This window comes from Streptacidiphilus cavernicola (assembly GCF_042510955.1).
Lineage (GTDB): Bacteria > Actinomycetota > Actinomycetes > Streptomycetales > Streptomycetaceae > Streptacidiphilus > Streptacidiphilus cavernicola.
In genome coordinates, this window is record NZ_JBHFAB010000001.1 from 169501 (window position 1) to 227171 (window position 57671).

The window sequence follows — 57671 nt, forward strand, 5'->3', positions numbered from 1 at the left end:
AGAAGCGGTCCGGATTCGGGCCGCCGGAACGATCAACGAGCGGACCGGCCGTTCGGTCATCCGTTCCGGAGCGAACGCGCCGTCAGTAGTCGAACGCGCGGGCGGTGTTGGCGGCGATCGCGGTCGCCATCGCGTCCTCGTCCAGGCCGCGCACGGCGGCCATCGCCCGCAACGTGACCGGGATCAGGTACGGGGCGTTGGGGCGTCCCCGGTACGGGGCCGGGGTGAGGAACGGGGCGTCGGTCTCGACCAGGACCCGGTCCAGCGGGGTGGCTGCGAGCGCGTCCCGCAGGGCCTGGTTGGCCGGGAAGGTCACCGGTCCGGCGAAGGACAGGTAGTAGCCGGCCTCGGCGCAGACCTTGGCCATCGCGGCGTCGCCGGAGTAGCAGTGGAAGACGGTGCGCTCCGGCGCGCCCTCCTCGCGGAGGATCCGCAGCACGTCGTCATGGGCGTCCCGGTCGTGGATCACCAGGGCCTTGCCGTGCTTCTTCGCCAGCGCGATGTGGCGGCGGAACGACTCCTGCTGCACCTCGACCCCCTCCGGGCCGGTGCGGAAGTAGTCGAGGCCGGTCTCGCCGACCCCGCGGACCTGCGGCAGCGCCGCCAGGGCGTCGATCTCGGCGATCGCCTCGTCCAGCGCCTTCGTCCCGCCGGGGCCCCGCTTCTGGCCGGACCAGCCGTCCGGGTCGCCGAGCACCAGCCGCGGCGCCTCGTTGGGGTGCAGCGAGACGGTGGCGTGGACCTCCGGGTGACGGGCTGCCAGCTCGGCCGCCCAGCGCGAGCCGGGCAGGTCGCAGCCCACCTGGACCACGGTGCCGACGCCCACCGAGGCGGCCTTGGCCAGGCCCTCCTCGGGGGTGCCGTCCTGCATGTCCAGGTGGGTGTGCGAGTCGGCGACCGCGACCCGCAGCGGTTCGGGCAGCGGCGGGGCGGTCTTGCGGTCCGCCTGGGACTTCTTGGACGAGGCCATGACCGGGGGTCAGACCGCTTCGACCGCGCCGCCGAAGCGGCTGCGGTAGGCGTCCAGGTCGTCCTCGGTGATCTTGGCGAAGAGCACCGGCGGGACGGTGAAGGCCGTCCCGGCCGGGACGAACGCCAGCGCGCGGGCCTCGTCGGCGTCCACCCAGCTGCGGGTGTCGTCGGCGAGCGCGAACGCGGCGCGCATCGCGGCGCTGCTGGTCGGGATGAACGGCGCGGAGACCACCGCGTAGAGGTGGATCAGGTTCATCGCGGTGCGCAGCGTCAGCGCGGCGCCGTCCAGGTCGGTCTTGGCCTCCAGCCAGGGGGCCTTGGTCTCCAGGTAGGAGTTGCCCGCGCTCCACAGCGCGCGCAGCGCCTGGGCGGCCTTGCGGAACTGCAGCGCGTCCAGCTGGGCCTGGTACTCGGCCAGCAGCTCGGCGGTCTGCTCGCCGAGCGCGCGCTCGGCCTCGCCGGCCTCGCGTCCGGCCGGGACCTCGTCGCCGAAGCGCTTGCGGGAGAAGGAGAGCACCCGGTTGACGAAGTTGCCGAGGGTGTCCGCCAGGTCCTTGTTCACCGAGGAGGCGAACAGCTCCCAGGTGAAGTTGGTGTCGTCCGACTCCGGGGCGTTGGCCATCAGGAAGTAGCGCCAGTAGTCGGCGGGCAGGATCTCCAGCGCGGCGTCGGTGAAGATGCCGCGCTGCTGGCTGGTGGAGAACTTGCCGCCGTAGTAGTTCAGCCAGTTGAAGGGCTTGAGGAAGTCGACCTTCTTCCAGGCGTCACGGGTGCCCAGCTGGGTGGCCGGGAACATGACGGAGTGGAACGGGACGTTGTCCTTGCCCATGAACTGGGTGTAGCGGACCGTGTCGTCGGCCTGGTACCACCAGGACTTCCACTCCCGCGACTCGCCGTCGGGGGCCGCGTCGGCCCACTCCTTGGTCGCGCCGATGTACTCGATCGGGGCGTCGAACCAGACGTAGAAGACCTTGCCCTCGGCGGCCAGGCCGGGCCAGGTGTCGGCCGGGACCGGGACGCCCCAGTCCAGGTCCCGGGTGATGGCCCGGTCGTGCAGGCCCTCGGTGAGCCACTTGCGGGCGATCGAGGAGGCCAGCACCGGCCAGTCCTTGCCGTGCTCGTCCACCCAGGCCTCGACCTCCTCGGCCAGCTTGGACTGCAGCAGGAACAGGTGCGCGGTCTCGCGGACCTCCAGCTCGCTGCTGCCGCTGATCGCGGAGCGCGGGTCGATCAGGTCGGTGGGGTCGAGCACCCGGGTGCAGTTCTCGCACTGGTCGCCGCGGGCCTTGTCGTAGCCGCAGTGCGGGCAGGTGCCGACGATGTAGCGGTCCGGCAGGAAGCGGCCGTCCGCGACCGAGTAGACCTGGCGGACCGAGCGCTCCTCGATGAAGCCGTTCGCCTGCAGCTGGCGGGCGATGGTCTGGGTGATCTCCCGGTTCTGCGGCGAGGAGCTGCGGCCGAAGTAGTCGAAGGAGAGGCCGAAGCCCTCGTAGATCGCCCGCTGGATGTCGTGCTGCTCGGCGCAGTAGTCGGCGACCGGGAGGCCCGCGTCCTTGGCGGCCAGCTCGGCCGGGGTGCCGTGCTCGTCGGTGGCGCAGATGTAGAGCACCTCGTCGCCGCGCAGCCGCAGGTACCTGGCGTACACGTCCGCCGGGAGCATCGACCCGACCATGTTGCCCAGGTGCTTGATCCCGTTGATGTAGGGAAGCGCGCTGGTGATCAACTGGCGGGTCATCTCGGGGATGCTCCTTGTGAAGGTGTCGAAGCGTGAGTGTCGAAACGGGGGTGTGGAACCACGGTGCTGAACCGGACCGAACCGGCTGCCGGAAGCCGAGCGTCATCCTACCGAAGGCTTCCGTCCCACTTCGCTTCGATTACGGACCGTTACGGGAGGGGCTAGGCAAGGGGAGCGCCTACGGTGTTCCCTTTGGTAGGCGGGGCTTCGACAGGGGGGAACTGTGCAGGCGTTGGAATCGGGTGACCCGCAGCAGGTGGGCGGGTACCGGCTGCTGGCCAGACTGGGCGCGGGCGGGATGGGCCGGGTCTACCTGGCCCGCTCGCGGGGCGGGCGCCGGGTGGCACTGAAAGTGATCAGGGCGGAACTGGCCGACGACCCGGACTTCCGGGCCCGATTCGCCCGCGAGGTCGCCTCCGCACGGGCGGTCGGCGGGGCGTTCACCGTCGCCGTGCTGGACGCGGACGCGCAGGCCGAGACGCCGTGGCTGGCCACCGAGTACGTCGCGGGCCCGGCGCTGAGCCAGGCCGTGCGGGAGCACGGGCCGCTGCCGGTCGAGTCGGTCCGGGCGCTGGCGGCGGGACTCGCCGAGGCGCTGGTCGCGATCCACCGGGCCGGGGTGGTCCACCGCGACCTCAAGCCGTCGAACGTGCTGCTGGCGGCGGACGGGCCGCGGGTGATCGACTTCGGCATCTCGCGGGCGGTCGAGGCCACCGAGCTGACCAGGACCGGGGTCATCGTCGGCTCCCCCGGCTTCATGTCGCCGGAGCAGATCGAGGGGTCGCCGGTGACCCCGGCGACGGACGTGTTCTCGCTGGGCGCGGTGCTGGCGTACGCGGCGAGCGGGGCCGGGCCGTTCGGCGAAGGGGCGACTCCGTCGCTGCTGTACCGGGTGGTGCACAGTGAGCCGCGGCTGGAGGCGGTGCCGGAGGAGCTGCGCGGGCTGGTCGGCGCGTGCCTGGCGAAGGACCCGTCGGCGAGGCCAGGGCCGGGGGCCCTGCTGGACCGCCTCGAAGCCGAGGAGGACGCCCGGGGCGGGGGTGGCGCGGACGCGCACGACCCGACAGCGCTGTGGCTCCCGGCGGAACTGACTGGGATGATCGCCCAGGTCGCAGCGGAACAACCGCTGAGCGGGAGCGGGGGGACTGGCGGGGGCTCGGCGGTAGGTGGCGCGGGCAGCGGGGGCTCGGCGGTGGGTTCGGCCACCGCGGACCCGCGGCTCCCCGCGTCCGCGGGGGGCGGCACGGACGCGAGGGGCGCGGGCGCGGTGGGCGGCGCGGGCGCAGGCCCGGGGAACGCTGCGGGCGGCGCGGGGGCGCCGGAGGACGCACGGCCGGATACGGGCTCGGCGGACCCGCGGGTGCAGGCGGGCTCCCCCGCGGGCGCGGGCGCGGCTGCAAGCGCAGGCACGGGCGCGGCTGCGAGCTCCGGGCCTGCGGCAGGCGTGGGGCCTGCTGTGGGTGCCGCCGGCGCCGGCGTCGGGGGCGGGGTGGCGTTTGCCACTGGGGCCGCTGAGGCTCCTGGGACCCCCGGGGCTGGTGCCGAGACTGCCGAGACCGTGCCGGTGCCGGTGGCCGGGGATGCGGCTACGCCCCCGCAGGGGTTCGGGCCTGCGGCGGCGCTTGGCGCGGCCGGGTTCGCCGCGGAGGGGGCACGCACGCCAGGCCCCGGCCGTTCCGCAACCCCGCCGACGCCCGGCCCCGGGCCTTCCGCGAACCCGCCGACGGCCGTGCCCGGCGGGTCCGTAGAAGGGTCGGCGACGTCCCGCCCCGGCGGGTCCGTGGGAGGGCCGTCGACGGCCGCGGCCGGCGGGTTCGCTGCTGAGGGGTTGTCAGGAGGGCCCGGCCCCGGCCGGAACCCTGCGGCCCCTGCCGGGCTGCGGACGACGGCGCAGGCCGCAGGCGGGCTTGCACCGCAGCGGAAGGGGCCGTTGGTGCTGGGCGCAGCCCTGCTCGTGGCCGCTGCCGTGGTGGGTGTCGTGCTGGCGAACCAGGGCAACGGCGGCTCCGGACGCCAGGGCGCGGGGCTTCCCGGCCCGACCGCGTCCGTCACCGGTCCGGGCAGCGCCGCCGCCACGCCGTCCGACAGCGCCGCCACCACGACCAGCGGCGCCTCCGCCGCGACCCCGCAGAACAGCACCGCCGCGAACACGGTCTACCTGACCGTCCCCGCGGTGACCGACCAGCCCGTGGACTACGCCAAGCAGCTGCTGACCGACCGGGGCTTCCCCGGCGGGAACATCCACGTCAGCTACCACTGCACCCAGGCCGGTCCCGGCGTGTACCGGCAGTCGCCCACCGCGGGCAGCCGGGTGTCGGTCAACACCCCCGTCACGCTGACCGCCGCCGAGGACGACTGCATCGCCTATGAGAGCTACGTCGGGCTGCCGCTGACCACCGCGCAGGCGGACCTCAAGGGCTTCAGCAACGTCACCGTGGTGCGCGCCTGCTCCGGCACGTCCCCCGTCGATACCGTGCTGGCGCAGTCCCCCGCGGCCTCGCCGGAGGCGTCGTACCCGCCGAGTCAGCCGATCACGCTCACCGTGCAGCAGGACGGCTGCGGTGGCGCCACCCCGACCGGGTCCGCCACCGCCTCGCCCTGACCCGCCTGCCCGCCCGGCGGTGGCCGTGGCCCCCGCCACTGCCACCGCCGGGCGGAGGGCCGTCAGGCCTCGGGCGTGCCGTGGTGGTTGCGGCGCAGGTGCAGGTGGAACGGCAGGTGCAGCCGGTGCTCCCGGCGCGGGCGGGCCGGGGCGTGGCTGACCTCGGTGGCCGGGGAGGCGGCCGGGACCGCCGGATGCAGCGGCGCGTGCCAGTACGAGGCGGCCTCGGCCACCCGCCCGGCCCGCATGATCCGGACGTGCTCGCCGCCGCAGCCGGGGCAGGACGGCCGGGTCAGCGGTGAGGGCACCGGGACGCCGTTGGCCCGGTAGGTCGACCTGGGCCTGCCGTCGGTGCCGGTCCCGTGTTCGATCTCGTACGCCTGTTCCCAGCCGAAGCCGCAGTTGAAGCACGCGAAGGCGTAGGCCTCGTGGATCACCGGCTCCTCCACCCGGGCGGTGGCGGCGCCGGAAGCGGCGGCAGTACGGGTGACGGGATCTCCGAAGGACTCGCTCATGACGTTCTCCCGGTGCCCTGCGGACGTTCGTCCGCCTGGGTCTTTGCTCACTCCAAGAATTACCCGACCGGATTGTGCTGGATTCAGTTCCGGAGAATTCTTGGGAGAGAGTTGGCTGTTCTTGGTGCGGGGACTACCAGAACCGGGGCCGCGCTTGATCGGCTTTTTATCGGAGCCGCATCCTGTGCGCCCTTCCCGACCCCCGCACTCCCGCCGCACGCCCCACCGCCGTCAGTGAACGCTCACTCACCCCGCGTTCTTCGCCGCCACCACCGCGTCGAACACCTCGCGCTTGGGCACCCCGGTCTCGGTCGCCACCGCCGCGATCGCCTCCTTGCGCCGCTCCCCCGCCTCCTCCCGGACCGCGACCCTCCGGGCCAGCTCCTCGGGCGTCAGCGTGGACGGGTCCAGCGGCGGTGCGCCCTGCACCACCACCGTGATCTCGCCCCGTACGCCGTCCGCCGCCCAGGCCGCCAGCTCGGCCAGCGGGCCGCGCTTCACCTCTTCATAGGTCTTGGTCAGCTCCCGGCAGACCGCCGCCGCGCGGTCGCCGCCGAAGGCCTCGGCCATGGACCGCAGCGAGTCCTCGATCCGGTGCGGGGACTCGAAGAAGACCATGGTCCGCGGCTCGGCCGCCAGCTCGCGCAGCCGGGTGCCGCGCTCGCCGCCCTTGCGCGGCAGGAAGCCCTCGAAGCAGAACCGGTCCACCGGCAGCCCGGACAGCGCCAGCGCGGTCAGCACCGCCGAGGGTCCGGGCACCGCGGTGATCCGCACCCCCTGCTCCACCGCCGCCGCGACCAGGCGGTAGCCGGGGTCGGAGACCGAGGGCATCCCGGCGTCGGTGACCAGCAGCACCCGGGCGCCGCCGAGCAGCGCCTGCACCAGCTCCGGGGTGCGGCCCACCTCGTTGCCCTCGAAGTAGGAGACGACCCGCCCCTTGGGCTGCACGCCGAGGGCGTTCGCCAGCCGCCACATCCGCCGGGTGTCCTCAGCAGCCACGACGTCGGCGGCGAGGAGTTCCTCGGCGAGCCGCGGCGGCGCGTCGGAGACCTCGCCGATGGGGGTTCCAGCCAATACGAGTAGACCTGTCACCCGCTCATCCTCCCAGGATGGCGAGGTCGCCGTACCACTGACAGGCGCGACCCCTACGATGCACGGGTGAGCGGTGACAGGGCGACTTCGGCAGCGCCGGGCGACGACGGCGCAGATCTTCTGACGGGCGAGCGGGACCACCCCGCCGAGCCGTCGTCCAACCCCGGCGCGGACGGCCCCGGCGCGGGCGGCTTCGACCCGGACGGGCTCGAAGCCGCCGGGGCCAGCCCGTTCCGGCGCGGCACCCGGCCGCGACCGGCCAGCGCCTGGCAGCAGCGGCTGGCCCGGCTCGGCTACCGTGCGCCCGACACCCGGCCGCTGCGCGAGCGCCTGGTGCCGCCGATGCCGGACGGCAAGGGGATCTCCACCGGCGAGCCGTCGCCCGTGCTGGAACGGTTCGGCATCCACGTCCCGGCCGGGCTGTGGTTCTGGCTGTGCCGCTGGTCGGGGTGGCTCGGGCCGCTCGCGGTGACCCTGTTCGGCGCGATCCTGGTGTTCACCCACCTCGGCACGCCGCACGACATCATCTTCGACGAGACGTACTACGCCAAGGACTCCTGGGCGATCTGGCACTACGGCTTCGAGGTCAACTGGCCGGACACCACCAACGCCGCGATCCTGGCCAACCCGCACCACATCCCCGCGCCGACCGGGCCCGCCTTCATCGCGCACCCCCCGGCCGGCAAGTGGGTCATCGGCCTCGGCGAGATGGTCTTCGGGCTGACCCCGTTCGGCTGGCGCTTCATGGTCGCGCTGCTGGGCAGCCTGGCCGTGCTGATGGTCTGTCGGATCGGTCGGCGGATGTTCCGCTCGACCCTGATCGGCTGCGTCGCCGGGCTGCTGATGTGCGTCGACGGGCTGCACTTCGTGATGAGCCGGACCGGGCTGCTCGACCTGGTGGTGATGTTCTGGGCGCTGGCCGCCTTCGGGCTGCTGGTGCTCGACCGGGACCGGGCCAGGGCCCGGCTCGCCGACGCAATCGGCGCGACCGTCGACAACCCGGACCCGGCGCCGGACCACGAACTGGCCTCCCGCGCGTGGCTGGGCTGGCGCCCGCTGCGACTGCTGGCCGGGATCTGCCTCGGGATCTGCTGCGCGACCAAGTGGAACGGCCTGGACTTCCTGGCCGTGTTCGGCCTGCTGACCGTGTTCTGGGACGCGGGTGCGCGAAAGACCGCGGGCGCCCGGCACCCCTATCTGACCGCCGTGCTCAAGGACGGCATCTGGGCGGTCTTCTGCATCGTCGTGGTCGGCTTCCTGACCTACCTGGCGTCCTGGTCCGGCTGGCTGTTCAGCAACGCCACGGTCGGCGGCACCACCGGCGCCTACGACCGGCACTGGGCCGACAACCGGGCCGGGCTCTCCCCGGACAGCTGGACCACGGTGGGCCTGCACCACCTGCCGCAGGTCAGCATGACCTGGGTGCCCGCGCGGCTGCGCAGCCTGTGGCACTACCACGCCGAGATCTGGCACTTCAACACCACGCTGACCTCGCCGCACATCTACCAGTCCAACCCGTGGAGCTGGCTGGTCACCGCGCGGCCGGTGTCCTTCTACTACCCGGGCGGGCTGAAGCCGTCCCAGTGCGGCGGCGCCGCGCAGTGCTCCAGCGAGGTGCTGGCCCTGGGCACCCCGCTGCTGTGGTGGGCGGCCTGCTTCGCCGTGCTCTACGCGCTGTACCGGTGGATCTTCGCCCGGGACTGGCGGGCCGCCGCGATCTGCTGCGGCATCGCCGCCGGCTACGTCCCCTGGTTCCAGTGGCAGCAGCGGACGATCTTCTACTTCTACTCGATCGACTTCGAGCCGTACCTCTGCCTGGCGCTGGCGCTGATGATCGGCTCGATCCTCGGCAAGGCGACGGCCTCGCGGGACCGGCGGCTGTTCGGAGCCATCGGAGCGGGCGTGCTGGTCGTCGCCATCATGGCGACATTCCTCTATTTCCTGCCCATCTACGACGCCCAGATCACGACCTACCAACAATGGAACGACAGAATGTGGTGGTCCACCTGGATCTGATCGTACGGACCCGTACGATCCCGGGGACGGCAATCACGTCCTTGTCCAGCCCAACGGGGGATCCATGAACCGCGGCGTCAAAGCCGGCATAGCCACCGTCTGCGTCGCCCTGCTCGGCGCAGGCGGCTACGGGGCGTACAACTTCGTGCACGCCGTCAGCGGCGTGGTCGGTGGAGGCGGCACCCCGGCCGCGGCGGCGACGGAGATCTCGACCGCGGCCCCGAGCAGTGCGGACGCGCTGAAGCGGGCGCAGTCGTTCCTCGACAGCTGGCACTCGGGCCCGACCCACTACACCGGCGCGGCGAGCCAGACCAACGACCCGGTGGACGCGCAGACCGCGCTCACCGGCTACGGCAACGGTCTGAAGCTGACCTCGGTGGCCTTCGGCGCGGTCACCGCGTCGCCCACACCGACCTCGGTGAACTCCACGTCCGGGATGGTTCCGGCGACGAAGGTGAGCTTCACCGTCACCGCGAAGGTCGACGGCGGCACCTGGACCTACCCCAGCTCGCTCAATGTGCTGCAGACCGTCGGCGGCACCACCGCGGTGGACTGGTCGTCGGCCGTGCTCTACCCGAAGCTGCCGCAGGGCGACAGCCTGGTCGCCGGGCCGCTGACGGCGGGCGACGCGGCGGTGGAGGTGGTGGACCAGCACGGGGTCGAGCTGACGGCGGCGAAGTACCCCTCGCTGACGGACATCATCAGCCATCTGCAGACCACCTACGCGAGCCGGGCGACCGGCGGCGGCAAGGGTGCGACCGGAACCGGCGTGGACATCGTGGACGCGTCCGGGAGCCACGTCGGCAACGCGGTGGTGTTCAAGACGGCGGGTGCGGCGAAGCTCTACACCACCATCGACGCCACGGTCCAGGGCGAGGCCGAGCGCGCGGTCAAGGACAGTCACATCACCGGCAAGTCGGTGGGAGTCGTCGCCATCGACCACGCCACCGGCGGGATCCGGGCAGTGGCCTTCAGCGGCACCGACGGGGACATCGCCTTCGAGGGCAAGAGCGCGCCGGGCTCGACCATGAAGATCGTCACCGCGGCCACGCTGATCGACCAGGGCGGGATGGGTCCGGGCACCGCCACCACCTGCACGCCTACCCTGCCGGTCAACGGCAAGCTGTTCCACAACATGGACGGCGAGGGTGACAACTCCGGCTCCACCATGGAGAAGGCCTTCGAGGAGTCCTGCAACACCGCCTTCATCCACATGATGGACAACGCCTCCTTCGGCAACAGCCCGCAGGGGTTCACCGCACAGAGCCGGGAGGCCGCCAACGTCTTCGGCCTCGGCGACTGGAGCGTCGGCTACCCCACGACGAACCCGGCAGTGCCCCAGGCGACCGGGGACAGCATCGGCGACCAGCGGATCGCCCGCGCCGCCAACGCCATCGGCCAGGGCGACGTGGCGGCGAACCCGCTGGTCATGGCGTCGATAGGAGCGACCGTCGCACACGGCGGCTTCAAGCAGCCGGTGCTGCTGAGCAGCCTGCCCCAGGCCCCGGCGGCGACGCCGATCTCCCAGCGGACGGCCGCCGACCTGCGGCAGATGATGGTCGCCACCGCCGCGTACGGCACCGCGGCACCGCGGCTGGCGGGCATGGGCAGCTCCGTCGGCGCGAAGACCGGCACCGCCGAGGTCGACGGCACGAAGCCGAACGGCTGGTTCGTCGCCTACGACAGCACCCTGTCGGTCGCGGCCGAGGTCATCGGCGCCGACACCGGCGCCGACACCGCGGGCTGGGTGGTGTCGGACATTCTCAAGCACAAGTAACGGGACCTATCAATTCAGGCACTTCGGAATTCGATTGGCCAACGGCCGGGCGAACAGCCGATAATGCGCCGTGAAAGCGACCGGCGGAAACGGGAATCAACCGTCCGTTGACCGCCGAACAGTCGCAGAATCATCGCACCCGTGCCCAAGGAGACCGCATGTCCCGATTCACCCGCCCTCGGGCGCTTTTCGCCGGCGCCGTCCTGGTCGGCGGCGTCCTCCTGGGCGCCGCCCCCGCCGACGCCGCCACTGCCCCGGTCTGCGGCAGCGCCTGCTTCCTGGACGCCCGCACCGGTGCGCACACCGGCTACGACCGCATCGTCTTCGACGTCACCAAGCTGCCCACCCTCAAGAGCTCCACGACGTCGACCACCGGCGCCTACGACTACACCGACAACGGCACCCGGTATCCCACCATCACCGGCTCCAACTACCTGTTTCTCAACTTCACCGGCGCGAGCGAATACGCCGACAACGGGGCACTCACCTATACGACCCCCACGCCCGAGAGCATCAGCCTTCCCTCGCTCAAGGGCGTGCAGGTCGTCTACGGATTCGAGGGTGACCTGAGTTTCGCGCTCACCCTCGGTTCGTACTCCAGCTACCAGATATCCACGCTGACGGCGCCGAACCGGGTCGTCATCGACGTCTACCACTGACAGCGCCGGGCGCTTGGCGGGCGCTGTCGGTCAGGTCGCGGATCCGGCGGCGGCGCCCGTCGCCAGGTCCGCGCCCCAGCGGGTGAGGGCGGCGTCCAGGTCGAGCCGCTCCAGGCCGCCGCCGTCCGTCGGCCACCCCTCGCGGGGGACCCGCCACATCACCTCGAACTCGATGCCGTCGGGGTCCTTGGCGTAGAAGGACTTGCTGACGCCGTGATCGGTGGCGCCGACCAGCGAGCCGCGCCGCTGCAGCTCGGCGCCGATCCCGGCCAGCTCGCCGAGCGTGCCGACCTCCCAGGCCAGGTGGTAGAGGCCGACCTGGCCCTGCACCGGCCCTGCCGCCCGCTCGCCGACCGAGAACAGGCCGAGGTCATGGTCGTTCAGCGTGCCGGGGGCACGCAGGAAGGCGGCGCGGTCGCCCATCTCGACGGCGACCTCGAAGCCGAAGACGCCGGTGTAGAAGCCGACCGAGCGGGGGACGTCGCGTACGTAGAGCACAGCGTGGTTGAGACGGCGGACGGACATGGGGCGCTCCTCGGGTCGGTCGGCGGGTGCTGCGGCGGCCGTAGCGCCGCCACTCCTCCACAACTTACCTTCCCAGGAAACTATTCCCGGACAGCACCGCCCGCCCGGCCCTCGCCACCGCCCGGCGCGGCAGCGGGAACCGGCCCAGGGCCGGGAGCAACGCGGGCACGCGGGGCGGCGTGGGCGCGGGCGCGGCAGCGCGGGTCGGCGCAGGCGCGCGGGTCGGCGTGGCGGTGGGTGCGACGGCGGGCGCGGGCGGGGGTGTCGGCGTTGGGCGGACGGTGGCGAGGCGGGGCCAGAGGAGGAGCAGGGCCGGGAGTTCGAGGTAGCCGAAGCGGCCGGCCGGGGCGAGCAGGAAGGCGATGCCGACCCCGACCGCCAGTCGGTCTGCGGCCTGGACCGCGGTCCGCGGGGGCCGGAGCAGGATCCAGGCGGTCACCGCCGCCCCGCCGAGGCCCAGCAGGACGAACGAGGCGATCCGGCCGTCGCCGCCCAACTCGGCCAGCAGATGGCCGGGCAGCGGACTGTCGGCCGGGGTGCGCATGGGCGAGAGCCCGAGCGGGAAGCGGATCACCTGCTCGACCACGGCCCCTGGGCTGAGCAGCGCGAACGGTGCGATCAGCGCGGCGCCGAGGCCCAGCGCGACCACAGCGCAGCGCAGCGCCGCGCGGCGGCCGTACAGCTGGTGCAGCAGCAGCGCGGCGACCGGGAGGGCGGGCCAGGCGGTCCACTTGATCGCGCAGGCCAGGGCCAGCACCAGACCCGCCCTGGCGGCGTGGCCGCGTCCGGCCAGGGCGAGGGCCAGGCAGCAGCAGCCGATCAGCGGCAGGTCCACCCCGCCGGTGACGGCGACCAGGGCGATCAGCGGCGAGGCGGTGACGGCGGCGAAGGCAGTACCCCACCCCCGACCCGGCTCCGCCACGGACCCGCGCCACACCGCGGACCCGTCCGCACAGGACCCACGCGAACGCCCCGCGCCAGCCCCGCGCCTCACCGAAGCCCCGCGCCCCACCCCAGACCCGCGCTCCACACCGGCCCCGCGCGAACGCCCCATCCCAGACCCGCGCTCCACACCGGCCCCGCGCGAACGCCCCATCGCAGACTCCCGCTCCACCCCGACCCGCCGCGCCCCGCGGGCGTTCCCCCGCGCCCCGCGGGCACCCCCCCGCGGCTGCAGCAGCCGCCAGGTCGCGATCAGGCAGGCGGCGAACGCGGCCAGGAACCAGATCCGGGCGTCGCCGACCAGCCGCAGCGCCGTGACGTGGTCGCCGAGCAGCGCCCTGGGCAGTCCGAACAGGGCCATCGCCGGTAGGTAGGGGTCGTAGCCGATGACCTGGTGCGGGTCGGCCAGGTAGGGGGTGCCGGTGTGCAGCAGCCGGACCGCGGAGTTCTGCACCACCAGCACCTCGGACTGCGACCAGCTCCGCGCGACCAGCACGGCCAGCGGTACCGCCACCGCGCCGAGCAGGGCCAGCGCGGTGGAGACCCGGGCCACGCGGTGCCGCGGCAGCAACCCGGCGGCGGCCAGCGCCAGCAGGTAGCCGATCGCGGCGATGCCGCCCCAGACCCGCTGCGGCATGAGCCCGGAGGCCAGCGGGAAGCAGCCGGCCCAGACCGCGCAGCCGAGCCAGCCGAGGACCCAGGGGCGGCGGCCCGACGTCCACCGGCGCAGGCGCGGTTGGGAGCGGGCGGGGAGGAGTCGGGCGGCGGCGGGGACGGGGCGTTCGGTACGCGTCGGGACCTGCGTCGTCGTCACGTTGCCCAAGCCTAGGAAGCCGGGAGCTGACCTGTCGTCACGCCACAGGGTGGACCGGGCATCACCCTGCAGGGTGGGTCCCCGGCTCAGACCCCGACCTAGACCCCGACCCAGATCCCGACCCGGGCCCCCGCCCGGGCCCTCGGCTCAGCCCTCCTCGCCGACCACCCCGGCCAGCCCGTTCTCGTAGGCGAAGACCACCGCCTGGGTGCGGTCGCGGATCTCCAACTTGGCCAGGATCCGCCCGACATGGGTCTTGATGGTCTGCTCGGAGAGGAACAGTTCCTCGGCGATCTCCGCGTTGGACAGTCCCCGGGCGACCTGCCGCAGCACGTCCAGCTCGCGGACGGTGAGCGCGGACACCGCCTCGGGGCGGAGGTTCCCGGCCCGGCGGCGGCGGGCCACGTCGTCGATCAGCCGGCGGGTGACCGAGGGGGCGAGCAGCGCCTCGCCCGCGGCGACCACCCGGACCGCGTTGATCAGGTCCCGGGCCGGGGCGTCCTTGAGCAGGAAGCCGCTGGCGCCGCGGGCCAGCGCCTCGTAGACGTACTCGTCCAGGTCGAAGGTGGTGAGGATGAGCACCCGGGGGGCGACCGCGGAGGGGTCGGCCGGGTCGGTGCGGCCGACGATGCGGCCAGTGGCGGCCAGGCCGTCCATGCCGGGCATCCGGATGTCCATCACCACCACGTCGGGCCGCAGTTCGGCGGCGAGCCGGACCGCGAGCAGCCCGTCGCCCGCCTCGCCGACCAGCTCGATGTCGGGGGCCGACGACAGCAGCGCACCCAGCCCGTCCCGCACCATCTCCTGGTCGTCGACCAGGAGCACCCTGATGCTGCTGTCTGCCATGCGCGGGCTCCCCGTTGATGGTGCGTCAGGCGGAGTCACTCCGCGTCGGCCGTGGCACTCGATTCTCCCCCGCGCTGCGGCGGCACCCCGTCCAGGGGCAGTTGCGCGGTGACCTCGAAGCCGCCGTGCTCGCGCGGCACCGCCCGGAGCGTGCCGCCCAGCATCGCCGCGCGCTCGCGCATCCCGGTCAGCCCGTGGCCGCCCTGGCCGCCGGGGACCGGGCCGCCGGAGGTCCGGCCGTCGTCGGCGACGTGCACCTGGACCGCGTCCTGGGTGCGCAGCACCTCGATCTCCACCCTGGCCCCCGGCGCGTGCCGCCCGGCGTTGCTCAGCGCCTCCTGGACGATCCGGTAGACCGAGACGTCCACCACGGCGGGCGCCCGCTCGGGGCCGCCGGCCAGGGTGAGGTCCACCTGCATCCCGGCCTGCCGGGCCGCCCTGACCATCTCCGGGATCCGGTCGATGCCGGGCTGCGGAGCGCGCTCGGCGTTCTCGTCCTCCTCGCGGAGCAGCCCGATCACCCGGCGCATCTCGGTCAGCGCGGTGGTCGAGGCCTCACGGATCGCGCCGAAGGTGCGCAGGGTCTGCTCGGGCAGCCCCGGCTGCTTGTACGGGGCGGCCTCGGCCTGGATCGCGATCATCGACATGTGGTGCGCCACCACGTCGTGCAGCTCGCGGGCGATCCTGGACCGCTCCTCCAGCACGGCCTGGCGGGCCAGCCCGGCCCGGCGCTGCTCCTCGGCGGCGACCAGGTGCCGTTCGGCCTCCTGCCGGGAGTGGATCGACTCGCCGAGCACCAGCACCAGGGTCACCACCACCGCGGCCACCGCCAGCACCACCGGCGGCAGGCCGACCAGGAAGACCGCGGGCAGCAGCACCGCCAGCGCGGTCAGCAGGTCGACGCCGACCGCGACGTCCCGCCCGTACACCTGGGCGGTGACGAACAGCAGCACCACGTAGGCCAGGCAGCCGCTGACCGGCCAGGGCCAGAACGGGGTGGGCGCGTGGCCGACCTCGGCGAAGGTGGTCAGGGTGAGCCCGACCGCGGAGATCCGCCAGGCCGCCAGCGGACGCTGCGCGGCGAGCAGCAGCGGCAGCACCTGCAGCCCGGCCAGCGCCCAGGCGAGGCTGCCCAGGACGAGCTGGTTCAGCTGGGTGTCGGCGGTGTAGGTCAGCACGCAGACCCCGGCCCCGCAGAGCACCGCGAGGGCGGTGCGCAGCCGCGGGTTGGACAGCGAGCGGACCAGCAGCACGCGTTGGTCCGGGGCCGCCCAGGCGGCCTGGCGGACCAACTGCGCGACAGAGCGTACGCGAAGGAGGGCGGCGGTGGGGGCGGATGTGCTGCGCTGCGGTGCTCCGTCCATGGTGGCCCGAGCATATGCCTTGGAGGTGTCCGCCCGGGGGCGCTCGGCGCGAGGCGTCAGCGCGGGGCCCTCGGCGCGCGACGCCGGCGCACGGCGTCTGACGCGTCGTCGCGGGCTCAGAAGCTGTGGCCGAGCAGTTTCTCGACCTCGTCGCGGGTCGGCAGTGAGGGCTGCGCGCCGGGGAGGGTGGTGGCCAGGGCCGCGGCGGCGTTGGCGTGCCGGACGGCCTCGTGCAGCGGGCGGGACTCGGCCAGCGCGCAGGCGAGCGCGCCGCAGAAGGCGTCGCCCGCGGCGGTGGTGTCGACCGGGAGCACGTCGAACGCGGGCACCAGCAGGACGGCGCCCTCTTCGCAGAGCAGTGCTCCGTCCTCGCCCAGGGTGACCACGACCGCGGACGGGCCGCGCAGGCTGAGCGCCGCCTCGGCGACCGCGTGCAGGTCCGGCAGCTGGCGTCCGGTGAGGGCGGCCAGCTCGGTGCGGTTGGGGACCAGCACGTCCACCATGTCCAGCAGGTCGCGCAGGTCGGCGCGGGCGGCCTGGTCCTCCCGGGCCGGGGCCGGGTTGAGCAGGACGGTGCCGCCGGCCAGCCGCGCGGCGGTCTCCACGGTGGCGGCCGGGACCTCCTGCTGCAGCAGGGTGACGCTCGCGTCGCGGAGCACCGTTCCGGAAGCAGCGCAGTGCTCCGGAGCGAGAGCGGTGTTCGCGCCAGGGCTGACCACGATGGTGTTCTCGCCGGTCTCCCGGTCCACCGCGATCAGCGCCCGTCCGGTCCTGGCCCCCTGCTCGGCCAGCACCCAGCGCACGTTCACGCCCTCGCGCTCCAGCGCGGCCCGGAGCCGGACCCCGTCGGCGTCCGCCCCGACCCGGCCGACCATGGCGACCTGCGCGCCGAGCCGGGCCGCGGCCACGGCCTGGTTGGCGCCCTTGCCGCCGGGGTGCTCGGCCAGCTCCCCGCCGAGCACGGTCTCCCCGGGCAGGGGATGGTGCGGCACCGGCACGACCAGGTCGAGGTTGATGCTGCCCACTACTGCGATCATCGGCATGCTGAACACTCTAAGCAGCAGGTCAAGAGGTTCAGTGGAAGATTCAACGGTGGAACGTTCAACCGTTGAGCACGGCCTGCATCACCGCTCGGGCGATCGGCGCGGCCAGACCGCCGCCGCTGATGTCGGCCCGGTTGGCGTCGCTGTCCTCGACCACCACCGCGACCGCCACCGGGGAGGTCGCCGAGCCGCTGGGCTTCGCCCAGGAGATGAACCAGGCGTAGGGGGTGCCGCTGTTGTCGATGCCGTTCTGCGCGGTGCCGGTCTTGCCGCCGACGGTCACCCCGGGGATCGCCGCGTTGCCGCCGGTCCCGGAGGTCACCACGCCGACCATCGCCTGCTGCACCTGGTCCGCGACCGAGGCGCTGATCGGCTGCCCGAACCGCTGCGGCGTGAAGGACGTGAGCACATGGCCGTCGCTCCTGGTGGTGGACGCCACCAGCTGAGGCTTCATCAGCACCCCGCCGTCGGCGACCGCCGCCGCCACCTCGGCCATCTGCAACGGGGTGGCCGCGGTGTTGTACTGCCCGATCGAGGACTGGGCCAGATACGCCTTGCTGGTCATGGTGGTGTCGAAGACGCTCTTCACCACGCCCACCGGGACGGTCTGGGCGCTCTGGTCGAAGCCGAACGCCTCGGCCATCCGCACCATCCCGGCCTGCCCCACGTCGACGCCGAGCTTGCCGAAGACGGTGTTGCAGGACACCTGCAGCGCATACCGCAGGGTCGCGTTGCGGCAGGCGTCACTGGCGCTCTCGTTCACCAGCGGCACGGTGGTGTCCGGCGGGAGGTAGGGGTCGGGCGAGTCGGTCGGCACGTCGATGCCGCTGTAGATCCCGTCGGTGAGCCCGGCCGAGAGGGTCACCACCTTGAAGGTCGAGCCCGGCGGATACGTCTGCCGCAGCGCCCGGTTGAGCATCGGCTGCGAGGACTCGGCGTTCAGCGCGTCCCAGGCCTTGGTGACCGCGCTGCCGGTCCCGCTGACGCTGCCCGGGTCGTAGGACGGGGTGCTGGCCAGCGCCAGGATCCGGCCGGTGGCCGGGTCGATCGCGGCGACCGCGCCGCGTTTGCTTCCCAGCCCGGCGAACGCGGCCTGCTGCGCCTTGGCGTTGATGGTGGTGACCACGTCGCCGCCGGGCACCTGGGCCCGGCTGATCGCGTTCAGCAGCGGGTGGGTGGCCAGGTCGCTGTCCGTTCCAGCCAGGACGCCGTCCTCCACGCCCTCCAGCAGCGAGTTGCCGTAGGTCTGCGAGGAGAAGCCGGTGACCGGGGCGTAGAGCGGGCCGTCGGTGTAGCTCCTGCGGTACTGGTAGAGGCCGCTGCCGGTGTGCTGACTGGCCGTCACCGCCCGCCCGCCGACCAGGATGTCGCCGCGGGGCTGCGAGTAGCGGGCGATCACCGAGCGCTGGTTGGCGGCGTTGTCGTCGTACTTCTTCGCCTGGACGAACTGCACCCGGGTGAAGTTGACCAGCAGGACCAGGATCAGCAGCAGGCAGAAGTGCCCGGCCCGGCGCGAGGTCCGGCTCAGCGAGAGCCGGACCGCCCCGGCGGCCGGCTCCGACGCCGGGCCGGAACCACGGGTGGAGGGGCTCACGGGCGCACCGTCCCCGGAGCCGACCCGTCCCCCGGCTCCGGCGCGGCAGGCGACGGGGGCGCGGCAGGCGCGGACGGCGCGTCAGGCGCAGGCGCAGGCGGGACGTGCGGGCGGCGGGCCGCGTCGCTGAGCCGGACCAGCAGCGCCACCAGCACCCAGTTGGTCACCAGCGACGATCCGCCCTGGGCCAGGAACGGCATGGTCATCCCGGTCAGCGGGATGAGGTCGGTGACGCCGCCCGCCACCACGAACACCTGCAGCGCCAGCAGCGACGCCAGGCCGATCGCCAGCAGCCGCCCGAACGGGTCCCGCAGCATCGCCCCGGCCCGGTACCCCCGCACCACCAGCACCAGGTACACCAGCATCAGCGCGGCCAGGCCGACCAGGCCGATCTCCTCGCCGAAGGTGGCCAGGATCCAGTCCGACTTCACCGCGAAGCCGATCAGGTAGGAGTGGCCCTGGCCGAGGCCGGTGCCCAGCAGGCCGCCCGCCGCGAAGGCGAACAGCGACTGGGCCAGCTGCCCCGCGCCCTGACCCGCGTCGATGCTCGCCATCGGGTGCAGCCAGTCCACGAACCTGCTGTGCACATGCGGCTCCCACAGCGCCACCGGGACCACCGCGAGGCCGACCAGGACCAGGCCGACCGCGATCCAGCCGATCCGCCCGGTGGCCGTGTACAGCATCACCAGGAACAGGCCGAAGAAGATCAGGCAGGTGCCCAGATCCTGTTCGAGGAACAGCACGGCCGTGCTGACCAGCCAGATCACCATGATCGGGCCGAGGTCCCGGCCGCGCGGCAGCTCCAGCTTCCAGACCCGGCGGCCGGTCAGCGCCAGCGCGTCCCGGTTCAGCGCCAGGTAGGAGGCGAAGAAGATCGCCAGCGCGATCTTGGCGACCTCTCCCGGCTGGAACGACAGCGGCCCGATCTGGATCCAGATCTTGGCCCCGTACACCGCGGGCAGGAAGATCGGGACGATCATCAGCACGATCGCGCCGAAGGCCAGCAGATAGGTGTAGCGCTGGAGCACCCGGTAGTCCCTGAGCAGCAGCACCACGGCCGCGAACAGGGCGACCCCCAGCGCCGACCAGACCAGCTGCGAGGGCGCCGAGGAGGTGGCGGTGGCCCGGTCCAGCCGGTAGATCACCACCAGCCCGAGGCCGTTCAGCAGTACTGCCAGCGGCAGCAGCAGCGGGTCGGCGTACGGCGCCCGGAACCTCACCGCGAGGTGCCCGAGCAGGGCGAGCAGCCCGAGCCCCACGCCGTAGCCGAGGGTGTCCGGCGGGACCCTGTCGTCGATGGCGAGGCCCACGTCCGCGTAGCCGAAGGCCGCGATCAGCACGGCCAGCAGCACCAGCACCAGTTCGGTGCCGCGGCGGGTGGGGACCCGGGGCAGCGGCGTCGCGGGGCCTGCGGGGGTCGCGGGTACGGTCGCGGCGGCCATCGGCGTCCTCGGGGGCCGGTGCGGCCGTCAGCCGCGAGCCGCCAGGACCGCGATCTCGACCCCGATCAGCACGACGTCCGGGTTCACGACGTCCGGGTGGCCGACGGCGACGGGATTGCTCATGGTTTTCCTTCCCTGGCAGCGGGACTACCAGGGGAATTTAACAGCTTATGAGTCTTTTGTCCGATTTATCTGACGGCGTGTCGCCACCTGCTCCGGAGCCAGCGTGAAGCCGATCTCCGCGCCCCCGGCCAGCCCGGCCCGGTTCCGGGCGAAGGCCCGGCCGCCGTGGCTCTCGGCCACCTCCTTGACGATGGAGAGGCCGAGGCCCGAGCCGGGCAGGCTGCGGGCCCGGGTGGCCCGGTAGAAGCGGTCGAAGATCCGGTCGATGTCGCCCTCGTCCAGCCCCGGGCCCCGGTCCAGCACGGTGATCCGCTCGGTGGTCACCCGCACCAGGATCGGGGCGGCCTCCGGGGAGAACTTGGCGGCGTTCTCGACCAGGTTGGTGAGTGCTCGCTGCAGCGCCGCCGGGCGTCCGGTCACCAGCACCGGGGCGGCGTCCACCACGATCTCCCGCCCGGTCCTGCGCCGGGCCAGCTCGGCCACCCGCTCGGCCATGGCGTCCAGCTCGACCTCGACCGACTCCTCGGTCTCCCGGCGGTCGGCGGACAGCTCCACCAGCTCGTTCACCAGCACGCTCAGCTCCCTGGTCTCCGTCGCCAGGTCGTCCAGCAGCGCCGCCCTGGACTCCGCCGGCAGCCGTTCCAGCTGGCGCAGCGCGGCGATGTTGGTGCGCAGCGAGGTCAGCGGGGTGCGCAGTTCGTGCCCGGCGTCCTGGACCAGGCGGCGCTGGTCGTCCTTGGAGCGGGCCAGCCGGCCCAGCATGTCGTCGAAGGCCCGGCCGAGCCGGCCGATCTCGTCGCCGCCGCTGCGCGGCACGTCCACGTCCAGCTGTCCGGTGGAGGCGACCTGCTCGGCCACCCCGGTCAGCCGGACCAGCCGCCGGGTGATCCGCCCGGCCAGCCACCAGCCGGAACCTCCCGCGGCGAGCACCACCGCGGTCGCCAGCAGCGCGGTGCGCTCCAGCAGCTGGTAGAGCAGGTCGTCGGTGGCACTGAGCCGCTCGGAGAGCTGCACCGCGCCGCGACCGCCGCCCAGCGCCACGGTGACCACCCGGTAGCGGTCGCCGCCGGAGTCCTCGGTCACGTCGTGCACGTGCCCGGCCTTGCCCTGGGCGGCCAGGTCCTGGTCGGTCTCGTCGACCGGGAGCGGGTCCGGCTTGCCCTTCTCGACCACGCTGCCGTCCGGGCCCAGCACCTGGATGCCGATGTCGCCGGACTGGGTCAGCCGGTCCTCCAGCTGGTCGTCGTTCTGACTGCTGCTCTGGAAGTCGGACGGGTAGAGCTCCGACTGCACCACGGCGGCCTGCAGCACCGCCAGCGACTGGGCGAAGTCGCTGGCCCGGTCGTGCCGGATCAGGTTCGCCGCGGCGTCGTAGCCGAGACCGCCGACCAGCACCGCGACCAGCGCGGCGACCCCGGCGAAGGTGACCGAGAAGCGGACCCGCAGACCGGCCGGGACGGTGACCCGGCGCTGCGGAGCCGGTTCGGCCCGCTGCGCCGGGGGCGGCCCGACCGCTCCTGCGGTTCCCGACGGCCCGGTCGGCCCGGTCACGGCTCGCGAAGGGTGTAGCCGACGCCCCGGACGGTGTGGATCAGCGCGGGAGCGCCCTCGACCTCCAGCTTGCGGCGCAGGTAGCCGATGTAGACAGCGAGGTTCTTGGAGCCGGGCCCGAAGTCGTAGCCCCAGATCCGGTCGTAGACGGTGCTGTGGTCCAGCACGATCCCGGCGTTCCGGGCCAGCAGCTCCAGCAGGTCGTACTCGGTCCGGGACAGCGCGATCTCCGCGCCGTGCCGCCAGACCCGCCGGGCGGTCGGGTCGATCCGCAGGTCGGCGACCTCGATCAGGTCCCCGCCGACCGGGGCGGACCGGCTGGACGGCGGGTCGGCCGGGACCGGCACCGGAACGGCCCGGCGCAGCAGCGCGCGCAGCCGCGCCATCAGCTCGTCCGCCTCGAACGGCTTGACCATGTAGTCGTCCGCACCGGCGTCGAGCCCGGCCACCCGGTCGGAGGTCTCCACCCGGGCGGTGAGCATCAGGATCGGGGTGCGGTCGTTCTCGGCGCGCAACACGCCGCAGACCGCCAGGCCGTCGATGCCGGGCATCATCACGTCCAGCACGATGCAGTCCGGCCGCTCGCGGTGGATCGCGGCCAGAGCCTGGATGCCGTCGGCGACGGCGGTCACCTGGTAGCCCTCCAGGGTCAGCAGGCGGACAACGGATTCGCGAATGGCCCGGTCGTCCTCGGCCAGAAGTACAGTCGACGTCACAGCATCGATTCTCCACGGAACTCGTGAGAACGCGGTAAGAACGCGGATGAGGCTCTGCTCACGCCCACCGCCCGGCCGCGTCGGCGAGTCGCCCCCGGATTCACCCGCCGTAGACGGTGAGCACGGCGCCGTCGATCTCGATCCGGCGGGTGCCCGCCAGGTCCCCCCGGCACAGCGCGGCCAGGCAGCGGCGGAACAACAGCATCTCCGCGCCGTCCAGGACGGCGGCGGCGAGGTCGAGCACCTCCGCGAGGCCGTCGGTGGTGAGCTCGGCGGGAAGCTCACCGGAGAGCAGCACGACGGACTCGCCGCTGCTGCCCCGGACGACGGCGGTGGTGGGACCTCCCTGAACGACCAGCACGTATCCCCCTGGTCCCCGGGGGCGTCGTGCGGCTCACCCGCCCCTGTCATCCGCAGACGCTAGTCGCAGACGCGGGCGGGCAAGGGGGCCTGCGGCGATATTCGCCCGATCCGGTCATGTCCGGACAATCAGGGAACCGGATCTGGCACCGGCGGCGTGCTATCTGTCCGCTCTGCTTCGAGTGGCATCTCTGCCCGGTACGTCATCCGGCGGCGTCGCCGTCACCGCCCCGGCGGTCCAGCAGGGACTCGACCAGCGCGGCGACATGGCGGCGGTCGTCCACCGACAGCTTCTGCAGGCTGGCGATCAGCACGTCCACCTCCGGGTCGGACGAGCCTTCGGCGGCGGCGTAGACGTGGATCCCGCAGGCCTCCGCGGCGGCCCTGCGGACGGCGTCCAACGGCAGGTCGAGCGCCCGCGCCAGGCCCTCGAGGGTGGCCGGCTGCGGCATCCTGACCAGCCGTTCGGTGGTGGCGAGGTGATGCACCGTGGAGCGCGGGATGCCGCCCCGGCGGGCCGCCTCGCCATAGGACCAGCCCTGCCGGTCCAACCGCTCTCTCATCAACTGCTGCAGGGCGTTGGACACCTGGGCGACGCCTCCTGTCGGCCGCCCCTTCGGCGGCCTGCGACGGTCCGATTCTACGGCGATCTTCCGCTCCGGGGCCGATTCCAGGGCTCCCACCTGGCAACTTCTCTCTGTTACCGGTCTGTTGCAGAACGTTGCGACGGAATCGCTTGCGAAGCGCGTTCCCGGCCGACTAGTGTCCAATCTCGTTGGACAGAACGTCCGACCGAGTTGGACGGAGTCGGGGGGGTTCCCTTCTCCTGTCTGATCGTCACCAGTCCATTCCTTAGGGGGAATTGACCATGCTTGACATCAACGAGCTGGACGCGGAGTCCGCCGAGCTGCTCCCCGGCCGCGAGGCCCTGTCCAAGCTGAAGTTCAGCTTCGCCAAGACCGTGAACGTCACCAAGCACGTCGCCAACGTCGAGGCGGCCAACAGCTCCTCCGCCGGCAACTGGGGCTCGCTGGGCGCGGTCGCCTCCTCCAGCGCCAGCCAGTCGATCAGCATCAGCCAGTAGTTCCCACCCGCGGTACTCACACCCGCAGGGCCCGCAGAACCCTCAGACACCACTTCTCGAAAGGCACTCCCATGAGCATGGACATGAATGAGCTGAACGCCGAGTCCGCCGAGCTGCTCCCCGGCCGCGAGGCGCTCAGCAAGCTGAAGTTCAGCTTCACCAAGACCGTCAACGTCACCAAGCACGTCGCCAACGTCGAGGCCAGCAACCAGTCCCTGGCCGGCAACTTCGCCTCGCTCGGCTCCGCGGCCGGCTCGGACGCCTCGCAGTCGATCAGCATCCACCAGTAGCACCGGCTCAAGGCGAAGCACAGGGGCGCGGGCCGCGCCGGGGAGGGCGCGGCCCGCGCCGGGGGAGGACACAGCATGACCGTGAGCGTGGAGCCGGGGGCACTGGTGCCCGGACCGGGGGGTTTCGCCACCACGTACCAGCAGTTCGAGCTGCACGGGCAGCTCGGGCACGACGAGTACGACGAGCAGCGCACCGTGGAGCAGCCGTACCCCGCGGAGCCCGTGCCCGCGTTCCCGGTGCCCAGGCTGGCCGCCGGCCTCCGCCTGCACGGCGAGTACCAGGGCTCCGGCTTCACCGAGGCCAAGTACATCGCCCGCCGCGGGGACGGCCAGGTGGTGCAGCTCTCGCGGCTGCTCCACCTGGTCGCCGGGTGCATCGACGGCGTCAGCGACACCGAGCGCATCTCGCACCGGGTCAGCGGCCTCTACGGGCGCGAGGTGAGCGAGCAGAACATCGCCTACCTGGTCGAGCAGAAGCTCCAACCTCTGGGCGTCACCGTCCCGTTCGACCAGGAGGGCGACGAGGTCGCCGAGGCGCCGCGGTCCGACCTGCTGCTGGCGCTCAAGGGCCACAAGGTGATGTTCGGCGAGGCCCGGGTGAACCGGATCGGCCGCTCGCTGGCCTGGCTGCACCGTCCGGCCGTGGTGGTGCTGGTGCTGGCCGCCATGGTCGCCATGGACGTCTGGCTGTTCGGCTTCTACGGGGCGATGACCCCGGTGCTGGAGGTGCTGAACCAACCGGTGCTGCTGCTGGTGGTGTTCGCGCTGACGGTGGCCTCGGTGGTGTTCCACGAGTTCGGCCACGCCTCGGCCTGCCGCTACGGCGGGGCGCACCCCGGCTGCATCGGCTGCGGGCTGTTCCTGATCTGGCCGTCCATGTACACCGACGTCACCGACGTCTACCGGATCGGCCGGGCCGGGCGGATCAGGACCGACCTGGGCGGGGTCTACTTCAACGTCGTCTTCATGCTCGGCATGGGCGGCTGCTACTTCCTGACCGGCCAGCCGTTCTTCCTCAGCGCCGTCTACCTCGGCCACTTCGAGGTGCTGGAGCAACTGATGCCCGCCGTCCGGCTGGACGGCTACTACATCCTCGGCGACCTCGCCGGGGTGCCCGACCTGTTCGGGAAGATCAAGCCGATCCTGCTGAGCGTGCTGGACTCGGTGCTCCACCGGGGCCGTCCGGTCCGTCCCGAGGTCGCCGACCTGAAGAAGTCGGCCCGGGTCATCGTCACCACCTGGGTGCTGACCATGGTCCCGCTGCTGCTCGGCGACCTGGGCTACGCCCTGTGGAACCTGCCGCGGATCCTCAGCACCGGCATCCGCTCGCTGACCGCCCAACTCAGCGGCACCGGCGCGGCGTTCGCGGACGGCCACCTGGCGGCCGGTCTGGTCGGGGTGCTCGGCAGCGCCATGCTGATCTGCCCGCTCGCCGGGATGACCTACCTCTCGGTCCGGCTCGGCGGCCGGCTGCTGCGGACCGCGGTCCGGGCCACCCACGGCAACCGCAAGCTGCAACTGGGCTTCTGCGTCCTCGGGTTGGCCGGGGTCACCGCGCTGGGCTGCGCCTGGGCCGGGGGGATCACCCCCAAGCCGCTGCCGCCGACCGCGCCGATCGTCCCGGTGCTGCAGCCCGGGGTGACCGCCCCGCCGCCGAGTCGCCAGGCTCCGGCCCCGTCGCAGCCCGGCGTCGGGACCGGCAGCGTCACGCAGGGCGGATCCACCGCGCCCGCCGCGGGCGGCGGCCCGGTGCCCGGCCTCAGCCCGACCCCGGGCAGCACGACGCCCGCGCCGTCCGGCGCCTCCCCCGGCGCCCCCGGCAAGCCGGTCGGCACCGCGTCGCACGCACCGGCGACGGTGGCGGGTTCGCCGCCGCCGGCCACCACCCAGCCCGCGCCGACCAGCGCGGCCCCGACCGACCCTCCGACCACGGCCGCGCCGACCCAAGCGCCGACCACGGACCCGGCCACCGCGGCTCCCTCCCCGGCCGCCACGCAGTAGTGACCCGCACGACGGCCGCACAGCGGTGGCCGCACGGCAGCGGACCCGCGACCAGGATCCTCGATCCAGCACACCTTCAGGAGACCTCATGATGAACCTCAACCAGCACCGCAGAGCGGCTGCCACCCGGACCGGGCTCGGCCGCAAGGCCGTCCGGATCGGGCTGCTCGCCGGCGTGGGCCTCACCGCGGTGGCCACCGCGGCCACCGCCCAGGCCGCCGGCCCCGGATCCACGGCGGGGACCGGACACGGGGTGGCCATCGCCAGCGACAGCGCCCACGCGCTCGCCGTCCCGGGGCAGCGCACCCGCTTCGACGACTCCTTCACCGTGCACCAGGAGGGCAGCGTCTTCGCTGCGGCGTTCCACAACCAGGCCGAGGCCGACTCGGTGGGCTGCACCGCGGCCAAGCCCTGCCGCTCGGTGGCGCTGTCCTTCCAGATCGTCACCATGGCCGGGGAGAACATCCATCTCAACGCGGTGAACACCAGCAACGCCGCGAACCGGCACTGCGACGGCTGCCAGACCCTGGCCGGCGCCTACCAGTTCATCGTCTCCACGCCGCGCCCGTTCACCCTGAGCGGGGCCCAACTGCGCCAACTCGCTGACATCCACCGCAGGCTGGACGCACTGGGCAGGTCGACCGCACCGATCGCGACGGTGAAGGCCCAGGCCGACGCCCTGGCCGCACAGGTCACCGCGCTCCTCGACACCGCCGCCGCGCACGCCCCCAAGGGCCCCGGCGTGGACGCCCTCGGCGTCACCGCCCCGCACGTCACCGTGCACCGGATGTACACCAGCTGACTCCACGTCAACTCCGTTGCTGCTCAGGCACCACCCCCGACCGCACCACTCCCCCCGCGCGCCTGCCGGCGCCCGCGGCTGCCGCCCTGGCCCCTTCCCGGCCACGGCGGCAGTCGTGCGCCCGGGAGCCGGAACGAGAAGGAGTCGGTGGACAGCCCGGCACCGCCGTTCCAGATCTCGAAACCCGCCTGCACCGAGCACAGGTAGCCCGCGGCCGGGATGTACCCGCGGTCGACGGCGTCGGCGATGAACCGGCGCAGGTGCAGGTCGTGGACCGAGGTGGTGGTCACCGCGCGCTGATAGGTGATCACCTGATGGTCCGTCGGGGAGGTGCGGGACGTCGGCCGGTGGCCGTAGACCAGGTAGGCCTTGCCGTTCAGGGTGACCGTCGAACCGCTCCCGCCGAGCCGCCCGCCGAGGGGGACCGGGCCGCCCCGCTGGTTCACCCAGACCATCAGCTCGTACGGCGGGACCTTCGCGGCGCAGCCCGTCGCGTCCCGCGCCAACCAGACGTCGTACGCCACGTCGTACCGGCCGGTCGGCACGACCGTGGTGCTCCAGCTGGTCAGCGCATCACCCAAGGAGGCCACCGGCACCGGGAGTTCCCCGGCCCCGGGCTGGTACGCGATGCGCGGGTACGCCCCGGGGGCTCCGGCGCTGCTGTCGGCGCCGGCCGACAGGCCGCTGCTGGTCACCGTGAAGTCCGCACCGCCGTCGCCGCTCATGCACAGCGCCGCCTGCGAGTTCCACTCGTCCGGGTTCAGCTGGTAGGAGCCGTTCCCCACCGACGCCACCGGGAAGCGCTGGCCCGGCCTGGTGCAGAGCGAGACCGGACCGCGCGTGGCCGGTCCACCGCCGAACCCCTGCTGGAGCACGGCCGCCACCGCCACCCCTGCCGTCAGCAGCACCGGCAGCGCCACCAGCACCCAGCGCCGGACCACCTCTGCCCCCTCAGCGCCGACCAGCTCGATTTCCCTGGTCAGCGTACCCGCGACAAACGGCTGGGCCCGGCAACCGAGGGGACGGTCGCCGGGCCCAGCCGTTCGAGCGCACGCGGTGCGCGCGGTGCTCGCCCACCTGGCGCGGGGTCAGGCAGTGGCCAGGGAGACCTCGGTGGACTTGATGAGCGCCACCACCGGCGCGCCTGCGGCGATGCCGAGGTCGGCGACGGCGTCCTTGGTGATCGCGGCGGTCAGCTCGCCGCCGTCGATGGTGATCTTGACGGTGGCCATCGCGCCGCCGGTGGAGACGTCGGCGACGGTGCCCGCGATCTGGTTGCGGATGCTCAGGCCTGCGACCGGGCCGGTGGCCAGGGAGACGTCGGTGGACTTGACCATGGTCCGCACCGGGCTGCCCGGGGTCAGGCGGAGCTCCTCGACGGCCTCGCGGGTGACGGCGGAGGTGATGTCCTGGCCGCCGGCCAGCCGGGTCTTCACGGTGGCCATGACCTCGCCGGAGACGACGGAGGCGACGGTGCCGGGGAACTGGTTGCGGATGCTCAGGCTCATGGGGTCCAACCTCACGTGATCGGGATTCTCAGGTTCATTCCTGACCGGCTGCCCCCAACGTAGCGAACCGCGGCGGGCGGTGTTTTTCGCGGGCCGCAGATGCGACCCGGGCCGCGGCGCTTCCGCCGCGTTTCCGTCCCCATAATTTTTCCGTGCGGCGGACGGCCCGCAGGTCCCGGCCCGCGGTGACTTTGGTCCCTCACGGCCATGAATTTCCTCTGATAACCGGCTGTGGTTTGCCTTTGCATGTGCCGGGCGATTCGGCTTATCGTCTTGCATATGCAGTCCTACACCGTCGGCCAAGCCGCCCGTCTCCTGGGCGTCAGCCCGGACACCGCCCGTCGTTGGGCGGACGCGGGCCGGATCGCCACCCGTGACCAGGGCGGCCGTCGAATGATCGACGGACGTGATCTGGCCGCGCTCGCGGTCCAGGTCGCACAGGGCGGCGTTGTCGACGAGGACAGCGCCACCGTCTCGGCCCGCAACGCATTTCCCGGAATCGTCACCGCGGTGAAAGTCGGGGACGTCGCCGCGCAGGTCGAGATCCATGCCGGTCCGCATCGCCTGGTGTCACTGCTGACCCGTGAAGCGGTCGAAGAACTCGGTATCGAGGTCGGTATGCGCGCCACCGCCCGGGTGAAATCCACCGACGTACTCGTCGAGCGCGCCTGACGTCACCCGACTGCCTCTTCCCAGGAGCCTGGGAGGCCATTCGGTGCCAGCTGTTGTGTCCACCCGTGCCGGGTCGACCAGGGAGTGTTTTTCCATGCCCACTGTCGTGACCGCCCGCCGTTCCTTCGCCGCCCTGCTCTGCGCGGCGGTGGTCGTTCCGTTGGCCGCCTGCGGCAGCGGCGGCGGCGGCACAGCGGACGACCTGTCAGCCGCGAGCGGCGGCAGCAGCAGCGCGCCGAAGGCAACCCTCACGGTGCTGGCCGCGGCCTCGTTGACGGACGTCTTCAAGACGGCGGGTGCGGCCTACCAGAAGGACCACCCGGGCACCACCGTGACGTTCTCCTTCGCCGGCTCCCAGGAGCTGGCCGCGCAGGTGAAGCAGGGCGCCCCGGCCGACGCCCTGGTGACGGCGGACACCAAGACCATGGACGGGCTCAAGGACAGCACCGGCACCCCGACCACCATCGCCAAGAACCGCCTGGTGATCGTGACCGCCCCGGGCAACCCGATGAAGGTCGAGAACCTCAAGGACCTGTCCGACAGCAAGCTGAAGGTCGTCCTGGCCGCCTCCGAGGTCCCGGTCGGCCGCTACAGCCAGCAAGTGCTGGACGCGCAGAAGATCACGGTCAAGCCGGTCTCCCAGGAGCCCAACGTCCGCGCCGTGCTGAGCAAGGTCCAGCTGGGCGAGGCCGACGCCGGGATCGTCTACGCCACCGACGCCAGCAGTGCGGGCGGCAAGGTCGCCACCGTCCAGATCCCGGACGCGCAGAACGCCATCGCCTCCTACCCGGCCGCCACCCTGAAGACGTCCAAGGACGCACGGGCCGCCCAGGAGTTCGTGACCTGGCTGAACAGCGAGCAGGCGCAGCAGATCCTCCAGGCCGCGGGCTTCCAGAAGCCCTGAGCCACAGCCGCTCCCCCCAAAGACTCTCGGGGGCCCGCGCCGGCGGGCCCCCGAGACCCGTCCCGCCCCATCCGCACCCGCCCCCGGAGGGGACCCGCCGATGAAGCTGACCAGGCCCCGGTCGCCGGGGCGCCGCGCGCCGCTTCCGCTGGCCGTCCCCGCGGTGCTGGCCATCGCCTTCCTGCTGCTGCCGCTGGTCGGCATCCTGGCCCGGACCCCCTGGTCCGACCTGGTCGGCAACCTCACCGACCCGGCCGTGCTGACCGCCCTGCGGCTGTCCCTGCTGGTGTCCTTCTCCGCGCTCGGCCTGTCGCTGCTGCTCGGCGTCCCGCTGGCCTGGTTGCTGGCCCGGGTCGACTTCCCCGGCAAGACCCTGGTCCGCTCGCTGGTGCTGCTGCCGATGGTGCTGCCGCCCACCGTCGGAGGTGTCGCGCTGCTGCTCGGCTTCGGCCGCAGGGGGCTGCTCGGGCCCTGGCTGGAGAGCTGGTTCGGCATCACCCTGCCGTTCCACACCTCCGGCGCCATCGTCGCCGCGACCTTCGTCGCCATGCCGTTCCTGGTGATCAGCCTCGAAGGCACGCTGGCCGGGATGCACCCCCGCTACGAGGAGACCGCCGCCTCGCTCGGCGCCAACCCGATCCGGGTGTTCTTCACCGTCACCGTCCCCATGGTCGCCCCGGGGCTGGCCGCGGGAGCCGCGCTGACCTGGGCCCGCGCGCTGGGCGAGTTCGGCGCCACGATCACCTTCGCCGGCAACCTCCCCGGCGTCACCCAGACCCTCCCGTTGCAGGTCTACCTGCTGCTGCAGGACTCCCCCGAAGCCGCGACCTCGGTCTCGCTGCTGCTGCTCGCCATCGCCATGGCCGTCCTGATCGCCCTCCGCGGACGCTGGACCGGCAACAACGGCCGCGCCACCAGCCGCCGCCGGGGCTCCGCTGCGTCCCCGGCCGACGAACCCGCCACCGCCGTCGGCCTCGACGAGGTGGACACCGAGCCGCTGCCCGCGCCCACCGAGCTCTGGTCGCTGCACGCCCAGGTCACCGGCTTCAACCGACTCGACCTGGACGCGGCCCCCGGCACCACCGTCGCCGTGGTCGGCCCCAACGGTTCGGGCAAGACCACGCTGCTGCGCGCCCTGCTCGGGCTGACCCCGCGCTCACGGGCCGTCACCCGGCTGGGCGAGGACGACGTCACCGGTCTGCCGCCGCACCGCCGCGGGGTGTCCTGGGTGCCGCAGGACGGCGCGCTGTTCCCGCATCTGACCGCGCTCGGCAACACCGCCTTCGGCCCCCGCGCCCAGGGCCACCCGCGGGCCCGAGCCAAGGCCGACGCCCAGCAGTGGCTCGACCGGCTCGGCGTGGGCCACCTGGCCCACCGCAAGCCCGGACAGCTCTCCGGCGGCCAGGCCCAACGCGTCGCCCTGGCCCGCGCCCTGGCCGCGAGGCCGCGACTGCTGCTGCTGGACGAGCCGCTGGCCGCCCTGGACCAGACCACCCGCGCCCATGTCCGGCACACCCTGCGGCACCACCTCACCGGGTTCGGCGGTGTCTGTCTGATCGTCACCCACGACCCGGTCGAAGCCGTCTCGCTGGCCGACCAGGTCCTGGTGCTGCAGGACGGCAGCGCCCTGCAGTACGCGCCGCCCGCCGAGATCACCCGCACCCCGCGCTCCCCGTGGGTGGCCCGGATGCTGGGCCGCAACGCCTGGCCCGGCACCGCCACCGCCGACGGCCTCGCCCTCGACGGCGCGCACCCCACCCGGCTCACCGCCGCGGAACCGCTGCCGCTGGGCACCCAGGCGCTGGCCGTCGTCAGCCCGGAAGCCGTCTCGGTCCACCGCGAGCAGCCCACCGGCAGCCCCCGCAACCAGTGGCCGGGGCGGATCGCCGAGATCACCCCTGTGGGCAGTCGGCTGCGCCTGGTCATCACCTCCGACCAGGCGCCCGACATCGTCGCCGAGATCACCCCGCAGTCGGCCGCCGACCTCGGCCTCACCGAGGGCACCCCGGTCTGGGCGGGCATCAAGGCCACCGAGACCACCCTGGTCCCGGTCTGACCACGCCTCGGCGCCGGGGGCCCGCCCGCTACCCCTCGACCGCCTCGTCCAGGAAGCGCAGCAGCACCGAGGCCTCCGTGCGGAGCTGCGCGGCCCGGTCGGCGTGCGCGGGCGCGGTCAACTCCGCCGCCGCGTCCAGGCGTTCGGCGGCCTCGGCCCGCACGATCTCCGCCACCTCGCGCTCGCTCAGCTCACGGCGTGCCGCCTCGGTGGCGCCGACGCCGACGGGTGACTGCTCCAGGGCCATGCCCCGCGTCCCGGCTTCGTCCACGGGCACCGCCTCCGCGTTGTCCAGTGCGGCGAGCGTGGTGCGCAGGGCGCTCACCGCGACCTTGTCGCGGGCGCGCATCGCTTCCGGCAGGGCTTGACGCATACGAACACGTAGGGACATGCCGGAAACCTAACAGCACCGGGCTTCCCCCGGCCCGGGGCGAACCGGGCGCGGCCTGGGCCGAACAGGGCGTCCGCGGGTAAGAGATCCCGGGCCCCGGGCCCGTACCGCGGAGCAGGCCCCGCCTGGCCGGGGCGCCGGTTTCCGGGCGCGGCAAGAACATCGTGAGACAACTCCCGGCACCGGTCTCTTCCCGGCCGTAACTATCCTGCCGACCTCGGCAGGACCGGACGGATCAGGGAGAGGGCCTTGCGGCACGCGATGAGGCCCGGCACGGCCGCCCCGGCCAGGCCGCTGGCGGTCTGGGCCGGGCTCTGCCTGCTCGTCAACCTGCCCGGCGGCGGTTACTCCTGGCACTACTTCGTCGAAGGCAGCCGGGCCCTGTTCGCGGGCAACGGCGTCCAGCCGCCCGGCGGGCTGCACCTGTACGCCGACTACCCGAACCTGCAGATCGGTCCCGTCACCTTCCTGGTCGCGCAGGTGCTGCGGCAACTGGGGCCCACCAACGGCCTGCTGGCCGCGCAGACGGCGATGATGGCGCTCGGGCTCCTGGTCCTGCACACCCTGCACGCGATCCTGCCCCGGCTGCGCCCGGACCTCGCGGGAGGCAGGGCGCGGACCACGCTCACCCTCTCCGGCGGGGCGTTCCTGGTGGCCTGGGCCTCGCTCGCGGTCCACTACGCGCACCTGGACGACGTCCTCGCGCTGACCTTCGCCACCCTCGCGGTCCGGGCGCTGGTCGACGGGAACCCGGCGGTGGCCGGGGTCTGCCTGGCACTGGCCGCCGACGCCAAGCCGTGGGCGGCGGTGTTCGCCCCGCTGGTGCTCGCCGCGCCCCGCGGGACCCGGCGCCATGCGGCGTTCTACCTGGTGGCAGGCATCTCGGCGGGGTGGCTGCCGTTCGTTCTGGCCGATCCCGGCACACTCGGCGCGGCGGGCTTCGCGATCACCAACGAGCCCTCCTCCGCCCTGCGCGCGCTCGGCGTGGCGGCGGCCGGGACTCCGGCCTGGGACCGCCCGGCCCAACTCCTGCTCGGCTGCGCGCTCGGGGTGCTCGCGGTGCGCCGGGGCCGCTGGCCGGCCGTGCTGCTGCTGGGCGTCGCGGCACGGCTGGCGCTCGATCCCGGGGTGTACGACTACTACACCGCGGGGGCGCTGGTGGGCACCCTGTGCTGGGAGCTGCTGGGCCTGCGCCGACCGACCCCGGTCTGGACGCTCGGCCTGTTCTCCGCCCTCTTCCTGGCCCCGCGGCTGAGCACCGCCCCGGCCGTACTCGGCGAACTCCGGCTGTGGGCCCTGCTGCTGACGGCGGCGGTGGTCCTCGCCGCCCCGCGGGGCTGGTGCGCCCAGGCCTCGCCGGAACGGGTCGTCGGCGACGTCTCCCGGGTGCGCTGAACTCCACGGATACGGGCGCGCCGATGGCGCTTCTTGATCGCCGATATGACCTTCTTGAATGGTGAGGGATGCAATCGCGCAATATTGCGCACTCGCATCCCTTGTATGAACAGTGTTGCGCATCTATCGTCATGGACACCCCATACCGCCGACTCCGACAGCACCGAGCGGCAGTGCGGTGGTCCGTCTCCGAAGAACGGCCGGCGCCGGCGCCGGACCGCCTCCACAGCGTCGCCGCCACCCGCGCATCCCCACGTGCTTGGAGCCCGTATGAGAACGCACCGACGGCTGGCCGGACTCGTCTCCGCCGCCGCACTCCTCACCACCGGACTGACCGTGGCCGCCACCCCCGCGGCGACCGCCGACTCCGTGGCCGCGAACAGCCCCACCCCGGTCGGCGTGACCCCGATGATGGGATTCAACGACTGGGCCCGCTTCACCTGCAGCGCCCAGGCCAGGCTTGACGGCAGCACAGCCGGATACTCCTTCCAGCAGTTCATGGAGGACCAGGCCAAGGCCATGTCCGACACCGGCCTGGTCGCGGCCGGCTACACCAACCTGACCGTCGACGACTGCTGGATGCAGCGCAACAGTTCCGGCTACCTGCACGGGGCGGCCACCTGGGGCGGCAGCAGCCAGCCCGGCTTCGACTATGAGCTGACCGACTACGCCGACTACCTGCACAGCCTCGGCATGCAGGCCGGCGTCTACAGCACCTCAGGGGTGAACACCTGTCAGGGCGTGGCGGCCGGGGTGATGGGACATGAGCAGGCCGACGCCGACTCGCTCGCCTACTGGGGCATCGACTCGCTCAAGCTGGACAACTGCGGGACCACCACCAGCAACCGCCAGGCGGAGTTCGGCACCATGGCGAACGCGCTGAAGACGGCGACCGCGAACACCAGCCGCAAGATCCTCTTCAATGAGTCGGCACCGGCCGGCTACTCCCCCACCGACCCGGAGAAGTACAACTCCCTGGACTGGGTGCGCGGCCTGGGCCAGATGTGGCGGGTCAGCCCGGACATCGCGGTCTGGCACCCCGATCCCGCCTCCGCCTGGGACTGGCCGCACGGCTCCGACTACTACGAGGGCGGCGTCTACCAGAACTTCACCGACACCGTGGCGCTGGCCCGCTACGACGGGCCCGGCAACCACAACGACGCCGACCAACTGCTGATCGGCGACAACGACCAGCTCACCCTGGCCGAGCAGCGCAGCCAGTTCGCGCTGTGGTCGGCGATGGGCTCGCCGCTCATGCTGAGCACCGACGTCCGCAAGATGGCCGCCGACCCGGTCGGCTACGCCCCGCAGTTGGCGATCCTCAAGAACAGCGACGTCATCGCCGTCGACCAGGACCCGCTGGGCGCGGGCGGCTACCTCGCGTCCCGCGGCAACTCCTCGGCCACGGCCGGGATCGACGTCGTGGTCAAGCCGCTCTCCGGGGGTCGCGAGGCCGTCGCCGTCCTCAACAAGAACGCCAGTGCCACCGGTTACACCCTGAACCTGGCCAACCTCGGCTACGGCAACACCGGTTGCGCCCGCACCGTGCGGGATCTGTGGACCCACACCAACCAGTCGGTCACCGCCGCCCTCAGCACCACCATCGCGAGCCATGACACCGCGATGTACACCATCGACCCCGGCAGCTGCGGCGCCGCCGTCCCCACCGGCCAGATCCAGGCGCCGCAGAGCGCCTTCCAGACCACCGGGCTCTGCCTGGACGCCTACTCCGGGGCCACGCCGGGCGCCAAGGTCGCGCTGTACGGCTGCACCGGCAACAGCAACCAGCAGTGGCAGCGGCAGGGCAACGGCCTGATCGACTCGCTGCAGAGCCCGTCGCTGTGCATCTCCGGCAGCTCCACCGGGCTGAGCCTCGCCAGTTGCAACAGCGGCGACAGCAAGCAGGTGTGGACCTACAACCGGTCCGGGCAGCTGCGCCAGGCGAGCGGCGTCTGCGTCGACATCACCGGAAGCAACTTCAGCAACACCGCCTCGGTGGTCGACACCTATGCCTGCGGCAGCCACCAGCCCAACCAGACCTGGAGCGCCCCCTTCGCCACCCCACCCGCCGGGTAGTCGCGTTGCCGCTCGATCGCTCAGTCGCGCAGTAGCCCGGATGTGCAGCCGCGTAGTCGTCGCGTATGTCGCGTAAGGAGAAACCCCCATGTCCTCCGTCTCCCGCCGTACCGTGCTCAAGACCTCGGCCGTGGCCGCGGCGGCCCTCGGGCTGGAAACCCTGCCGCTGGGCAGCCGCGCCGCCGAGGCGGCTGCCGCGACCGCGGCAAGCCGCCCCGGAACCTCCGGAACGCTCGCCGACGCCAAGCACGTGGTGATCCTGATGCAGGAGAACCGCAGCTTCGACCACTACTTCGGCATGCTGAAGGGGGTCAGGGGCTTCGCCGACCGCAGCGCGATCCAGATCGCGGGCGGATACAGCGTCTTCAACCAGCCCAACGGCTCGGGCCGGCAGTACCCGTGGGCGCTCAACCCGACCGGCGCGAGCGGCAGCGCCGAGAACGAGGCGCAGTGCCAGGGCGACCTGCCGCACGGCTGGTCGGACCAGCAGGCCGCCTGGCACGGCGGGGCGATGGACGACTGGGTCGCGGCGAAGGGCTCCAGCCGCACCCTGGGCTATCTGCGGCGCGCGGACATCCCGTTCCACTACGCGCTCGCCGACAACTGGACCGTCTGCGACGCCTACCACGCCTCGGTGCTGGGGCCGACCGGCCCGAACCGGACCTACGCCTGGAGCGGCATGATCGACCCGGCCGGCACCGCGGGCGGCCCGGCCAACGACGGCGGCGACGAGTCCGGGCTGCGCTGGCAGACCTACGCCGAGGCGCTGCAGACGGCCGGGGTGAGCTGGAAGCTCTACCAGAACGCCGCCGACAACTACGGCGACAACGGCCTTGCCTACTTCACCCAGTTCGCCGACGCGCCCGCGGGCAGCCCCCTGGCCGTCAAGGGGATGGGCTCGGTCCCGGCCGGCACCGGCAGCACGCCGGACGACATCGCCGCCGCGATCCGCGCCGACGTGCTCAACGGGACGCTGCCGCAGGTCTCCTGGGTGGTGGCCGACCAGGCGTCCTCCGAGCACCCGGACGCCCCGGCCGAGAACGGCGCGCACTTCGTCCACCTGGTCATCAACGCGCTCAACGCGGACCCCGCGGTCTTCGACTCCACTGTGCTGATCCTCAACTACGACGAGAACGACGGCCTCTTCGACCATGTCGCGCCGCCGGTCGCTCCCCCGGGCACGGCGGACGAGTTCGTGGCCGGGGCCAACATCGGCCTGGGCTTCCGGGTGCCGATGATCGCGATCTCGCCGTGGAGCAGGGGCGGTTGGGTCAACTCCGAGACCTTCGACCACACCTCGGTGCTGCGGTTCCTGGAGCAGTGGACCGCCGCCGTCGGCAAGCCCGCCGACTGCCCCAACATCAGCGCCTGGCGGCGCAGCGTCTGCGGCGACCTCACCTCCGTCTTCGACTTCGCCAACCCGGTGTACGGGCTGCCCGCCCTGCCGGACACCTCCCGGACGATCACCCTGGCCGCCTGCGATCCGCTGCCCAACCCGACTCCGACCACCAACGCGCTGCCGGTCCCGGAGCCCGGCACCCGTCCGGCACGGGCGCTGCCCTACCAGCCCAACGCCAACCTCGACCGCATCGAGTTCGACGCGGGCGGGGTGACCCTGGTCTGGCTGTCTTACGACAACACCGCCGCCGGGGCTGCCCGCAGCACCCACTTCACCGCCTACGCCAACGCCCACCGCGGCGGCGGCCCGTGGCAGTACACCCTGGACGCCGGCTCGACCGCGAGCGACTACTTCAACTGCGGCCCCGGGTACGGGAACGGGGCCTACGACCTGAGCGTGACCGGCCCCAACCGGTTCCTGCGGCGCTTCACCGGCGACACCACCAAGGCGGGCAAGAACCTGGCCGTCACCGCCTCCTACGCGGTCGAACCGGGCACCGGCAAGCTCGCCGTCTACTTCAAGCTCGCCAACAACGCCACCGGCACCGTCAACTTCACCATCACCGCCAACCAGTACCGCGGCGACGGCCCCTGGCTGCACCAGGTCCGCGCGGGCGCGAGCCTCAGCGACTACTTCAACGCGGTCGCCTACTCCGGCGGCTGGTACGACTTCACCATCACCGCCGACATCGACCCCACCTGGTCCCAGCGCTTCACCGGCCACCTGGAAACCGGCGCACCCAGCGTCTCGGGGTGAGCGGCAATCCCCCAGAGGGGGTCAGCCGGTGACGACCTGCACGCCCAGCGCGGTGAAGCGCTCGGTCAGGGCCGGGTCGGCCGCCGCGTCGGTGACCAGGACGTCGATCCTGGCGGTGGGCCAGATCCGGGCGAAGGCGTGCCGCCCCAGCTTGGTCGAGTCCGCGACCACCACCACGCGGCGGGCCCGGCCGGCCATCAGCTGGTTGGTCATCGCCTCGCCCTCGTGGTGGGCGGTCGCCCCCAGCACCGGGTCGACCGCGTCCACCCCGATGATCGCCACGTCGAAGGTCAGCTGCTCCAGCACGCCCGAGGCGAGCGGACCGGTCAGCTCATAGGACCGGGAGCGGGCCACCCCTCCGGTCACCACCAGCTTCACATGCGGTCGCACCGTCAACTCATAGGCGATGTTCAGTGAGTTGGTCACCACCGTCAGCGGCACCGGGCCCGCACTGCTGCCCTTGCCCTCGGCCGCCAGCGAGTCCGCGCGGGCCGCCAGCGCCCGCGCGACCTCGGTGTTGGTCGTGCCGCCGTTGATCCCGACCACGAAGCCGGGCTCCACCAGCGCCGCCGCGGCCCGGCCGATCCGCTCCTTCTCCGACGCCTGCCGCCCGGACTTGAAGCGCAGCGGAAGGTCGAACGAGGAGTTGCTGGACACCGCGCCGCCGTGGGTGCGGGTGAGCAGGTGCTGCTCCGCGAGCTGGTCCAGGTCGCGCCGGATCGTCGCCGCGGACACGCCGAGCCGCTTGGCCGCGTCGTCCACGTCCACCACGTCGTCCTGGGCCAGCAGCTCAAGGATCGCGGTCAGTCTTTCGTGCTTCTTCATGGTCTCTTCCCGGCCGCGCCGCTGCCCCGCCCGATCATCGGACAACGATTGTCACATACCCACAACGCGCAGCTCAGACCTCCGCCAGCAGCTGGAGCAGCCGAGCGGCCTCCGCGGCCACCGCGTCACGGGCCGGGCCCAGGTAGCGGCGCGGGTCGGAGACCTCCGGGTGAGCGGCGAGGTGGTTCCTGACCGCCTCGGTGAAGCGCCGGTTCAGGTGGGTGGAGACATTGATTTTGGTCATCCCCGCCGCGACCGCCTTGCGCAGGCTGCCGTCGTCGACCCCGGAGGAGCCGTGCAGCACCAGCGGGACCGGCACGGCCTCGCGCAGCCGGGCGATCAGGTCGAAGTCCAGCGCGGCGTCGCGGGTGGCCATGGCGTGCGAACTGCCCACGGCCACGGCCAGGGCGTCCACGCCGGTGGCGGCGACGAACCGGGCCGCCTCGCCGGGGTCGGTGCGGACGCCGGGGGCGTGCGCACCGTCCTTGCCGCCCACCTCGCCGAGCTCCGCCTCGATCCACACGCCGTGCTGGTGGCACAGCTCGGCCATGGTGCGGGTGACGTCCTCGTTCTCCTGGTAGGGCAGCTTCGCGGCGTCGAACATGACCGAGGAGAAGCCCAGTTCGACCGCCTCCCGGACCAGGTCCGTGGATTCGGCGTGGTCCAGGTGCACCGCGACCGGGACGGCCGCGCGGCGGGCGACCGACAGCGAGGCCAGTCCTATCGCCTCCAGCGAGCCGTGGTAGCGGGCGGTGTTCTCGCTGATCTGCAGGATCACCGGCAGCCCCGCGGCCTGCGCGCCCGCGGCTATCGCCTGGGCGTGCTCGATCTGCACCACGTTGAAGGCGCCGATCCCGGAAGCCTGCCGGACCGCCCCCTTGATGATGTCGTCAGTGGCAACCAGAGGCATGGAACTGCTCCAAAATGACGTCGGGCTGGAAACGGTGGTAGGCGTCCGCGTCGAAGTCCCCGGCGATCGGGGCGAGCACGGCGGCGGCGGACAGTGCCACCGCGTCGCGGAGCCGGTCGGGCCAGGAGGACCCCTCGGCCATGCCGACGGCCAGCGCGGCCACGCAGGCGTCCCCGGCCCCGGTGGGATTGCCCCAGACCAGCTCCGGCGGCCGGGCCTGCCAGATCTCCCGGACGGTGTAGGCGGACAGGCCCTCGGGGCCCTGCGAGGCGACGATGGCGCGGGCCCCCATCGCCCGCAACTGCCCTGCGGCGCCCGGGATGTCGCGGCAGCCGGTGACTTCGAGGAGTTCGGCGGCATTGGGCTTGACCAGGTCCGGTGCGGCGCTGAGCGCGTCGCGCAGGGCCGGGCCCGAGGTGTCCAGCAGGGTGCTCGCCCCGGCCGCGCGGGCCAGGTGCGTCAACTCCGCGTAGGAGTCCGAGAGCAGACCCGGCGGCAGGCTCCCGGCCAGCACCACCACCTCGGCGTCCCGGGCCAGTTGGGTGAACAGCGCGGTGAACGCGTCCCACTCCTGGCGGCTGACGTCCGGTCCCGCCTGGTTGAACACGGTGGCGTCGCCGTCGGCCCGGGAGGCCACGGTGACCGTGCGCCGGGTCTCCCCGGCGATCGGCAGCAGCTGGTCCGCAAGCCCCGCCGCCCGCAGCTCGGCCCGGAACTGCTCACCGGCCGCGCCGCCGACCAGGCCGGTGACGACCGTGTCATGGCCCAGCGCGGCGAGCACCCGGGAGACGTTGACACCCTTGCCGCCGGCCCGCTCGGTGGTGTGCAGGACCCGGTGCGAGCCGTGCGGCACCAGCTCGTCGACCTGGTAGGTCACGTCCACGGCGGCGTTCAGGGTGACGGTCAGGATCACCGCGACCACCCCGCGGGCAGTCGGTCGGACGCCGCGGCAGGGGATACCGGGGCGGAAGCGGGCACCGGGGAAGCGAAGCCCGGGGAGGCAGACTCCGCGGAAGCGAAGCCCGCCGGAACGCGGTCCGGCACCCGGTGCCAGGCGTACAGGCCCGCGCCCATGCAGCCGGCCTCGTCGCCCAGGTCGGCGCGCACCAGGAGCGGAGCCCGCTGGAACGTCAACTGCTCGGCCAGGTAGGCCCGGACCGGGTCCAGCAGCAGGTCTCCCGCCTCGGCGAGACCGCCGCCGAGCACGATCACCTCGGGGGCCAGCAGCGTGACCGCGGTGGCCAGGGCGGTGGCGAGGCCGCGCGCGGCCCGGTCCCAGACCGCCACCGCGTCCGGGTCCCCGGCCGCCACCCGGGCGGCGACCTGTGCCGCCCCCTCGACGGCACGGCCCGTCCGCGCCGCGTAGGCCGCGGCCACCGCGGTCGCGGAGGCCAGTGACTCCAGGCAGCCACGGCCCCCGCAACCGCACCGGGCGCCGTCGGGTTCGACCCGGACGTGCCCGATCTCCCCGGCGTAACCACCGCCGTGGACCAGACGCCCGTCGCTCACCAGCGCCCCGGCGACGCCCGTGCCGATCGCCAGGAACAGGGCGTCCCCGGCGCCGCGGGCCGCGCCGAGCATGCACTCGGCCACGGCGCCGGCCCGCACGTCGTGGCCCAGCACGACCGGCAGCCCGGTGCGGGCGGCGAGCAGTTCGGTGAGCGCCAGGTCGCGCCAGCCGAGATTGGCGGAGTAGACCGCGATCCCGTCGTCCTCGCGCACGATGCCCGGTACCACCACCCCGACCTGACGCACCGTCAAGCCGTCGGCGTGGGCCTGGGCGGCCAGTTCGCGCAGCGCCGACGCGATCGCGCCCACGACGGCGTCGGGGCCGGAGGCGCGCGGGGTGGCCCGGCGCAGGGTGGCCCGGAGGCACAGCTCCCGGTCGAGCAGGGCGCCCTTCATCCCGGTGCCGCCCACGTCCAGGGCGATCACGCAGTCCTCGGCTAGGGTCCCGGGTGTCTGTCGTCCTGGCGTCTTCCTAGGCATCGCTGGGCTCCAGTACGACGGAGCGGGTGAGGTTGCGCGGGCGGTCCGGGTCGTAGCCGCGGACCTCGGCGAGCGCGACAGCCAGGCGCTGCGCCAGGATCAGCGCGGCCAGTGGGTCCAGGCTGCCGTCGCCGCCACTGTCGCCCTCGCCGGAGTCGGCCACCAGCAGGCCGCCCACCCGCCGCACGTCCTCGGCGAGCCCGGTCGGCAGCTCGCCGAACATCCAGGCGACCCGGCCGGGGGCGGTGATGGCGATCGGGCCGTGCCGGTACTCCATGGCCGGGTACGCCTCGGTCCAGGCGTTGGCCGCCTCGCGCATCTTCAGCGCCGCCTCCAGGGCCAGACCGCAGGTCCATCCGGCGCCGAGGAAGGTGAACTGCTCGGCGGCCACCACGGCCGGGTCGAGCGGGAGTTCGAGCGCCCGCTCGGCGTCGAGCACCGCCCGGTCCAGCGGGTGCACCCCGGCCGGAAGCGCGCCCTCGGCCTCCAGGTGGGCCCGCAGCAGCGCGAGCACGGTGGTGGCGAAGCGGGTCTGCACCACGGACTCCTCGTCCGCGAAGTCCAGCACCACCACCGCGTCCGCCGCGGCCATCACCGGGGTCTCCGGGTCCGCGGTGATGGCGGTGGTCGGGGTGGCCGGGACGGCGTCGCGAACCCGGTGCAGCAGTTCCAGCACCTCGGTCGTGGTGCCCGAGCGGCTGATCGCCACGATCCGGTCGTAGCGCCGCGACCAGGGGAACTCGGAGGCCGCGAAGGCGTGGGTCTCACCGTGCCCCCCGCTCTCCCGCAGCTCGGCGTAGGCCTGGGCCATGAACCAGGAGGTGCCGCAGCCGACGACCGCGACCCGCTCGCCGCGCTGCGGCAGCGCGGGGGCGAACCGCTGCACGGACTGCTTCGCCTGACGCCAGGTCGCGGGCTGGGTCGCGATCTCGGCGGTGGTGCGGGAAGGAACGGGAGACATGTCGGCGACCTCCTGGGGCGGGGCGGGCGGCACCTCGCCGCGTAAAGATGATTGATATATAGCATAAATGAGCACTTTCAATCAAGACTTGTGGCCCTCATTCTGCGCGAGTGACCTGGTTTTCTGCTCATCTCAGCTCATTTGGTAGGCGGTCTTGTCAAGTACAAGCAAACTCGCATAGAAACACACAGCGGTGCTCGACCAACCGCCCCACCGATCTGTGAGGTAGCCCGTGACTTCTCCCCGACTCCGGCGCCACCGCTCGACCCTGGCCGGCCTGTGCGCGCTCGCCACCGCGGCCGCCGGGCTGCTCCTCTCCGTCCCGGCCGCCGCCGCAGCAACGACGGCGACTGCGACGACTGCTGCGACGCCGGCGGCAGCCCAGTACCCCGGCTACGCACCGACCCCGCCCATGGGCTGGAACGACTGGTCGTACTACCAGTGCGGCGAGAACGAGCAGAACGTCCTCGCCAACGCGCGGGCCCTGGTCAGCAGCGGACTCGCCGCCAAGGGCTACGACACGGTGACCATCGACGACTGCTGGATGGCCGCAGACCGCGACTCCGCGGGGAATCTGGTGCCCGACCCCACCACGTTCCCGGACGGCATGGCCTACGTCGGACGCCGACTGCACTCCATGGGGTTGAAGTTCGGCATCTACGAGGACGCCGGCACCAGCACCTGCGGCGGCTACCCCGGTTCCGAGGACCACTGGACCCAGGACGCCGACCTGTTCGCCTCCTGGGGAGTCGACTACGTCAAGCTCGACGGCTGCAACGTGCCGACCCCGGCCGGGGAGAACGACGAGCAGGCCTACCACGCGACCTACGCCGCGATGAGCCAGGCCCTGCTGCACAGCGGCCGGAAGATGGTCTTCTCGATATCCGCCCCGGCGTACTTCGAGGGGACGTCCGCCTGGGACTCGGTGATCGGCTGGTCCGCGCAGCTCGGCAACCTCTGGCGGGAGGGCGACGACATCGCGCTCGGCCAGGAGAGCGGAGCCGCCAAGTGGAGCTCCATCATGGACAACTACGGCTACAACGTCGGCCTGGCCGACCTGCAGGCCCCCGGCCGCTGGAACGACCCCGACTTCCTGCTCGCGGGCGACTCCGGGCTGAGCCAGGACGAGATCCAGAGCCAGGTCTCGCTGTGGGCGATGATGGCGGCGCCGCTGATCTCCAGCACCGACCTCACCAAGGCCTCGGCGGGCGCGCTGGCCGCGCTCGGCAACAAGGACGTCATCGCCGTCGACCAGGACCCGCTGGGCCTGCAGGGCCGCATCGTCGCCCAGGGCGCCGGCTACGACGTCCTGTCCAAGCCGCTGACCGGCGGCGACCGGGCGGTGGCGCTGTTCAACTCCTCCGACTCGGCGCAGACGGTCACCGTCTCGGCCGCGACGGCGGGCCTGGCCGAGGGCTCCTCGTTCGAGCTGGAGAACCTGGTCACCAAGGCGGTCACGCAGACCACCGGGACCATCTCGGCCGACGTCCCGCCGCACGCCACGGTGATCTACCGGGTCAGCCCCGGCGGCGACCGCAAGGTGCAGCCCGCGACCGCGATCACCTGGCAGGACGTCAGCACTGCCGCCACCCCGAGCACCTACCTGGTCAGCCTGGACGACTACGGCACGGCGCGGCTGTCCCGGATCCGGCTGAGCGTGCACGCGCCCAAGGGCTGGAAGGTCACCCCGGCCACCGGCCGGCTGCCCAAGCCGCGCTCCGGCACGGCGGCGTACGAGCTGGTCACCCTGAAGGCCCCGAAGGACACCACCCCGGGCACCACCATGTCCACGATCACCGCGACGGCGACCTACCGGGCCGGCGCCGCCGGAGCGGGCTCGGTCAGCGGACCGCGGACGATGGCGGTGACCGTCCCGTACCCGAGCCTGGCCGCCGCCTTCAACAACGTCGGCGTCACCTCGGAGACCGCCACCGGCCCGGGGAACCTGGATTCCACCGGCGACAGCTACTCGGCCGAGGCCCTGGCCGCCCAGGCGGGCGTGGCCCCCGGTTCCACGGTCAGCGCCAACGGCCTCAGCTTCAGCTGGCCCACCGCCGCGGCCGGCGCCCCGGACAACGTGGCCGCCTCCGGTGAGACGGTCACCCTCGCGGGCACCGGCAGCAGCCTGGCCTTTCTCGGCTCGGAGACCGGCGCGGTGACGGGTCCGGTGACCGTCACCTACACCGACGGGAGCACCAGCACCGGCCAACTCGGCTTCCCCAACTGGTGCTGCACCCCCAACGACGCCTACGGCGCGAAGGTCGCCCTCACCACGGACCACCGCGACACCCCGACCGGCCCGGCCAACTACGGCACCAGCTACCAGGTCTTCTCCAACACCATCCCGCTGACCGTGGGAAAGACCGTGCAGAGCATCACCCTCCCGAACCAGCCGGCGATCCACGTCTTCGCCCTGTCCATCACCCCCTGAGACCCTCTGGGTCTGGAACCTCCGGACCGGGCCGGTGACCCCTCACACGGTGGTCACCGACCCGGTCCCGCCGCAGTGGTGGCTCCCCCAGCCGCATACAGGGATCCCCTCTGCCCGTGGACCCGTGATGCGGGCGTACGTGCACGAGGCCCTGACGGCGCTCTCCCCCGCTATGCCCGGCGGCTGCGGCTGGTGCGGACGGCCCAGCGGCCGTCCTCGCGGCTGAGCTGGACCGGGTGGCCGAAGCACGCCGTGATGCCCTCGCTGGTGAGCACGGAATCGACGGGACCGGACGCGAGCATGCGTCCGCCACGCAGAAGCACCGCGTGGGTGACCGTGGGCGGCAGTTCCTCCAGATGGTGCGTGACCAGGACAGTGGCCAGTTCGGGGTGGGTGACTGGCAATGACTCCAGGTGCTCTATCAACTGTTCGCGGCCGGTCAGGTCGAGCCCGGTGGCGGGTTCGTCCAGGAGCAGCACCCGCGGGTTCGGCAGGAGCGCGCGGGCGATGAGTGCGCGACCGCGCTCACCCTGCGACAGGGTGGTCCAGTCGGCCTCGGCCCGGTGACCCAGCCCCAGCTGCTTGATCAGCCGGTCGGCTTCGTGCACCTCGTGCGCCGTGGGCTGCCAGCGCAGCAGCCGCTGCACCGTGCCGAAGATCCCGGTCAACACCACCTCGCGCACGGTGTAGTGCGCCTCCAGCGGGTGACGCGGGTTCACATGGCCGACGTACCGCTGCAACTCGCGGATGTCGACCCGACCCAGCGCCTTCCCCAGCACGGACACCGTCCCGTGCGTGGGGTGCTGCCGCGCGCCCAGCAGCGACAGCAGCGTGGACTTGCCGGCCCCGTTCGGGCCCAGCAGCGCCCACTGCTGTCCGGGTGCGATCGCGAGCGACACGCCCTGGAGGATCGTGTTCCCGCCCCGGACCACGTCCACGCCGTCCGCCTGAAGCACCGCAGCAACCACCACAGCCCGCCTTCGTCCCGCTCACCGTCCAACCCGAACCAATCGGCACATTAGCCGCTCCGGGCACTGCGTTCCGACGCGTTCGAGGGGTGGAACCGCCCGCAAACCCCGGACCGTCCCCCACCGATGGAACATCCATCCTCCGATTACTACAGCGGGCGCTGTAGGACGACTGTAGAGTGAGGTCATGGCGAACACCACGATCCAGGTCACCACCGAGACCCGCGACCACCTCGCCCAGCTGGCCGCGGAGCGCGGGACCACGATCGGCGCGCTCGTGGCAGCTTTCTCCGCCTCCCAGCTCACTGAACAGGAGCTGGCCGAACGCCAGCGGGCAGGCCGCGAGGCAATGCGTCAGCACCTGCCCGACCCACCCAGCGACGAGGACCTTGCGAGCAGCACGGGGGCCCTGGAGCGCTTCTACGCCGTCGCAGCCGAACAACTGCTCCGCGACAGGGACGCCGCCGCGTGATCCTGCTCGACACCGGCGCGGTCCGCGCCTTCTGGAACAGCCACCTGACGGTCTCCCGGCTGGTCGACGACGCGAACCGCACCTCCGGCCAGGCACTGATCGTGCCCACCTTCTGCCTCCTGGAGGCGGAGCAGCAGATCCCCGGCGCCGGCTACACGGTCACCGCACAGCCGGGCATCATGCCCCAGCCACTCTCCACCGCCGCGGCTCTGGCCGCCGCACACATCCTGCACCGGCACCCTGACCTGACCCAGGGCATGGCCGTCGCCATCGCCACCGCCATGGCACCGGTGGAGCACGGCCAACCCGCGCACTTCATCCTCACCGACCACCCCGAGACGTACCCGCACGGAATCATCGCCGTGGACATCGACCACCCCGGCCTCTGAACCGGCCTGGCAGGCACCCGCAGCCCTGGCCGACACACTCCGCGCGATCGCGCGCTATGCGCTCGCAAGGCCCAGGAAGCGCAGCACCGCCAGGACGCGGCGGTGGTCGGCGTCGGCCTTGGGCAGGTCGAGCTTGGTGAAGATGCTGTTGATGTGCTTGGCGACCGCGCTCTCGCTCACGACCAGCTCGGCGGCGATGCCGGAGTTGGACCGGCCGCCCGCCATCAGCTCCAGCACCTCCCGCTCGCGCGGTGTCAGCCGGTCGAGCGGATCGCTGTGCCGACGCACCAGCAGCTGCGCGACGACCTGCGGGTCGAGCGCGGTGCCGCCGGCCGCCACCCGGCGCACCGCCTCGGCGAACTCCTCGACGTCGGCGACCCGTTGCTTGAGCAGGTAGCCGACGCCCGAGGTGTTGGCGGCGAGCAGATCGGCCGCGTACCGCTCCTCCACGTACTGCGACAGCAGGAGCACGGCGGTACGCGGGTACTGGCGGCGGATCACCAGCGCGGCGCGCACCCCCTCGTCGGTGAAGCCGGGCGGCATGCGCACGTCGACCACGGCGATGTCGGGCCGGTGCTCCTCGACGGCATCCAGCAGCCCTTCCGCGTCGGCGACTTGCGCGCACACCTCGAATCCGGCCGCCTCCAGCACCTTGACCACGCCGATGCGCAGCAGGAGGGAGTCCTCGGCGATCACGGCACGCACGGCAGCTCCACGGTGATGACGGTCGGCCCCCCGGCGGGGCTGCGGCAGGAAAACGTGCCGTCGACGGACGCGACGCGCTTGGCGAGCCCGGCGAGCCCGGTGCCGCCGACCGCCGCGGGATCCGCGCCGCCCGCTCCGTCGTCCGCGACGACCAGCAGCAGTGTCTCCCCGATCCGGTCCACGGTCACGTCCGCCCGGCTCGCCCGGGCGTGTTTGACCACGTTCGTCAGGGCTTCGGAGACCACGAAGTACGCGACGGCCTCGACCGTGGGTGAGGGACGCTGCGGCAGGTCCACCGCCACGCGCACCGGGATCGGGAGGCGGGCGGCGACCCCGGACAGCGCGGCGTCGAGGCCGCGGTCCTCAAGGACGGCCGGATGCAGACCGCGCACCAGGTTGTTCAGCTCGTCGATCGCCTCCTTCGCCTCGCGGTGCGCCTCGTCGATCACCTTGCGGGCGTCCTCCGGCAGGTCGCCGAGGGTGGACCTGGCCAGGCCCAGGTTGACGGCGAGTGAGACGAGGCGCTGCTGCACGCCGTCATGCAGGTCGCGCTCGATCCGCCGCCGCTCGGCGTCGGCGGCGTCCAGCACGCCGGCCCGGCTCTCGGCGAGGTCGGCGACCCGGCGAGCCAGCTTGTCCGTGCGGCTGGGGCCGAGCAGGACCTCGGCCGCCCGGGTCTCCAGCCGCACCAGAGCGCCGGTCAGCCGGGGCCCGAGGAACAGCAGGGCGAGACCCCCGACGGTGATGTACGCGGCCTGCGTGGTGTACCCGAGGTCGGTGACCCGCCACTGCGGGGGCAGCGCCCAGATCCACACGTAGAGGGAGGCGGCCACGACAGCGGCGGCCCAGACGGCGAGGACGGCGAGGTCCAGGACGGCCAGCAGGGGACCTGCCACGGCGTGGTAACAGGCCTGCCGCCACAGGGCCCGCGTGGTCAGCCGACGTACCGCCGACGTCCAGTTGCGTCCGGGCCCGGGTGCGGCGGGGCGCGGGAGGTCCCTGCCGACGAGTGCCCGGTAGCGCCGCCGCTGCCCGACGGTCAGCAGGGGTGTCACCACGAGCGTGAGCAGCACCGGCAGCGGAGCTACGGCCGGCACCAACGCCGCCATCGTGCCGATCAGCCAGAGCCACAGGGGCACCACGGCGAGGTGGAGCGGCAGGCCGGCGGCGACGAGCGCGGTCCGGCGCCCCGCCCCGCGGAACGGCCGGCCCGGCACCAGCCGCAGCCACGTCGTGAGTCGCATGCGTCACACGGTAAAGCCGCAGGCCATCCCTGTGCCATGACGCTGCCGCCCGGTTCGGGGGTGCACTTTTCTCCACCCCGGGTCGGCACTCTGCGTGAGTGACGGCGCCCCCGTGCACACCGGAGGCTGGAGCACGTGAAGGCAACAGCCGACGGAGAGCCGGGGGAAGAGGATGCGTCAACGGACTTGGTGCGATGAGGAAGTGGCCGACGCCGAGGTGATCCCGTTCCACGAAGAGGCACGGGAGCCGCGCCCGGCGCGGGGCATGCGGCGGGCCGGGGGGCTGCTGGTCGTCTGCGGGCTCGGCCTGCTGCCGTGGCTGTACGTGCTGGCCACCGGCCTGCCGGCCACCGCGACCGCGGCGCACTGGCCGGTCGCCTGGGTCGGGCTCGACGCGCTGGAGGCGCTCGGCCTGATCGCCACCGGCCTCCTCGCCGCCCGCGGCGACCAGCGGCACGCCCTGGCGGCGACCGCGACCGCGACGCTGCTTGCGGTGGACGCCTGGTTCGACACCACGACCGCGGCCCCGGGCGGCGACTTCGCCACCGCGGTCGCCATGGCACTCGGCGCCGAGCTGCCGCTCGCCGCGCTGTGCGGCCGACTGGCGCTACGAGCGCTGAGCCGCCCCGCGTGACGCCGCGCCGGCCCACCAGGGCGAACGCCTCGCCCACAGCGACCGGGACACCGACGACGAGAGCGCCCGCCACCCTGCGCGTACCTCCGCCAGTCGGTGATCTCGTTACGCGGGCACAAAATGCCCCTGACCTGCATTTCTGCAGACCAGGGGGCATTTTGTCGGTGGGCCGTTCGCGGGTACCGGTGAGCTGCGGCGTTCGGGGGTGTCCGAAGTACCGTTCCCAGCGCGGCGCGTCGGATTTCCCAGGTCCTTGACCGGGGCAAGCATTGCCGCCCTGGAAGCGCTTCAGAGGGCCTGGTCCCCGGACAGCAGTTCCAGCCAGGTCTCGATCCGGGCGATGCCGCCCTTGAAGTCGCGCTTGATGTTCGGCCGGAGGCCGCGATACCTGCTGACGGGGTTCTCAGCGGCGATACGGGTGGCCGGGAGTTGCCGAGCGGAGGATGCAGGCGACATCGTTGCGTGGACTTTGTGTCCGTGTGCCCGGCAGTGGCTATCGTTGGTCAGTCCGATCATGACTGGCCGAGGAGCGAACGGGTTGGCTACCGCTGAGTCCACGTGGCTACGCGTGCCCGTGGGGCCAGACGCCGAGCGCTGGGCGACCAGGGGCTCGCTTCGCCGGGTGCTCTTCGTGGTCCACAACGTCACTTCAGCGACGCGGCTGCTGGACGTGCTGCCGCTGTTCCGTGACGACCTTCGCGTCCAACTGCTCGCGACCTGCACCGGGTCCTCCCCGTTCCAGGCGGGTGTACAGGCGCTGCTCGACCAGGTGGGGGTACCGGTACTCCCGTGGACGCAAGCGCTGGAGACTCCGGTGGACCTGGCTCTTTCGGCGAGCCTTGGTGGACAACTCCACCTGATTCAAGGCAAATTGGCCATACTGTCCCATGGGGTGGGATATAATAAGAAACTAGCGACGCCGGGAGCCGGGAGCCGGGAGCCGGGAGCCGGGAGCCGGGAGCCGGGAGCCGGGAGCCGTGTTCGGCCTTTCGCCCGAGTGGCTGCTAGAGGACGGCAGGCCGTTCGTCGACGCGATGGTGCTCTCCCATCCCGAGCAGGTGGAACGTCTGAAGGCAGCCTGTCCCGAGGCTGCGGAGGCCGCCGTCCTGGGCGGCGATCCGTGCTTCGACCGGCTGCTCGCGGCGCGTCAGTACCGTGAGCGGTTCCGGCGGGCGTTCGGCGTCCGCGCCGGTCAGCGGCTGGTGGTGCTGAACTCCACCTGGAACCCGCAGTCCCTGTTCGGTGACGACGGCGGGGACGTCCTCCCCCACCTGCTGCACCGGCTCGTCGAGGAACTGCCCGCAGACGAGTACCGGATCGTGGCGGTGCTGCATCCGAACATCTGGTACGGCCACGGCCCCGGCCAGGTGCGGTACTGGCTGGACCGGGCGCAGCGGGCGGGCCTGACCCTGGTGGACCCGCTGGAGCACTGGCGGCAGGCCCTGATCGCCGCCGATGCCGTCCTGGGCGACGGCGGATCGGTGACCTACTACGCCGCAGCAGCCGGAGTGCCGGTGGTGCTGGCCCGCCGCTCCCTCGACCTGCTCGCCCCGGACTCCCCGGTGGGCCGGTTCAACCGGACCGCGCCCGTGCTGGACCTGGCACAGCAGTTGGCTCCCCAACTGGAGCGCCTGATCACAACGCACCGCCCGCTCACCGAACCCGCTGAGCTGACCACTTCCGTACCCGGCCGTTCTGCGGAGCTGCTGCGCTCCGCGCTGTACGACCTCGTGGGTGTCCCGGAGCCCGACCGGCGGGCGCAGCTGGACCCGCTGCCGCTGCCCCCGTGGACGCCGCCCGAGCACACGGTGCCCCTGCGGGTGGCGACCCGGGTGACGCGTCGGGGCGAGGTCCAGCTGCATCGCTTCGCCGGACCGATGCCGGAGGGAGTGGCCGGTGCGGTGCACACGGCGGTGCACGAGGACACCGTGGACGTGCACACACTCGCTCTCGCCGATGTGATCCACCGTCACGGCCGGCCCGACGACGTACGCCTGGGTTCGCCGACGGCCTGGTGCGCCGAGATCCTGGCCCGCTGGCCCCACTGCCAGACGGCCGTGTACGTGACGGGCCCAGGCACGTGCGTGCTCCGCACGACCGAGGGCCTTTCCCTGGAGCTGTCGGCCGACGACGCGCCCGCCGCCGGTGCTGCCCCCGCAGCACTCGCCAGTGCCGTCCACGCATGGCTGGCGGAGGGCCGCGGCGTTCGCACGCTGGTCCGGCGGGGGCTACGGGTGCACACCGGCCGTCATGTGACGTCAGTGCAGGTCAGACGGTCTGGTTGAGGCAGGAAGCCCGCAGGTTCCGGGCCAGTTTGAGGTGTTCCGCCGCCGCCTGGTCCGTCAGCAGCTCGATCGCACTGTCCAGGGCGGCGGCTGCCAGGTCGAGTCGGTCCTCGCTCATGTGGGTGGCGGCGATGTCGATGTGCGTCTTGCCCTGGTTGTACCGGTCCGGCTTGCGCAGCCCGGCGAACTTCACCAGAGCCTCGCCGAGCACGGAGCGGGCCGCCTCCGGATCGTCGCACAGGGCGCGGCCGCGGTGCCGGGTCAGCAGCGCCAGGATGCGGGGCAGGTCCTCGAAGCCGTCCGTCCCCTCGGCGATGTGGGCCGCGGCCTGCTCGGCCTGCTCGAAAAAGGCGAGCGCCTCGGCCCGCGTGAGCGGGTCGGCCAGGCGGACCAGTCCGAGCGACTCCAGCGCCGTGGCCTGGCCGCGGAAGTGGCCGCACCGGCGGTCGTAGTCGAGGGCGGTACGCAGGTGTCGCTCCGCGCCCTCGGGCTGGCCGAGCTTGTCCAGTGCCAGCGCGTACTGGACGTGGATCCGCGCCGCGAGCGCGGTGCCGGCCAGGTGCTGGTCCACCAGACGCACGGCGACGGCCAGAGCCACGGCTGCCTCGGCGACCAGACCCGCGTTGAGCTGCACCGGCCACAGCGCCTGGCACAGGTACGCGGCGGATTCGGCGTCGTCGAGCTGCTCGGCGGCGCGGACGCCCTCGATGACGCTGTCCGCCATGTCCCCCAGGGCTTGCAGGGCAGCGTCCTTGGACGGATACGTCTCTGTGTGCTGTCGGCTGCCCACGTGGTGGTCGCCCAGCAGCCACCGGTCGGGGAAGGCGGCGTGGCCGGCCACACTCGCACGGGTGAGCAGGTAGCCGACGGCTCGTCGCAGCGCGGCAGTGCGGACGGGCAGGCGGTCGGTGCGCTCGGACAGCTGCGCGGCGTGCCGCTGCACGTGCTCGGGCATCGCGTAGCCGGGCACCGGTCCGTCCACCGTGGCCAACAGCTGCCGGTCCGTCAACTCCTTCAGCACGACCTCGGCATCGCTCACGCCGAGGATCCTCCCCGCCAGAGCCGTAGTGAGCAGTGGCCACGGATGCTGCCCCAGCAGCCGGTACGCCCTGGCACTCGGATCCGACAGGGCGCCGTGGAGCGCGTCCAGTACGTCGGTGTGCAGATCGGCGGTCCGGCCACGGGCAGTGGCGAGGTGCGGCCGCTCGCGAAGGACCGGCCCCATGGCGGTCAACGCCCACGGCGAGCCCTGGCAGAGGGCAAGCTGGCGACGTTCTGCGGCACGGGCCACCTTGGCGGCCCCCGGTGGCGTGAGCGACCGCAGCAGGCGGCGGGCGTCCCCGGTCGGCAGCGGACCGACCGGAACCGGCCGGGCCAGGCCGAGCAGCGGCTCGCGGCTGAGCATGACCGTGAACAGGCCCTCCGCTGCGACGACGAAGTCGCTCACCTGCGCCCGGTCGTGGACGCCGTCCAGAATCACCAGCAGTCGGCGCCCGACGACCTCCCGCCGATAGCGTTCGGCCAGGGTCTTCCGGTCAGCACGCAACTGGCCGACCGGGACACCGAGTTCCTTGAGCACCTGCTGCAGGATGGTGACCGGCTGCGTCGCCGCCGTCGCGTCACGACCGCCCCGCAGGCGAAGGTAGACGACGCCGCCGGTGGTGAAGGCGGACAGGTTCTCCGCTGTCCAGTACGCCACGGCCGAGGTGAGCCCGATCCCGGCCGGCCCGCACAGGTTGACCAGGCGGGCCCGCCCGGCGAACGCACGCCCGTGCTCGCGGTCCAGAGCCTTGATCGCCTCCCGCCGGTCGTAGAAGAACTGCGAGAACGTCGGCGGCAGCAGCATGGGGACGCGCCCGTCACCGGCCGCCCCCAGCGGCACCCGCATCAACGCCTCCAAGGTGGAGCGCAGTTCAGGACGCTGCTCCGACGCAGCCAGCGCCATGCGTGCGGACTCCCAGGCCTGCGCCTCCCCCGACGGCAACGCCACCGGCCTGCCCGCGCAGCGGCGAAGCAGTTGCGCGGTGCCGTCCGTCACCGCCTTGGCCGCCTCGGAGGCGACTCCCTGGTTCAGTGCCGTCAGAAACGCCACGACCGCCGACAGAAACTCCGCGTCCACCAGACCAGCCCCTCGTCCGCGTCCACCCGCCGGGCAGGCCCCGCATCCCCGCCCGGCAGCAACCGTAACGAACATGACCGTGACAAGGAGCGACATCGCCCATATGTGTCGCGGCAGTGCCCCGGGTTTCAAGGAGTCGTCTTGCTGGACAGAAGCCACGCCGAGCGTGCCGTGGTGACCCGTTTCCTGGAGTCGGTGTCCACCCGGCTGTGTGCGGCGGCGCAGGGGCTCGACTCGACGCACGGCTGAGGGAGCCGGACGGCCGGGGCCGACGGCGCGGATGCGCCCCGCGCCGTCGGCCCCTGCGCTAGCGGAAGCTCCAGACCTGGTTGGCCTGGGTTCCGCCGCCGCCGTAACAGTCCCAGATCTGCAGCAGGGTCCCGTTCGCGGTGCCCTGGCCGTCCGCGTCCAGGCACTTGCCCGACTCGGGGTTGGTCAGGGTGCCGTTGCTGTTCGCCTGCCACTGCTGGGCGCCGAGGCCGTTGCAGCTCCACAGCCGCACCTGGGTGCCGTTGGCGGTGCCGCCCCCCGCGACGTCCAGGCACTTGCCGGACTCGGTGTTGACCAGGGCGCCGTTGCTGCGGGTCCACTGCTGGTTGGGCCAGGTGCCGGTGCCGCCGTAGCAGTCGTAGAGCTGGACTGGGTTGCCGTCCGCGCTGCCGCCGTTCTGGTCGTCCAGGCAGCGCCCGCTGCCCTGGCCGACGATGCTGGTGCTGCTGCCACCACCGCCGGTCCCGCCGCCGGTGCCCCCGCTGCCGTTGGGGGTGTAGGAGAAGGAGTTCACGGCCAGGCCGGGGCCTCCCTGCCAAGGCTCGAAGCCGAACTGGACACTCGTCATGTACCAGGCCGGCTGCAGGTAGCCGCGGCTGACCGAGTCATTGGTGAAGTCCTTGATGTTCACCGTGAGCGCGTTGGTACCGGACTGACGCACATAGGAGACGGTGTTCCAGGCCGGACTGCTGCCCTGGCGTCCCTCCCAGACGTCCCAGGTCGCGCCCTCCAGCGAGACCGTGCCCACCTTGGACCCGAACGGGGACGGCGGCCCCTGGTGGTTGGCCCAGATCATCAGCTCCTCGCCGTCGTTCTGGCCGGACGGGTTGGCCTGGGTGTCGAACCAGATGTCGTAGGAGGAGTCCCAGGAACCGGAAGCCGTGGTGAACGCCACGCTGGACTGGGGGTTGGTGAACGAGGAGACCTGCTGCGGCAGCCCGTTGCCGCTGGAGCAGTTGCCGTAGTGGCATCCGGCGTAGATCGAGGGGTAGGCCGCGGGGGCGCCGCCGGTCCCGACGTCGTGGTTGCCGGTGGTGACGCTGAAGCCGTCGTTGGAGACGTCGATGCACTGCTGGATCGAGTCTCCCCACTCGTTGTTCTGCACGATGTACGCGCCGTTCGACACCGCCGTGCTGCCGAACTGGTCGCAGATGGTGGTGTCGGCATGGGCCGGGCCGGCCGCGGCGACCGGGACGACCGCCGAGGCGGCCGCCAGGACGACCGCCGTGCCCGCGGTGCGCAGCCTTCTCCAGAGGGTGGATCCGAACACGATGAGACCTACCTTGCTGTCGCGGCGGAAATGGGAGCGCTCCCATTTACCGCACGAAGGAACAGGACCGGTCAGACTGACGGACATCATGAAGCCAGGGGCCCAGGAGCCCTGTCAACAGCACTACCGCGTAAAAGAGTTGAATGCGGGCGACAGGAGAACAACGTTGAAATAGGCGCCCCGCCGGAACCGGGCTGCCGCAGTGATCCGACCGCACCAGCACTCACCCTCCGCGATCTACAACGACAAGACGCATCCGAGCTGGGAGAACCAGGGGGTCGAGGAATTCCTACGCAACGGTTCCTGGCGAGATTCTTGACAGTGTGCAGCGGCATGCTCGATCGTCCTTTGCAACGTTGGAATCTGCAGCTCCCCACCTACACCTCGGAGCGCACATGCCAGGACTCCCCGCCCCCGCCGGCCGTCGCGCCACCGGGGGCGCCACCAGCCTGCGTCGGGTCATCAAGACCGCCGTCACCGTCATCGGCCTGGTGGCCGCCCTGCTGCTGGGCTTGCCCGGTACCTCGCAGGCCGCCACCCAACTGCCGTGCGACATCTACGCTGCCGCCGGTACCCCCTGCGTCGCCGCGCACAGCACTACGCGGGCGTTGTTCTCTGCGTACAACGGCCCGCTGTACCAGGTCACCCGGGCGTCGAACGGCGGCACCGCCGACATCGGGCTGCTGGCCCCCGGCGGCTACGCCAACGCCGCGCAGCAGGACTCCTTCTGCGCCAACACCACCTGTCGGATCACCAGGATCTACGACCAGACCTCGCGTCACAACGACCTCCTGCCCGGTCCGGCCGGGACCTCCGGTATGGGGGCCGACCGCGGGGCGGATGCGAGCGAGCTGTCGGTCACGGCCGGCGGGCACAAGGTCTACGGCATCTGGGTCTCCCCGGGTGTGGGCTACCGCTCCAGCGGGGCCGCGTCGGGCGCTGCGGTGAACGGGCAGCCCGAGGGTGCCTACATGGTCGCCAGCGGTACCCATGTCGGTTCGGCCTGCTGCTTTGACTACGGCAACGCCGAGAGCACCCCGGCCGACACCGGCAACGGTCACATGGACGCGGTGAGCATCGCCACCACCTGCTACTTCGCGCCGTGCACCGGGACCGGCCCCTGGGTCGAGGCCGACATGGAGAACGGCATGTTCCAGGGCGACAACGGCTCCAACACCGCGAACGCGGGCAACAAGAGCGCGTTCGTCACCGCCGTCCTGAAGAACAACGGGCAGACGACGTACGCGCTCAAGGGCGGCAACGCGCAGTCCGGCGGGCTGTCGACCTGGTGGAGCGGCGCGCTGCCGACGCGCGGCGGCTACACCCCGATGCATCAGGAGGGCGGGATCATCCTGGGCACCGGCGGCGACAACAGCAACTGGAACATGGGCACCTTCTTCGAGGGCGTGATGGTCGCGGGCTACCCGACCGACGCCGCCGAGAACGCGGTCCAGGCGAACGTCGTCTCGGTCGGCTACGCCGGCGAGACGAACGTCCCCAACGGCCCGCAGGGGCAGATCACCGGCCCCGGCAACCAGTGCGTCGACGTCGCGGGCGACGACACCGGCGCGGACGGGACGGCCGTCCAGCTGTGGAACTGCCAGTCCTACGCCGAAGACCAGTACTGGACCCACAACGCCAACGGCTCCCTGAGCACCATCGGCCGCTGCCTGGACATCAACGGCAACGGAACCGCCGCCGGCACCAAGGTCGAGCTATGGGACTGCAACGGCGTCGGCGGCCAGAAGTGGGTCCAGCAGGCCAACGGCTCGCTGCTCAACCCCCAGTCCGGACTGTGCCTGGACTCACCCAGCGGCGCCACCGCCAACGGCACCCGACTGCAGATCTGGTCCTGCAACGGCTCCGCCGCCCAGCAGTTCCCGGTCAACGGCGGCGCACCGGTAGTCGGTCCCGGCGGCCAGTGCCTGGACGTGGCCGCGGACGATACCGGCGGCGACGGCTCCGCGGTGCAGCTGTGGAACTGCCAGTCCTGGGCCGTCGACCAGCACTGGGCCCACCAGGCGAACGGTTCGCTGAGCACACTGGGCCGCTGTCTGGACATCAACGGCGACGGCACCGCGGCCGGTACCCCGGTCGAACTGTGGGACTGCAACGGCGTCGGCGGCCAGAAGTGGGTCCAGCAGGCCAACGGCTCGCTGCTCAACCCCCAGTCCGGA

49 protein-coding genes (1 of these 49 running past the window's edge) are annotated in these 57671 nt (G+C 72.5%); 20 read left to right on the forward strand and 29 right to left on the reverse strand.

Annotation, left to right across the window (positions count from 1 at the left end):
* Positions 1-82: 82 nt before the first annotated feature.
* Both ACEZDE_RS00780 and metG read right to left on the reverse strand, forming a co-directional pair.
* Positions 83-970, reverse strand: a complete 888-nt coding sequence (locus ACEZDE_RS00780) for a TatD family hydrolase (RefSeq protein ID WP_380530448.1) — start codon at positions 968-970, stop codon at positions 83-85.
* A 9-nt stretch (positions 971-979) separates the two neighbouring features.
* Entirely contained in the window at positions 980-2707 is a 1728-nt protein-coding gene (metG, locus tag ACEZDE_RS00785; RefSeq protein ID WP_380530450.1) for a methionine--tRNA ligase, read from the reverse strand.
* A 223-nt stretch (positions 2708-2930) separates the two neighbouring features.
* Between metG and ACEZDE_RS00790 the strand changes: the two genes are divergently transcribed.
* A complete protein-coding gene (locus ACEZDE_RS00790; protein ID WP_380530452.1) occupies positions 2931-5309 on the forward strand; it encodes a serine/threonine protein kinase in 2379 nt (792 codons plus the stop codon).
* A gap of 62 nt (positions 5310-5371) precedes the next feature.
* On the opposite strand, the gene ACEZDE_RS00795 is transcribed toward ACEZDE_RS00790, so the two are convergent.
* The gene (locus ACEZDE_RS00795) at positions 5372-5824 is read right to left on the reverse strand and encodes a hypothetical protein (protein ID WP_380530455.1); all 453 of its coding nucleotides are present in this window, start codon (positions 5822-5824) and stop codon (positions 5372-5374) included.
* Between the two features lie 246 nt (positions 5825-6070).
* Entirely contained in the window at positions 6071-6916 is an 846-nt protein-coding gene (gene rsmI, locus ACEZDE_RS00800) for a 16S rRNA (cytidine(1402)-2'-O)-methyltransferase (RefSeq protein WP_380530458.1), read from the reverse strand.
* A 66-nt stretch (positions 6917-6982) separates the two neighbouring features.
* Here rsmI and ACEZDE_RS00805 point away from each other — a divergent pair, with 66 nt between their 5' ends.
* The 3 genes from ACEZDE_RS00805 to ACEZDE_RS00815 all read left to right on the forward strand — a co-directional run bounded on the left by ACEZDE_RS00805 (position 6983) and on the right by ACEZDE_RS00815 (position 11368).
* Entirely contained in the window at positions 6983-8932 is a 1950-nt protein-coding gene (locus ACEZDE_RS00805; protein WP_380530461.1) for a dolichyl-phosphate-mannose--protein mannosyltransferase, read from the forward strand.
* A 64-nt stretch (positions 8933-8996) separates the two neighbouring features.
* On the forward strand, positions 8997-10709 hold the full coding sequence (locus ACEZDE_RS00810) for a penicillin-binding transpeptidase domain-containing protein (RefSeq protein ID WP_380530463.1): 1713 nt from the start codon (positions 8997-8999) through the stop codon (positions 10707-10709).
* Between the two features lie 158 nt (positions 10710-10867).
* Entirely contained in the window at positions 10868-11368 is a 501-nt protein-coding gene (locus tag ACEZDE_RS00815) for an AMIN-like domain-containing (lipo)protein (protein ID WP_380530466.1), read from the forward strand.
* A gap of 30 nt (positions 11369-11398) precedes the next feature.
* Here ACEZDE_RS00815 and ACEZDE_RS00820 read toward each other — a convergent pair whose 3' ends face one another.
* The 11 genes from ACEZDE_RS00820 to ACEZDE_RS00870 all read right to left on the reverse strand — a co-directional run bounded on the left by ACEZDE_RS00820 (position 11399) and on the right by ACEZDE_RS00870 (position 23275).
* Positions 11399-11893, reverse strand: coding sequence for a VOC family protein (locus ACEZDE_RS00820; RefSeq protein WP_380530469.1), 495 nt, complete (start codon positions 11891-11893; stop codon positions 11399-11401).
* A gap of 64 nt (positions 11894-11957) precedes the next feature.
* Positions 11958-13649, reverse strand: a complete 1692-nt coding sequence (locus ACEZDE_RS00825; protein ID WP_380530472.1) for a glycosyltransferase 87 family protein — start codon at positions 13647-13649, stop codon at positions 11958-11960.
* 147 nt (positions 13650-13796) lie between these two features.
* Positions 13797-14495 (reverse strand): response regulator, encoded by a 699-nt coding sequence (locus ACEZDE_RS00830; RefSeq protein WP_380530474.1) that lies wholly within the window; start codon positions 14493-14495, stop codon positions 13797-13799.
* A 35-nt stretch (positions 14496-14530) separates the two neighbouring features.
* Positions 14531-15859, reverse strand: coding sequence for a sensor histidine kinase (locus ACEZDE_RS00835; protein ID WP_380530477.1), 1329 nt, complete (start codon positions 15857-15859; stop codon positions 14531-14533).
* 116 nt (positions 15860-15975) lie between these two features.
* Positions 15976-16902 carry a ribokinase gene (gene rbsK, locus ACEZDE_RS00840; RefSeq protein ID WP_380530480.1) on the reverse strand — a complete coding sequence of 309 codons (927 nt, stop codon included), beginning with the start codon at positions 16900-16902 and terminating at the stop codon, positions 15976-15978.
* A gap of 58 nt (positions 16903-16960) precedes the next feature.
* A complete protein-coding gene (locus ACEZDE_RS00845; protein WP_380531166.1) occupies positions 16961-18430 on the reverse strand; it encodes a peptidoglycan D,D-transpeptidase FtsI family protein in 1470 nt (489 codons plus the stop codon).
* 62 nt (positions 18431-18492) lie between these two features.
* Positions 18493-19938, reverse strand: a complete 1446-nt coding sequence (locus tag ACEZDE_RS00850; RefSeq protein WP_380530483.1) for an FtsW/RodA/SpoVE family cell cycle protein — start codon at positions 19936-19938, stop codon at positions 18493-18495.
* A gap of 168 nt (positions 19939-20106) precedes the next feature.
* Entirely contained in the window at positions 20107-21612 is a 1506-nt protein-coding gene (locus ACEZDE_RS00855) for a sensor histidine kinase (RefSeq protein WP_380530486.1), read from the reverse strand.
* Positions 21609-22328, reverse strand: a complete 720-nt coding sequence (locus ACEZDE_RS00860; RefSeq protein WP_380530489.1) for a response regulator transcription factor — start codon at positions 22326-22328, stop codon at positions 21609-21611. Before ACEZDE_RS00860 ends, ACEZDE_RS00855 begins: the two co-directional genes overlap by 4 nt.
* Positions 22329-22428: 100 nt before the next feature.
* The gene (locus tag ACEZDE_RS00865) at positions 22429-22689 is read right to left on the reverse strand and encodes a hypothetical protein (RefSeq protein WP_380530492.1); all 261 of its coding nucleotides are present in this window, start codon (positions 22687-22689) and stop codon (positions 22429-22431) included.
* A 202-nt stretch (positions 22690-22891) separates the two neighbouring features.
* Positions 22892-23275 carry a helix-turn-helix domain-containing protein gene (locus ACEZDE_RS00870; protein ID WP_380530495.1) on the reverse strand — a complete coding sequence of 128 codons (384 nt, stop codon included), beginning with the start codon at positions 23273-23275 and terminating at the stop codon, positions 22892-22894.
* 281 nt (positions 23276-23556) lie between these two features.
* Here ACEZDE_RS00870 and ACEZDE_RS00875 point away from each other — a divergent pair, with 281 nt between their 5' ends.
* From ACEZDE_RS00875 to ACEZDE_RS00890, 4 genes are all read left to right on the forward strand, one after another.
* Positions 23557-23772, forward strand: a complete 216-nt coding sequence (locus tag ACEZDE_RS00875; RefSeq protein WP_380530498.1) for a hypothetical protein — start codon at positions 23557-23559, stop codon at positions 23770-23772.
* Between the two features lie 71 nt (positions 23773-23843).
* The gene (locus ACEZDE_RS00880; RefSeq protein WP_380530501.1) at positions 23844-24062 is read left to right on the forward strand and encodes a hypothetical protein; all 219 of its coding nucleotides are present in this window, start codon (positions 23844-23846) and stop codon (positions 24060-24062) included.
* 75 nt (positions 24063-24137) lie between these two features.
* Positions 24138-26063 carry a hypothetical protein gene (locus ACEZDE_RS00885; protein ID WP_380530504.1) on the forward strand — a complete coding sequence of 642 codons (1926 nt, stop codon included), beginning with the start codon at positions 24138-24140 and terminating at the stop codon, positions 26061-26063.
* Positions 26064-26151: 88 nt separating this feature from the next.
* Positions 26152-26865, forward strand: coding sequence for a hypothetical protein (locus tag ACEZDE_RS00890; RefSeq protein ID WP_380530507.1), 714 nt, complete (start codon positions 26152-26154; stop codon positions 26863-26865).
* 23 nt (positions 26866-26888) lie between these two features.
* Here ACEZDE_RS00890 and ACEZDE_RS00895 read toward each other — a convergent pair whose 3' ends face one another.
* The gene (locus ACEZDE_RS00895) at positions 26889-27806 is read right to left on the reverse strand and encodes a GH12 family glycosyl hydrolase domain-containing protein (RefSeq protein ID WP_380530510.1); all 918 of its coding nucleotides are present in this window, start codon (positions 27804-27806) and stop codon (positions 26889-26891) included.
* A gap of 147 nt (positions 27807-27953) precedes the next feature.
* Positions 27954-28373 carry a TOBE domain-containing protein gene (locus ACEZDE_RS00900; protein ID WP_380530514.1) on the reverse strand — a complete coding sequence of 140 codons (420 nt, stop codon included), beginning with the start codon at positions 28371-28373 and terminating at the stop codon, positions 27954-27956.
* A 279-nt stretch (positions 28374-28652) separates the two neighbouring features.
* Between ACEZDE_RS00900 and ACEZDE_RS00905 the strand changes: the two genes are divergently transcribed.
* From ACEZDE_RS00905 to ACEZDE_RS00915, 3 genes are all read left to right on the forward strand, one after another.
* Positions 28653-29045, forward strand: a complete 393-nt coding sequence (locus ACEZDE_RS00905) for a TOBE domain-containing protein (RefSeq protein WP_380530516.1) — start codon at positions 28653-28655, stop codon at positions 29043-29045.
* A 94-nt stretch (positions 29046-29139) separates the two neighbouring features.
* Positions 29140-29949, forward strand: a complete 810-nt coding sequence (gene modA / locus ACEZDE_RS00910) for a molybdate ABC transporter substrate-binding protein (protein ID WP_380530518.1) — start codon at positions 29140-29142, stop codon at positions 29947-29949.
* Positions 29950-30049: 100 nt separating this feature from the next.
* The gene (locus tag ACEZDE_RS00915; protein WP_380530521.1) at positions 30050-32005 is read left to right on the forward strand and encodes an ABC transporter permease; all 1956 of its coding nucleotides are present in this window, start codon (positions 30050-30052) and stop codon (positions 32003-32005) included.
* A gap of 28 nt (positions 32006-32033) precedes the next feature.
* On the opposite strand, the gene ACEZDE_RS00920 is transcribed toward ACEZDE_RS00915, so the two are convergent.
* The gene (locus tag ACEZDE_RS00920) at positions 32034-32354 is read right to left on the reverse strand and encodes a hypothetical protein (RefSeq protein WP_380531169.1); all 321 of its coding nucleotides are present in this window, start codon (positions 32352-32354) and stop codon (positions 32034-32036) included.
* Between the two features lie 291 nt (positions 32355-32645).
* Here ACEZDE_RS00920 and ACEZDE_RS00925 point away from each other — a divergent pair, with 291 nt between their 5' ends.
* The 3 genes from ACEZDE_RS00925 (at position 32646) to ACEZDE_RS00935 (ending at position 38022) form a co-directional block, all read left to right on the forward strand.
* A complete protein-coding gene (locus ACEZDE_RS00925; protein WP_380530524.1) occupies positions 32646-33791 on the forward strand; it encodes a hypothetical protein in 1146 nt (381 codons plus the stop codon).
* Between the two features lie 270 nt (positions 33792-34061).
* Positions 34062-35867, forward strand: a complete 1806-nt coding sequence (locus tag ACEZDE_RS00930; RefSeq protein ID WP_380530526.1) for a ricin-type beta-trefoil lectin domain protein — start codon at positions 34062-34064, stop codon at positions 35865-35867.
* A gap of 88 nt (positions 35868-35955) precedes the next feature.
* Entirely contained in the window at positions 35956-38022 is a 2067-nt protein-coding gene (locus ACEZDE_RS00935; RefSeq protein ID WP_380530529.1) for a phosphocholine-specific phospholipase C, read from the forward strand.
* A gap of 21 nt (positions 38023-38043) precedes the next feature.
* Here the strand turns inward: ACEZDE_RS00935 and ACEZDE_RS00940 are convergent, their stop codons facing one another.
* The 5 genes from ACEZDE_RS00940 to ACEZDE_RS00960 all read right to left on the reverse strand — a co-directional run bounded on the left by ACEZDE_RS00940 (position 38044) and on the right by ACEZDE_RS00960 (position 42707).
* A complete protein-coding gene (locus tag ACEZDE_RS00940; protein ID WP_380530532.1) occupies positions 38044-38847 on the reverse strand; it encodes a DeoR/GlpR family DNA-binding transcription regulator in 804 nt (267 codons plus the stop codon).
* Positions 38848-38920: 73 nt separating this feature from the next.
* Positions 38921-39757 (reverse strand): class II fructose-bisphosphate aldolase, encoded by an 837-nt coding sequence (locus tag ACEZDE_RS00945; protein WP_380530535.1) that lies wholly within the window; start codon positions 39755-39757, stop codon positions 38921-38923.
* Positions 39738-40670: a 1-phosphofructokinase family hexose kinase gene (locus ACEZDE_RS00950; RefSeq protein ID WP_380530538.1), complete on the reverse strand. Its 933-nt coding sequence runs from the start codon at positions 40668-40670 to the stop codon at positions 39738-39740. The genes ACEZDE_RS00945 and ACEZDE_RS00950 overlap by 20 nt, the downstream gene beginning before the upstream one ends.
* On the reverse strand, positions 40667-41746 hold the full coding sequence (locus ACEZDE_RS00955; protein WP_380530541.1) for an ROK family protein: 1080 nt from the start codon (positions 41744-41746) through the stop codon (positions 40667-40669). The genes ACEZDE_RS00950 and ACEZDE_RS00955 overlap by 4 nt, the downstream gene beginning before the upstream one ends.
* Positions 41739-42707, reverse strand: coding sequence for an SIS domain-containing protein (locus ACEZDE_RS00960; RefSeq protein ID WP_380530544.1), 969 nt, complete (start codon positions 42705-42707; stop codon positions 41739-41741). The genes ACEZDE_RS00955 and ACEZDE_RS00960 overlap by 8 nt, the downstream gene beginning before the upstream one ends.
* A gap of 232 nt (positions 42708-42939) precedes the next feature.
* Between ACEZDE_RS00960 and ACEZDE_RS00965 the strand changes: the two genes are divergently transcribed.
* Positions 42940-45138 (forward strand): NEW3 domain-containing protein, encoded by a 2199-nt coding sequence (locus ACEZDE_RS00965; RefSeq protein ID WP_380530547.1) that lies wholly within the window; start codon positions 42940-42942, stop codon positions 45136-45138.
* Between the two features lie 170 nt (positions 45139-45308).
* Here the strand turns inward: ACEZDE_RS00965 and ACEZDE_RS00970 are convergent, their stop codons facing one another.
* On the reverse strand, positions 45309-46094 hold the full coding sequence (locus tag ACEZDE_RS00970; RefSeq protein ID WP_380530550.1) for an ABC transporter ATP-binding protein: 786 nt from the start codon (positions 46092-46094) through the stop codon (positions 45309-45311).
* A gap of 199 nt (positions 46095-46293) precedes the next feature.
* Here ACEZDE_RS00970 and ACEZDE_RS00975 point away from each other — a divergent pair, with 199 nt between their 5' ends.
* Positions 46294-46578 (forward strand): hypothetical protein, encoded by a 285-nt coding sequence (locus ACEZDE_RS00975; protein ID WP_380530553.1) that lies wholly within the window; start codon positions 46294-46296, stop codon positions 46576-46578.
* Positions 46575-46967 carry a hypothetical protein gene (locus ACEZDE_RS00980; protein WP_380530556.1) on the forward strand — a complete coding sequence of 131 codons (393 nt, stop codon included), beginning with the start codon at positions 46575-46577 and terminating at the stop codon, positions 46965-46967. Before ACEZDE_RS00975 ends, ACEZDE_RS00980 begins: the two co-directional genes overlap by 4 nt.
* A 54-nt stretch (positions 46968-47021) precedes the next feature.
* On the opposite strand, the gene ACEZDE_RS00985 is transcribed toward ACEZDE_RS00980, so the two are convergent.
* Both ACEZDE_RS00985 and ACEZDE_RS00990 read right to left on the reverse strand, forming a co-directional pair.
* The gene (locus ACEZDE_RS00985; RefSeq protein WP_380530559.1) at positions 47022-47672 is read right to left on the reverse strand and encodes a response regulator transcription factor; all 651 of its coding nucleotides are present in this window, start codon (positions 47670-47672) and stop codon (positions 47022-47024) included.
* Entirely contained in the window at positions 47660-48916 is a 1257-nt protein-coding gene (locus ACEZDE_RS00990) for a sensor histidine kinase (protein ID WP_380530562.1), read from the reverse strand. Before ACEZDE_RS00990 ends, ACEZDE_RS00985 begins: the two co-directional genes overlap by 13 nt.
* 202 nt (positions 48917-49118) lie before the next feature.
* Here ACEZDE_RS00990 and ACEZDE_RS00995 point away from each other — a divergent pair, with 202 nt between their 5' ends.
* Complete coding sequence (locus tag ACEZDE_RS00995) at positions 49119-49550, forward strand: hypothetical protein (protein ID WP_380530565.1); 432 nt, start codon at positions 49119-49121, stop codon at positions 49548-49550.
* Positions 49551-49838: 288 nt separating this feature from the next.
* Here ACEZDE_RS00995 and ACEZDE_RS01000 read toward each other — a convergent pair whose 3' ends face one another.
* Positions 49839-50006: a hypothetical protein gene (locus tag ACEZDE_RS01000; protein WP_380530568.1), complete on the reverse strand. Its 168-nt coding sequence runs from the start codon at positions 50004-50006 to the stop codon at positions 49839-49841.
* Positions 50007-50527: 521 nt separating this feature from the next.
* On the opposite strand from ACEZDE_RS01000, the gene ACEZDE_RS01005 reads away from it, so the two are divergent.
* On the forward strand, positions 50528-51835 hold the full coding sequence (locus ACEZDE_RS01005; protein WP_380530570.1) for a hypothetical protein: 1308 nt from the start codon (positions 50528-50530) through the stop codon (positions 51833-51835).
* Here ACEZDE_RS01005 and ACEZDE_RS01010 read toward each other — a convergent pair.
* Both ACEZDE_RS01010 and ACEZDE_RS01015 read right to left on the reverse strand, forming a co-directional pair.
* Complete coding sequence (locus ACEZDE_RS01010; RefSeq protein WP_380530573.1) at positions 51819-53954, reverse strand: hypothetical protein; 2136 nt, start codon at positions 53952-53954, stop codon at positions 51819-51821. The genes ACEZDE_RS01005 and ACEZDE_RS01010 overlap by 17 nt on opposite strands.
* A gap of 307 nt (positions 53955-54261) precedes the next feature.
* Positions 54262-55494, reverse strand: a complete 1233-nt coding sequence (locus ACEZDE_RS01015; protein ID WP_380530576.1) for a GH12 family glycosyl hydrolase domain-containing protein — start codon at positions 55492-55494, stop codon at positions 54262-54264.
* A gap of 395 nt (positions 55495-55889) precedes the next feature.
* Between ACEZDE_RS01015 and ACEZDE_RS01020 the strand changes: the two genes are divergently transcribed.
* Positions 55890-57671, forward strand: the 5' portion of a protein-coding gene (locus ACEZDE_RS01020; RefSeq protein ID WP_380530579.1) for an arabinofuranosidase catalytic domain-containing protein. It continues 99 nt past the right edge of the window; the window shows 1782 of its 1881 coding nt (coding positions 1-1782); the start codon lies at positions 55890-55892; the stop codon falls past the right edge of the window.

Bases quoted from the DNA above. Each gene is read 5' to 3' on its own strand.
- ACEZDE_RS00780 (WP_380530448.1), bottom strand. From the start codon at position 970: ATGGCCTCGTCCAAGAAGTCCCAGGCGGACCGCAAGACCGCCCCGCCG.
- metG (WP_380530450.1), bottom strand. From the start codon at position 2,707: ATGACCCGCCAGTTGATCACCAGCGCGCTTCCCTACATCAACGGGATC.
- ACEZDE_RS00795 (WP_380530455.1), bottom strand. From the start codon at position 5,824: ATGAGCGAGTCCTTCGGAGATCCCGTCACCCGTACTGCCGCCGCTTCC.
- ACEZDE_RS00810 (WP_380530463.1), top strand. From the start codon at position 8,997: ATGAACCGCGGCGTCAAAGCCGGCATAGCCACCGTCTGCGTCGCCCTG.
- ACEZDE_RS00815 (WP_380530466.1), top strand. From the start codon at position 10,868: ATGTCCCGATTCACCCGCCCTCGGGCGCTTTTCGCCGGCGCCGTCCTG.
- ACEZDE_RS00820 (WP_380530469.1), bottom strand. From the start codon at position 11,893: ATGTCCGTCCGCCGTCTCAACCACGCTGTGCTCTACGTACGCGACGTC.
- ACEZDE_RS00830 (WP_380530474.1), bottom strand. From the start codon at position 14,495: ATGGCAGACAGCAGCATCAGGGTGCTCCTGGTCGACGACCAGGAGATG.
- ACEZDE_RS00835 (WP_380530477.1), bottom strand. From the start codon at position 15,859: ATGGACGGAGCACCGCAGCGCAGCACATCCGCCCCCACCGCCGCCCTC.
- rbsK (WP_380530480.1), bottom strand. From the start codon at position 16,902: ATGCCGATGATCGCAGTAGTGGGCAGCATCAACCTCGACCTGGTCGTG.
- ACEZDE_RS00850 (WP_380530483.1), bottom strand. From the start codon at position 19,938: ATGGCCGCCGCGACCGTACCCGCGACCCCCGCAGGCCCCGCGACGCCG.
- ACEZDE_RS00875 (WP_380530498.1), top strand. From the start codon at position 23,557: ATGCTTGACATCAACGAGCTGGACGCGGAGTCCGCCGAGCTGCTCCCC.
- ACEZDE_RS00880 (WP_380530501.1), top strand. From the start codon at position 23,844: ATGAGCATGGACATGAATGAGCTGAACGCCGAGTCCGCCGAGCTGCTC.
- ACEZDE_RS00885 (WP_380530504.1), top strand. From the start codon at position 24,138: ATGACCGTGAGCGTGGAGCCGGGGGCACTGGTGCCCGGACCGGGGGGT.
- ACEZDE_RS00890 (WP_380530507.1), top strand. From the start codon at position 26,152: ATGATGAACCTCAACCAGCACCGCAGAGCGGCTGCCACCCGGACCGGG.
- ACEZDE_RS00900 (WP_380530514.1), bottom strand. From the start codon at position 28,373: ATGAGCCTGAGCATCCGCAACCAGTTCCCCGGCACCGTCGCCTCCGTC.
- ACEZDE_RS00905 (WP_380530516.1), top strand. From the start codon at position 28,653: ATGCAGTCCTACACCGTCGGCCAAGCCGCCCGTCTCCTGGGCGTCAGC.
- modA (WP_380530518.1), top strand. From the start codon at position 29,140: ATGCCCACTGTCGTGACCGCCCGCCGTTCCTTCGCCGCCCTGCTCTGC.
- ACEZDE_RS00915 (WP_380530521.1), top strand. From the start codon at position 30,050: ATGAAGCTGACCAGGCCCCGGTCGCCGGGGCGCCGCGCGCCGCTTCCG.
- ACEZDE_RS00920 (WP_380531169.1), bottom strand. From the start codon at position 32,354: ATGCGCGCCCGCGACAAGGTCGCGGTGAGCGCCCTGCGCACCACGCTC.
- ACEZDE_RS00930 (WP_380530526.1), top strand. From the start codon at position 34,062: ATGAGAACGCACCGACGGCTGGCCGGACTCGTCTCCGCCGCCGCACTC.
- ACEZDE_RS00935 (WP_380530529.1), top strand. From the start codon at position 35,956: ATGTCCTCCGTCTCCCGCCGTACCGTGCTCAAGACCTCGGCCGTGGCC.
- ACEZDE_RS00940 (WP_380530532.1), bottom strand. From the start codon at position 38,847: ATGAAGAAGCACGAAAGACTGACCGCGATCCTTGAGCTGCTGGCCCAG.
- ACEZDE_RS00945 (WP_380530535.1), bottom strand. From the start codon at position 39,757: ATGCCTCTGGTTGCCACTGACGACATCATCAAGGGGGCGGTCCGGCAG.
- ACEZDE_RS00955 (WP_380530541.1), bottom strand. From the start codon at position 41,746: ATGCCTAGGAAGACGCCAGGACGACAGACACCCGGGACCCTAGCCGAG.
- ACEZDE_RS00960 (WP_380530544.1), bottom strand. From the start codon at position 42,707: ATGTCTCCCGTTCCTTCCCGCACCACCGCCGAGATCGCGACCCAGCCC.
- ACEZDE_RS00975 (WP_380530553.1), top strand. From the start codon at position 46,294: ATGGCGAACACCACGATCCAGGTCACCACCGAGACCCGCGACCACCTC.
- ACEZDE_RS00990 (WP_380530562.1), bottom strand. From the start codon at position 48,916: ATGCGACTCACGACGTGGCTGCGGCTGGTGCCGGGCCGGCCGTTCCGC.
- ACEZDE_RS01000 (WP_380530568.1), bottom strand. From the start codon at position 50,006: ATGTCGCCTGCATCCTCCGCTCGGCAACTCCCGGCCACCCGTATCGCC.